General features: G+C 28.6%; 66 protein-coding genes (2 of these 66 running past the window's edge). 15 read left to right on the top strand and 51 right to left on the bottom strand.

From position 1 onward, the window contains the following. Both ATR_RS02170 and ATR_RS02165 read right to left on the bottom strand, forming a co-directional pair. Window positions 1-572 carry the 5' portion of a paraquat-inducible protein A gene (locus ATR_RS02170; RefSeq protein ID WP_115427862.1) on the bottom strand. The gene continues 19 nt to the left of window position 1, outside the view, so 572 of the gene's 591 nt are visible here — the first part of the coding sequence; it begins with the start codon at window positions 570-572; the stop codon falls past the left edge of the window. Next, window positions 573-1,163, bottom strand: a complete 591-nt coding sequence (locus ATR_RS02165; RefSeq protein ID WP_115427861.1) for a paraquat-inducible protein A — start codon at window positions 1,161-1,163, stop codon at window positions 573-575. It lies immediately after the preceding gene. 112 nt (window positions 1,164-1,275) lie between these two features. Here ATR_RS02165 and ATR_RS02160 point away from each other — a divergent pair, with 112 nt between their 5' ends. Next, window positions 1,276-1,710 (top strand): globin domain-containing protein, encoded by a 435-nt coding sequence (locus ATR_RS02160; RefSeq protein ID WP_115427860.1) that lies wholly within the window; start codon window positions 1,276-1,278, stop codon window positions 1,708-1,710. A 36-nt stretch (window positions 1,711-1,746) separates the two neighbouring features. On the opposite strand, the gene ATR_RS02155 is transcribed toward ATR_RS02160, so the two are convergent. Further along, window positions 1,747-2,220, bottom strand: coding sequence for an outer membrane beta-barrel protein (locus ATR_RS02155; protein ID WP_115427859.1), 474 nt, complete (start codon window positions 2,218-2,220; stop codon window positions 1,747-1,749). 102 nt (window positions 2,221-2,322) lie between these two features. Between ATR_RS02155 and ATR_RS02150 the strand changes: the two genes are divergently transcribed. Further along, complete coding sequence (locus ATR_RS02150; protein ID WP_115427858.1) at window positions 2,323-3,216, top strand: DMT family transporter; 894 nt, start codon at window positions 2,323-2,325, stop codon at window positions 3,214-3,216. An 8-nt stretch (window positions 3,217-3,224) separates the two neighbouring features. On the opposite strand, the gene ATR_RS02145 is transcribed toward ATR_RS02150, so the two are convergent. Together ATR_RS02145 and ybaK are read right to left on the bottom strand one after the other, a co-directional pair. Then, window positions 3,225-3,422, bottom strand: a complete 198-nt coding sequence (locus tag ATR_RS02145; protein ID WP_115427857.1) for a hypothetical protein — start codon at window positions 3,420-3,422, stop codon at window positions 3,225-3,227. Window positions 3,423-3,441: 19 nt separating this feature from the next. Further along, window positions 3,442-3,909 carry a Cys-tRNA(Pro) deacylase gene (ybaK, locus tag ATR_RS02140; RefSeq protein ID WP_115427856.1) on the bottom strand — a complete coding sequence of 156 codons (468 nt, stop codon included), beginning with the start codon at window positions 3,907-3,909 and terminating at the stop codon, window positions 3,442-3,444. A 263-nt stretch (window positions 3,910-4,172) separates the two neighbouring features. On the opposite strand from ybaK, the gene ATR_RS02135 reads away from it, so the two are divergent. After that, window positions 4,173-4,829 carry a class I SAM-dependent methyltransferase gene (locus ATR_RS02135; RefSeq protein WP_115427855.1) on the top strand — a complete coding sequence of 219 codons (657 nt, stop codon included), beginning with the start codon at window positions 4,173-4,175 and terminating at the stop codon, window positions 4,827-4,829. A gap of 9 nt (window positions 4,830-4,838) precedes the next feature. On the opposite strand, the gene ATR_RS02130 is transcribed toward ATR_RS02135, so the two are convergent. Next, window positions 4,839-6,944 (bottom strand): cache domain-containing protein, encoded by a 2,106-nt coding sequence (locus ATR_RS02130; protein WP_115427854.1) that lies wholly within the window; start codon window positions 6,942-6,944, stop codon window positions 4,839-4,841. A 148-nt stretch (window positions 6,945-7,092) separates the two neighbouring features. On the opposite strand from ATR_RS02130, the gene ATR_RS02125 reads away from it, so the two are divergent. Together ATR_RS02125 and ATR_RS02120 are read left to right on the top strand one after the other, a co-directional pair. Continuing rightward, the gene (locus ATR_RS02125) at window positions 7,093-8,148 is read left to right on the top strand and encodes an arginase family protein (protein WP_115427853.1); all 1,056 of its coding nucleotides are present in this window, start codon (window positions 7,093-7,095) and stop codon (window positions 8,146-8,148) included. A 92-nt stretch (window positions 8,149-8,240) separates the two neighbouring features. Beyond that, a complete protein-coding gene (locus ATR_RS02120; protein ID WP_115427852.1) occupies window positions 8,241-8,681 on the top strand; it encodes a DoxX family protein in 441 nt (146 codons plus the stop codon). A 59-nt stretch (window positions 8,682-8,740) separates the two neighbouring features. Here ATR_RS02120 and ATR_RS02115 read toward each other — a convergent pair whose 3' ends face one another. From ATR_RS02115 to ATR_RS02095, 5 genes are all read right to left on the bottom strand, one after another. Continuing rightward, window positions 8,741-9,307: a superoxide dismutase gene (locus ATR_RS02115; RefSeq protein WP_115427851.1), complete on the bottom strand. Its 567-nt coding sequence runs from the start codon at window positions 9,305-9,307 to the stop codon at window positions 8,741-8,743. Between the two features lie 71 nt (window positions 9,308-9,378). Beyond that, window positions 9,379-10,704 carry a 2-isopropylmalate synthase gene (locus tag ATR_RS02110; RefSeq protein WP_115427850.1) on the bottom strand — a complete coding sequence of 442 codons (1,326 nt, stop codon included), beginning with the start codon at window positions 10,702-10,704 and terminating at the stop codon, window positions 9,379-9,381. A 181-nt stretch (window positions 10,705-10,885) separates the two neighbouring features. Then, on the bottom strand, window positions 10,886-11,671 hold the full coding sequence (locus ATR_RS02105) for a helix-turn-helix domain-containing protein (RefSeq protein ID WP_115427849.1): 786 nt from the start codon (window positions 11,669-11,671) through the stop codon (window positions 10,886-10,888). A gap of 48 nt (window positions 11,672-11,719) precedes the next feature. Continuing rightward, a complete protein-coding gene (locus tag ATR_RS02100) occupies window positions 11,720-12,925 on the bottom strand; it encodes a mechanosensitive ion channel family protein (protein ID WP_115427848.1) in 1,206 nt (401 codons plus the stop codon). 49 nt (window positions 12,926-12,974) lie between these two features. Next, window positions 12,975-13,895 (bottom strand): manganese-dependent inorganic pyrophosphatase, encoded by a 921-nt coding sequence (locus ATR_RS02095; protein ID WP_115427847.1) that lies wholly within the window; start codon window positions 13,893-13,895, stop codon window positions 12,975-12,977. A 135-nt stretch (window positions 13,896-14,030) separates the two neighbouring features. On the opposite strand from ATR_RS02095, the gene ATR_RS02090 reads away from it, so the two are divergent. Beyond that, on the top strand, window positions 14,031-14,450 hold the full coding sequence (locus ATR_RS02090) for a YchJ family protein (protein ID WP_115427846.1): 420 nt from the start codon (window positions 14,031-14,033) through the stop codon (window positions 14,448-14,450). A gap of 34 nt (window positions 14,451-14,484) precedes the next feature. Here the strand turns inward: ATR_RS02090 and ATR_RS02085 are convergent, their stop codons facing one another. From ATR_RS02085 to ATR_RS01985, 21 genes are all read right to left on the bottom strand, one after another. After that, a complete protein-coding gene (locus ATR_RS02085) occupies window positions 14,485-14,985 on the bottom strand; it encodes an asparaginase domain-containing protein (RefSeq protein ID WP_115427845.1) in 501 nt (166 codons plus the stop codon). Beyond that, window positions 14,972-16,378, bottom strand: coding sequence for an aspartate ammonia-lyase (aspA, locus tag ATR_RS02080; protein ID WP_115427844.1), 1,407 nt, complete (start codon window positions 16,376-16,378; stop codon window positions 14,972-14,974). Before aspA ends, ATR_RS02085 begins: the two co-directional genes overlap by 14 nt. Before the next feature lie 60 nt (window positions 16,379-16,438). Further along, window positions 16,439-17,137, bottom strand: a complete 699-nt coding sequence (locus ATR_RS02075) for a 5'-methylthioadenosine/adenosylhomocysteine nucleosidase (RefSeq protein WP_115427843.1) — start codon at window positions 17,135-17,137, stop codon at window positions 16,439-16,441. Continuing rightward, window positions 17,130-18,059 carry an ACP S-malonyltransferase gene (gene fabD / locus ATR_RS02070; RefSeq protein WP_115427842.1) on the bottom strand — a complete coding sequence of 310 codons (930 nt, stop codon included), beginning with the start codon at window positions 18,057-18,059 and terminating at the stop codon, window positions 17,130-17,132. Before fabD ends, ATR_RS02075 begins: the two co-directional genes overlap by 8 nt. A gap of 88 nt (window positions 18,060-18,147) precedes the next feature. Beyond that, window positions 18,148-18,765, bottom strand: coding sequence for an FKBP-type peptidyl-prolyl cis-trans isomerase (locus tag ATR_RS02065; RefSeq protein ID WP_115427841.1), 618 nt, complete (start codon window positions 18,763-18,765; stop codon window positions 18,148-18,150). Between the two features lie 11 nt (window positions 18,766-18,776). Next, window positions 18,777-19,706, bottom strand: a complete 930-nt coding sequence (locus ATR_RS02060; protein ID WP_115427840.1) for a tetratricopeptide repeat protein — start codon at window positions 19,704-19,706, stop codon at window positions 18,777-18,779. A gap of 5 nt (window positions 19,707-19,711) precedes the next feature. Next, window positions 19,712-20,233 carry an OmpA family protein gene (locus tag ATR_RS02055; protein ID WP_115427839.1) on the bottom strand — a complete coding sequence of 174 codons (522 nt, stop codon included), beginning with the start codon at window positions 20,231-20,233 and terminating at the stop codon, window positions 19,712-19,714. 142 nt (window positions 20,234-20,375) lie between these two features. After that, on the bottom strand, window positions 20,376-21,641 hold the full coding sequence (gene tolB, locus ATR_RS02050; RefSeq protein WP_115427838.1) for a Tol-Pal system protein TolB: 1,266 nt from the start codon (window positions 21,639-21,641) through the stop codon (window positions 20,376-20,378). Between the two features lie 3 nt (window positions 21,642-21,644). Then, entirely contained in the window at window positions 21,645-22,373 is a 729-nt protein-coding gene (locus ATR_RS02045; RefSeq protein ID WP_115427837.1) for an energy transducer TonB, read from the bottom strand. 2 nt (window positions 22,374-22,375) lie between these two features. Further along, window positions 22,376-22,765 (bottom strand): biopolymer transporter ExbD, encoded by a 390-nt coding sequence (locus ATR_RS02040; RefSeq protein WP_115427836.1) that lies wholly within the window; start codon window positions 22,763-22,765, stop codon window positions 22,376-22,378. A 3-nt stretch (window positions 22,766-22,768) separates the two neighbouring features. Continuing rightward, window positions 22,769-23,305 (bottom strand): MotA/TolQ/ExbB proton channel family protein, encoded by a 537-nt coding sequence (locus tag ATR_RS02035; protein WP_228254242.1) that lies wholly within the window; start codon window positions 23,303-23,305, stop codon window positions 22,769-22,771. 30 nt (window positions 23,306-23,335) lie between these two features. Further along, window positions 23,336-23,713, bottom strand: a complete 378-nt coding sequence (atpC, locus tag ATR_RS02030; protein ID WP_105914640.1) for an ATP synthase F1 subunit epsilon — start codon at window positions 23,711-23,713, stop codon at window positions 23,336-23,338. 18 nt (window positions 23,714-23,731) lie between these two features. Continuing rightward, window positions 23,732-25,123: a F0F1 ATP synthase subunit beta gene (gene atpD, locus ATR_RS02025; protein WP_115427834.1), complete on the bottom strand. Its 1,392-nt coding sequence runs from the start codon at window positions 25,121-25,123 to the stop codon at window positions 23,732-23,734. 21 nt (window positions 25,124-25,144) lie between these two features. Beyond that, window positions 25,145-26,029, bottom strand: coding sequence for an ATP synthase F1 subunit gamma (atpG, locus tag ATR_RS02020; RefSeq protein WP_115427833.1), 885 nt, complete (start codon window positions 26,027-26,029; stop codon window positions 25,145-25,147). Window positions 26,030-26,039: 10 nt separating this feature from the next. Next, a complete protein-coding gene (atpA, locus tag ATR_RS02015) occupies window positions 26,040-27,557 on the bottom strand; it encodes a F0F1 ATP synthase subunit alpha (RefSeq protein ID WP_115427832.1) in 1,518 nt (505 codons plus the stop codon). A gap of 23 nt (window positions 27,558-27,580) precedes the next feature. Continuing rightward, entirely contained in the window at window positions 27,581-28,111 is a 531-nt protein-coding gene (locus ATR_RS02010; RefSeq protein WP_115427831.1) for a F0F1 ATP synthase subunit delta, read from the bottom strand. Beyond that, window positions 28,111-28,629 carry a F0F1 ATP synthase subunit B gene (locus ATR_RS02005; RefSeq protein ID WP_115427830.1) on the bottom strand — a complete coding sequence of 173 codons (519 nt, stop codon included), beginning with the start codon at window positions 28,627-28,629 and terminating at the stop codon, window positions 28,111-28,113. The genes ATR_RS02010 and ATR_RS02005 overlap by 1 nt, the downstream gene beginning before the upstream one ends. Before the next feature lie 9 nt (window positions 28,630-28,638). Continuing rightward, the gene (locus ATR_RS02000) at window positions 28,639-29,061 is read right to left on the bottom strand and encodes a F0F1 ATP synthase subunit B family protein (RefSeq protein WP_115427829.1); all 423 of its coding nucleotides are present in this window, start codon (window positions 29,059-29,061) and stop codon (window positions 28,639-28,641) included. Window positions 29,062-29,168: 107 nt separating this feature from the next. Further along, window positions 29,169-30,023: a ParB/RepB/Spo0J family partition protein gene (locus ATR_RS01995; RefSeq protein ID WP_115427828.1), complete on the bottom strand. Its 855-nt coding sequence runs from the start codon at window positions 30,021-30,023 to the stop codon at window positions 29,169-29,171. Between the two features lie 22 nt (window positions 30,024-30,045). Next, window positions 30,046-30,822 (bottom strand): ParA family protein, encoded by a 777-nt coding sequence (locus ATR_RS01990; RefSeq protein WP_115427827.1) that lies wholly within the window; start codon window positions 30,820-30,822, stop codon window positions 30,046-30,048. Continuing rightward, entirely contained in the window at window positions 30,819-31,454 is a 636-nt protein-coding gene (locus tag ATR_RS01985) for a biotin--[acetyl-CoA-carboxylase] ligase (protein WP_115427826.1), read from the bottom strand. Before ATR_RS01985 ends, ATR_RS01990 begins: the two co-directional genes overlap by 4 nt. 68 nt (window positions 31,455-31,522) lie before the next feature. Between ATR_RS01985 and ATR_RS01980 the strand changes: the two genes are divergently transcribed. Further along, window positions 31,523-32,416, top strand: coding sequence for an AEC family transporter (locus tag ATR_RS01980; RefSeq protein WP_115427825.1), 894 nt, complete (start codon window positions 31,523-31,525; stop codon window positions 32,414-32,416). 11 nt (window positions 32,417-32,427) lie between these two features. Here ATR_RS01980 and ATR_RS01975 read toward each other — a convergent pair whose 3' ends face one another. From ATR_RS01975 to dnaG, 9 genes are all read right to left on the bottom strand, one after another. Further along, window positions 32,428-32,829 (bottom strand): PAS domain-containing protein, encoded by a 402-nt coding sequence (locus ATR_RS01975; RefSeq protein ID WP_115427824.1) that lies wholly within the window; start codon window positions 32,827-32,829, stop codon window positions 32,428-32,430. Window positions 32,830-32,915: 86 nt separating this feature from the next. Further along, the gene (gene fmt / locus ATR_RS01970; protein ID WP_115427823.1) at window positions 32,916-33,839 is read right to left on the bottom strand and encodes a methionyl-tRNA formyltransferase; all 924 of its coding nucleotides are present in this window, start codon (window positions 33,837-33,839) and stop codon (window positions 32,916-32,918) included. Between the two features lie 9 nt (window positions 33,840-33,848). Beyond that, window positions 33,849-34,616 carry a glutamate 5-kinase gene (gene proB / locus ATR_RS01965; protein ID WP_115427822.1) on the bottom strand — a complete coding sequence of 256 codons (768 nt, stop codon included), beginning with the start codon at window positions 34,614-34,616 and terminating at the stop codon, window positions 33,849-33,851. Then, complete coding sequence (gene obgE / locus ATR_RS01960; protein ID WP_115427821.1) at window positions 34,617-35,702, bottom strand: GTPase ObgE; 1,086 nt, start codon at window positions 35,700-35,702, stop codon at window positions 34,617-34,619. A 74-nt stretch (window positions 35,703-35,776) separates the two neighbouring features. Further along, the gene (rpmA, locus tag ATR_RS01955; protein ID WP_115427820.1) at window positions 35,777-36,031 is read right to left on the bottom strand and encodes a 50S ribosomal protein L27; all 255 of its coding nucleotides are present in this window, start codon (window positions 36,029-36,031) and stop codon (window positions 35,777-35,779) included. A gap of 28 nt (window positions 36,032-36,059) precedes the next feature. After that, window positions 36,060-36,377: a 50S ribosomal protein L21 gene (rplU, locus tag ATR_RS01950; RefSeq protein ID WP_115427819.1), complete on the bottom strand. Its 318-nt coding sequence runs from the start codon at window positions 36,375-36,377 to the stop codon at window positions 36,060-36,062. A 216-nt stretch (window positions 36,378-36,593) separates the two neighbouring features. Beyond that, window positions 36,594-37,040, bottom strand: coding sequence for a hypothetical protein (locus ATR_RS01945; protein ID WP_115427818.1), 447 nt, complete (start codon window positions 37,038-37,040; stop codon window positions 36,594-36,596). Next, entirely contained in the window at window positions 37,024-37,320 is a 297-nt protein-coding gene (locus tag ATR_RS01940) for a GLUG motif-containing protein (RefSeq protein ID WP_115427817.1), read from the bottom strand. The genes ATR_RS01945 and ATR_RS01940 overlap by 17 nt, the downstream gene beginning before the upstream one ends. A gap of 354 nt (window positions 37,321-37,674) precedes the next feature. Further along, a complete protein-coding gene (gene dnaG, locus ATR_RS01935) occupies window positions 37,675-39,309 on the bottom strand; it encodes a DNA primase (RefSeq protein ID WP_115427816.1) in 1,635 nt (544 codons plus the stop codon). A gap of 79 nt (window positions 39,310-39,388) precedes the next feature. Here dnaG and ATR_RS01930 point away from each other — a divergent pair, with 79 nt between their 5' ends. The 4 genes from ATR_RS01930 to ATR_RS01915 are packed head-to-tail and all read left to right on the top strand — an operon-like array spanning window position 39,389 to window position 42,986. Further along, window positions 39,389-40,438 carry a tetratricopeptide repeat protein gene (locus tag ATR_RS01930; RefSeq protein ID WP_115427815.1) on the top strand — a complete coding sequence of 350 codons (1,050 nt, stop codon included), beginning with the start codon at window positions 39,389-39,391 and terminating at the stop codon, window positions 40,436-40,438. A gap of 52 nt (window positions 40,439-40,490) precedes the next feature. Continuing rightward, window positions 40,491-41,171, top strand: coding sequence for a ribonuclease III (gene rnc / locus ATR_RS01925; protein ID WP_115427814.1), 681 nt, complete (start codon window positions 40,491-40,493; stop codon window positions 41,169-41,171). Then, entirely contained in the window at window positions 41,168-42,244 is a 1,077-nt protein-coding gene (aroC, locus tag ATR_RS01920; protein ID WP_115427813.1) for a chorismate synthase, read from the top strand. The genes rnc and aroC overlap by 4 nt, the downstream gene beginning before the upstream one ends. Continuing rightward, the gene (locus ATR_RS01915; RefSeq protein ID WP_115427812.1) at window positions 42,234-42,986 is read left to right on the top strand and encodes a M15 family metallopeptidase; all 753 of its coding nucleotides are present in this window, start codon (window positions 42,234-42,236) and stop codon (window positions 42,984-42,986) included. The genes aroC and ATR_RS01915 overlap by 11 nt, the downstream gene beginning before the upstream one ends. Here the strand turns inward: ATR_RS01915 and ppk2 are convergent. Next, window positions 42,978-43,883 carry a polyphosphate kinase 2 gene (gene ppk2 / locus ATR_RS01910; RefSeq protein ID WP_115427811.1) on the bottom strand — a complete coding sequence of 302 codons (906 nt, stop codon included), beginning with the start codon at window positions 43,881-43,883 and terminating at the stop codon, window positions 42,978-42,980. The two genes, ATR_RS01915 and ppk2, sit on opposite strands and share 9 nt — an antisense overlap. A 38-nt stretch (window positions 43,884-43,921) precedes the next feature. Beyond that, the gene (locus ATR_RS01905) at window positions 43,922-44,236 is read right to left on the bottom strand and encodes a thiamine-binding protein (RefSeq protein WP_115427810.1); all 315 of its coding nucleotides are present in this window, start codon (window positions 44,234-44,236) and stop codon (window positions 43,922-43,924) included. A 252-nt stretch (window positions 44,237-44,488) separates the two neighbouring features. On the opposite strand from ATR_RS01905, the gene ATR_RS01900 reads away from it, so the two are divergent. Together ATR_RS01900 and ATR_RS01895 are read left to right on the top strand one after the other, a co-directional pair. Then, window positions 44,489-44,743, top strand: a complete 255-nt coding sequence (locus ATR_RS01900) for a helix-turn-helix domain-containing protein (protein WP_115427809.1) — start codon at window positions 44,489-44,491, stop codon at window positions 44,741-44,743. A gap of 106 nt (window positions 44,744-44,849) precedes the next feature. Beyond that, entirely contained in the window at window positions 44,850-45,188 is a 339-nt protein-coding gene (locus tag ATR_RS01895) for a hypothetical protein (RefSeq protein WP_115427808.1), read from the top strand. Here ATR_RS01895 and msrA read toward each other — a convergent pair. The 7 genes from msrA to ATR_RS01860 form a co-directional block, all read right to left on the bottom strand. After that, window positions 45,181-45,669 carry a peptide-methionine (S)-S-oxide reductase MsrA gene (gene msrA, locus ATR_RS01890; protein WP_115427807.1) on the bottom strand — a complete coding sequence of 163 codons (489 nt, stop codon included), beginning with the start codon at window positions 45,667-45,669 and terminating at the stop codon, window positions 45,181-45,183. The two genes, ATR_RS01895 and msrA, sit on opposite strands and share 8 nt — an antisense overlap. A 2-nt stretch (window positions 45,670-45,671) precedes the next feature. After that, window positions 45,672-46,031 carry a methionine-R-sulfoxide reductase gene (locus tag ATR_RS01885; RefSeq protein WP_115427806.1) on the bottom strand — a complete coding sequence of 120 codons (360 nt, stop codon included), beginning with the start codon at window positions 46,029-46,031 and terminating at the stop codon, window positions 45,672-45,674. A gap of 15 nt (window positions 46,032-46,046) precedes the next feature. Then, window positions 46,047-47,333: an adenosylmethionine--8-amino-7-oxononanoate transaminase gene (locus ATR_RS01880; RefSeq protein ID WP_115427805.1), complete on the bottom strand. Its 1,287-nt coding sequence runs from the start codon at window positions 47,331-47,333 to the stop codon at window positions 46,047-46,049. Beyond that, complete coding sequence (locus ATR_RS01875; RefSeq protein WP_179948459.1) at window positions 47,330-49,270, bottom strand: ABC transporter substrate-binding protein; 1,941 nt, start codon at window positions 49,268-49,270, stop codon at window positions 47,330-47,332. The genes ATR_RS01880 and ATR_RS01875 overlap by 4 nt, the downstream gene beginning before the upstream one ends. Before the next feature lie 60 nt (window positions 49,271-49,330). Next, complete coding sequence (gene purH / locus ATR_RS01870) at window positions 49,331-50,869, bottom strand: bifunctional phosphoribosylaminoimidazolecarboxamide formyltransferase/IMP cyclohydrolase (RefSeq protein WP_115427804.1); 1,539 nt, start codon at window positions 50,867-50,869, stop codon at window positions 49,331-49,333. A 70-nt stretch (window positions 50,870-50,939) separates the two neighbouring features. Further along, entirely contained in the window at window positions 50,940-53,153 is a 2,214-nt protein-coding gene (purL, locus tag ATR_RS01865; RefSeq protein ID WP_115427803.1) for a phosphoribosylformylglycinamidine synthase subunit PurL, read from the bottom strand. A gap of 63 nt (window positions 53,154-53,216) precedes the next feature. Next, window positions 53,217-54,176: a L,D-transpeptidase family protein gene (locus tag ATR_RS01860; protein WP_228254241.1), complete on the bottom strand. Its 960-nt coding sequence runs from the start codon at window positions 54,174-54,176 to the stop codon at window positions 53,217-53,219. Between the two features lie 76 nt (window positions 54,177-54,252). Here ATR_RS01860 and ATR_RS01855 point away from each other — a divergent pair, with 76 nt between their 5' ends. Next, on the top strand, window positions 54,253-55,443 hold the full coding sequence (locus tag ATR_RS01855; RefSeq protein WP_115427801.1) for a peptidoglycan DD-metalloendopeptidase family protein: 1,191 nt from the start codon (window positions 54,253-54,255) through the stop codon (window positions 55,441-55,443). Between the two features lie 34 nt (window positions 55,444-55,477). Here the strand turns inward: ATR_RS01855 and ATR_RS01850 are convergent, their stop codons facing one another. Beyond that, window positions 55,478-57,061: a nitrite/sulfite reductase gene (locus tag ATR_RS01850; RefSeq protein WP_115427800.1), complete on the bottom strand. Its 1,584-nt coding sequence runs from the start codon at window positions 57,059-57,061 to the stop codon at window positions 55,478-55,480. Window positions 57,062-57,257: 196 nt separating this feature from the next. Here ATR_RS01850 and ATR_RS01845 point away from each other — a divergent pair, with 196 nt between their 5' ends. Continuing rightward, a protein-coding gene (locus ATR_RS01845) for a peptidase M42 (protein WP_115427799.1) crosses the window boundary here: on the top strand, window positions 57,258-57,671 show its beginning. It continues 675 nt past the right edge of the window; only the first 414 of its 1,089 coding nucleotides appear in the window; the start codon lies at window positions 57,258-57,260; the stop codon falls past the right edge of the window.

Here is a 57,671-nt window from a genome sequence, read left to right as displayed (position 1 = left end):
CAAATTATCCTTGTATCAAATCTATTTGCTGCGAAAATTGTTATTATTACCATCAAAGCAAAAGATGTAGCAGCTATTCCACCTTTTATATTAAATATCTCATCTAGTTGGACTATTGAAGCCATCAAAGCAACAACATAAATATCAATCATAGACCACTTACCAATAGCTTCAATATATTTATATAATAAAACTTTTGTTTTATTTTCCATTTTTATATTTATTTTCAAAGAGATAAATATAAAAAATAGAGCAAAAAGCTTAACTATAGGAATAGCAACACTAGCAATAAAAATAATAAAGGCAACAAAATAACTCTTATACTCCAAAAAGCTAATAATACCTTCAATAATAGTACTCTCTTGATTTACTCCAAATTGAGTAACTATCATCATAGGATAAAGCATGGCTGGAATATATAAAAGCATTGCACAAACTACCAAAGCTAGTGATATTTGCAAAGAGTTTTCAACTCTTCTTTTTACAGTATGATTACACCTTTCACATTTAAAAGGAGTATAACTCTCTTTTTCATATACTTTTTTGCAATTTTTACAAGATATTAAAATCATTTAATCATCCAAAATAGCACTTGCTTCAAACTTTATATTTGACATAATAAAGCAAAAAAGATATGCCAAAAGAACAAAAAATCCTATATCAAACTTTGTAGCACTAACCATTCCAACTAATTTTATATAACAAACTATTAAACTAATTATAAAAACCTCTATAAAACCCCACTCTTTAAAAAAATAATAGGAGTCATATAAAAATGATTTTTTGAAAATCTCTTTTTTAAAGTTTATTTGAAAATAGACCAAAATTATCACAATAGAGTTTAAAACTGGTGCTAAAATAATTGTAAAAAGAACCAAAAAGGATACTATTAAAAAATCTTGTTCAAAAAGAATATATACTGTTTTTAAAATATTTGCATTTAACTCTTGACCATTTAAATACAAGCTAATAAGTGGATATAAAGATAGTATAAAAAAAAGCATCAAACTAGATATTGCAAACACCAAACTCTCTATTTTAAACTCTTTTCTTATCTCTAGTTTACTATTACATCTAGGGCATAACTCTTTTGCTATATCACTACTTTTTTCTACAAAAAGTCCACAACTATAGCACTCTACAATCTTAGTTAAGTCTCTCATTTTCTGCCTAAATTAAAAATAGTCGTTATTTTATCATATCTTAAGTAAAGCTATTGAAATATTTTTTATTGTAGAATGCTTAATTATTAGAAAAAATTTATAAAGGTTTAAAATGCAATTTAATATTTCACATGCACAATTTGGAACAAGACCACCTGTTAAGACTCCTGATAAAAGATTTTTAGAAGTTGTAGGTGAAGCTGGTATTAGAAAACTAATCTCTGATCACTATGATTTAATCAAAAAAAGCTCTATTTATGAGATTTTCCCACAAGATGATAAAGAGTTTGAACAAGCAAAAATAAATTCAAGCGATTTTTTTATACAAATTTGTGGAGGAAAAAAATATTTTAACGAAAATCGTGGAGCTCCTATGATGTTTGTAAGACATCAACCATTTAAAATCACTCCTAAAGCTAGAGTTGTTTGGCTTGAATGCTATATTGAAGTTCTAAAAAATCTTGATATTGAAGAGGATTTAATTAAGTCTTTTTGGGACTATTTAGATATTTTCTCTATATGGATGATAAATACAAATGAAGAGTAAAAATTTAAGAAAATGATTTTTCATTTTCTTAAATAATTAAAAGCCTACTTTAAAGGCCAAATTTGCACTATCATAATCATAACTGTGGTTAGATTTTCTCATATTCATAGTCTTATATGTACCTTCAACTGCAAATTTTGGAGTTATTCTATACTCTAAAGAAGCTCCATATCCAAGCCCTGTATATGTACTATTATCATAATATTGAACTGCACCACTTCCAATAGCATAAGCTCTTAAATCTTGAATAATCTCATATCCAACTTTTAAATCCATATCAACCGTTGTAGCACTTTTATTACTTTTTACTTCTCCATAATAGATACTATTTCCAAAACCCATTAATATATTATTATCAAACCTTTTATTCGCAGTGTAACCTATTCCAAATTGAGAATAATTATGTTTATCTATTTTTCCAGCAGTAGCACCAACATAAACATTTGTATTAAAAGAGTTTGCAAAACTTAAAACTCCTAAACAACAACTAAAAAAGCATACTTTTTTCATAAAAGCTCCTACTATAATTTTAAATATTCTATAAGAATATATCTTAAAAGCCAAAATAAGGCTCTTTAAAGTACAATTTCTAAAAAATTTAAAAGGCTATTTTTGACAATACAATCAAAAGGAATTTTTCTTGCAATAATATCTGCAATTTGCTATGGAATGAACCCTTTAGGGGCTTTAATGCTTTATAGTGAAGGCTTAAATGTAAACTCAGTTATTTTTTATAGATTTATATTTGCTGTTTTCTTTTTATCTATATTTATGATTTTTCGAAAATTATCATTTAAAATATCTATTAAAGAGCTAAAAATTTTAGCATTCTTAGGGTTTTTATTTGGAGTTTCAGCACTTGCACTTTTTAGCTCATTTTTATATATGGATGCTGGACTTGCCTCTACTATTTTATTTGTTTATCCAATCTTTGTAGCAATTATTATGGCACTATTATTTAATGAAAAAGGTTCAATAATCACAACTCTTTCAGTATCTTTTGCCTTTTTAGGTGTTATTTTACTATTTAAAACAGATGGTGGGAATATTAGCTTCTTTGGAGTTTTTTTAGTATTTCTCTCATCTTTATGTTATGCAATTTATATTGTAATAATAAATCAATATTTAAAAATGGAAGCTTTAAAAGTTACATTTTACTCAATGCTTTTTTGTACCATTACAATATTTATTCACTCATTATTTGAAGATAGTTCAAATATTATGCCTTTAATAAATTTTAATATGTGGTTTTATACTCTATTTTTGGCAATTGTTCCTACAATAATCTCTTTGCTTTTTCTAGTAAAAGCAATCCAAATAATTGGCTCAACAAGTGCATCAATTTTAGGTGCTTTAGAGCCATTAACTGCTGTTTTAATTGGTGTTTTTATATTTAATGAAAAAATTACATTTATATTAATAATTGGAATATTTTTAATTCTTTTTGGTGTCTCTTTAATAGTATTAAAAGAGTATTTAGAAAAAATATTTAAAATAAGAGACTAAATAGCCTCTTATTTTGCAGGAATTTGAGTCTTCTCCTCTACCCCTTTAATCTCATCATTATATGGTTGTTTTAAATATGCAAAAATTGCACCAATAACTAAAAGTATTAGAACTATAAGTCTTACAGTATTTCTTTTTTGTTTTGATTCATTTCCATTATAATCATCAATTTTCTCTAAACTTGGTTCACCTTTATTTTTTGCCATTTTTGCTCCTTTTAGAATTTTATAGAGTTACTTTAGCTACTTTTGCCTTTAATATAGTTTCTAAATCTTTTACTTTTACTTCAATATCTAATCCTCTTTTGCCACCACTTATAAAGATTCTCTCAAATTTTCTTACACTTTCATCTAAAATAGTTCTTAAAAGTTTTTTTTGTCCCAAAGGAGATATCCCTCCAAGCAAATATCCAGTCACTTTTTGTGCTTCATCTTTTTGTGCCATTTGTGCTTTTTTTACATCAAAATGTATGGCAACATCTTTTAAGCTAAGAGTATTTGAAACTGGAAGTACACAAACAACCAACTCTTTTGGACTTAATTCTACAAGCAAAGTTTTATAAACTTGATTTGCATCTAAAGCTAACTTTTCAACTGCTTCATCTCCAAAGTTTGTACAAGCTGGGTCATGTTCATATTTGTGAATTTTAAAATCACATTTATACTTTTTTAATAAATTAATAGCTGGTGTCATCTTTTAAAATAGAACTCCTTTTAGCTTTTTACTCCATAAAATATTATACAAAGTTTGCTTTAATACTATTTTTCAGATAGAATGAAAACTTAAGCGATATAAAGTTTTTACAATATATTGTTCTTTTTTATATAAAAATCTACTTTATACTCTTAAAATTTTATACTGCTTAAAATCATTTATAGGAATTTATATGACAATAGAGTTTATTAAGCCAACAAGATGGTTAAATTTAGAGAAAGTTACGGAGCTTTACCAGAGTTATGAAAAATATAAGATTTAAATATCAAACCATTGAGTTTGGGGAAGAAGATATTCATATTAGGACACTAAAAGATACTCAACAATTTAGTGATACAAAAAATATAGCAAAGAATTTAGGAATATCAAGTGCTACTTGGCCTATTTTTGGAGTAATTTGGCCTTCAGCTGAAGTTTTAGCAAAATATATTCAAGATTATGATTTCAAAAACAAAAGAATACTAGAAGTTGGTTGTGGAATTGGACTTTCTAGCCTTATTTTAAACAAATTAGATGCAGATATAACTGCAACAGATTATCACCCTGAAGCTGAAAGCTTTTTAGATATAAATACAGAACTTAATAATGATGATGAGATACCTTTTGTAAGAGTTGACTGGAATAAAATATACTCAGAAAAACTTGGAAAATTTGATTTAATAATTGGTAGTGATTTACTTTATGAAAGAGATCATGTGGAGCTTCTATCATCTTTTATCAATGCTCATACAAAAGATAAATGTACAGTTATTTTAGCAAATCCAAATAGAGGACATCAAGCAAAATTTAATAAAGAGATGGAAAATTATGGATTTACTTTAAATTCATTTAAACCTGAAGATTTAGATTTTTTAGATGAACCTTATAAAGGTAAAATTTTTGAGTTTAAAAGAGGTTAATATACTTCTTTACTCAAAAAATATACTATTTCTTCCTGCTTTCTTTGCTTCATAAAGGTTATCATCAGCCTTTTTGTATAGCTCGTGAAAAGTTAAAGTATTTGTATCTTTAATACAAACTACACCAAAAGAAGCAGTTACATACTTTGATGCCTTATTTCCAATATGCTCTATTTTTAAGTTTTCAATACCCTCTTTTATACTACTTACAAATTGTAAAATCTTATCTTCTTCTATACTAGCAATAATCACAAACTCTTCTCCACCAACTCTAAATGCAAAATCACTAGCTCTATTTGTTTTTACTTTTAAAACCTTTGAAACTTCAAAAAGTACATAATCACCCTTTTGATGCCCATATGTATCGTTGTATTGTTTAAAGTAGTCAATATCTAAGATTATTATGCAAATAGTCTTTTTGTCCCTTTTTGCTCTTTTTATCTCATCTTCAAATTTAATATTAAAATATCTTCTATTATACAAAGTTGTAAGTTCATCTGTGATAGATAATTTTTCTATATGTTTTTTATCTGTAATATTTGTTCTAATTGCAGTAAAACCTTCTATCTCACCATGCTTTATTATTGGTGTAATACTTGCAAAAACCCAATACTCTTTCTCAGATTTATTTAAGTTTCGTATCTCACCTCTCCACTCTTTTTTAGCTAAAAGAGTATCCCACATATTTTTATAAAATTCAATAGGAACATCTGGATGTCTTACAATACTATGAGTTTTTCCTATAGTCTCCTCTTTTGTATATCCAGAAATTTCACAAAAAGCTTCACTAACATCTATGATTACACCATCTTTATTTGTTGTTGATGTAATTACATTTTGATTTACTATTTTTATATACTCTTGAAGCTTCTCTTCCGCTAAAATATTATTTGTAAGAGTATAGTTTAAACTATCTGCTAAACCTATAAACTCACTATATGTTAATCTACTTGTATCCATTATACTATTTTCAAAAGAGGCCTTAGTAAATGAACTAATTATATTTTCTATATTTATATTTATATACTTTGAAATTTTTATAGATATTATATAGGCTACCATAACTATAATTATAAAAATTGTAATTAATAAAAAGAGTTGTCTATTTATATTTTCCCTAAAAAAAAGCTCTTTATTTTGAATATCATTTTTAACCTCATCTAAATAAACTCCACTTCCAATAATCCAACCATAAGTATCATACTCTTTAACATAAGAGATTTTATCAAATACTTCTACACTATTTGGTTTTTTAAATTTATACTCATAAAAACCACCATCTTGATTTTTTGAAATCTCTACTTGTTTTTTTAAATAGTTTGGAAAAGGGTGTTTCTCTGGATGTTGTAATTTTTTACCTTCAAATATTAAACTATATCCATCTGTTGTATTTAAAAAAGTGTATTGGCTATTTTCATATTTTAATGAACTTATCCAATCCAAAAATTCACTCTTATTTTTCTCTCTTAAAGCATCAAGATATTCTCCTGTTCCAATATGCCAATCAAATGGTTCAAAAAGTTTTATGTATGTTAATTTTGTATACTCTTTAGAATCACCACTTGGTTTAACAAAACTATTTATAGTAAACCCCTCTTTACTCTCTTTTGCTATTTTTATTTGAGTTTGTACTATATTTTTATTATTTATATCTTTTAAGTCTAAGATATTTAAATTTTCACTTAATCTTATCTCTTTGTTAAACAATATAGCATTTCCACTATTACTATTTATAAAGAAATACTCATTTTTATCTTGAAACTTAAAATCTAAAAGAGCTTTTGCAATTAAAAGTTTTATCTCATCTTCACTCTTTATACCTACATTTTTATTGTATATACTAAGAGCCAAAGAGTAAGCTTGATTAACTCTATTTTTTAACTTTTCTTCTAGAGTTTTATAAAGAAGCTCCTCTTTATATTTTATAAGACCATGAAGCATTAAAACTTCATTTTTCACCTCTTTCTTTTTTTGTTCTACAAACTCAAATTCTAATTGTTTTAGATTTTTAAAGAAAAAGTTATATTGAGATAAAAACGAGATAGAAAAGGCAAAAACAAGTGATAAAAAAGTTGTTAAAAATATAGATTTTCTAATAGTATGTAATAGTTTCAAATATATTTTCCTAAATTTTCTTAAATTCTATCAGAAAAATAGTTATCTTTAGGTAAATCTGATAATTTTTTAAAATATAAAATAAGAATAGATTAAATACAAAAAAAGCAAAACTTGACTAAACTTCAAAAAAACTTTAGGAGATATTATGAAATTTAGAAGCTTAAAAGAGGATATAGAAATTTTAGAAAAAGGGCTTCCTCCAAAAAAAGATGATGGTTTTTTGGGAGGAAAACTTGATCCCAAAGAGGCTAGTTTAATAATTCTTCCTGTTCCATGGGAAGCAACTGTATCTTATGGGGAAGGAACTGCAAAAGCTGCAAGTAGTTTTAAAGAAGCTAGTCACCAACTAGATTTAGAAAATTATCACTATATAAAGCCTTATAAAGCTGGAATTACAATGTTAGATTATTCAAAAAGAATAAAAAAACTAAGTATTGTTGCAAGAAAAAAAGCTATAAAAGTAATAGAAGCTTTAGAGATCTCAAAAGAGGACAAAAAATCTTTAGCCTTTGTAAATGAAGCTTCAAAATACTTAAATGATTATGTATATAAAAAGAGTATGGAAACTATAGAAAATGGAAAATTTGCTGCTTTAGTTGGAGGTGACCACTCAACTCCTTATGGACAAATAAAAGCTATAAATGACTCAACGAAAGAAGATTTTGGAATACTTCATATAGATGCCCATCATGATTTAAGAGAGGCTTATGAAGGTTTTACTTACTCTCATGCATCTATTTTTTATAATGTTTTAAAAGATTGTTCTAAGGTCTCAAAGCTAGTACAAATAGGGATTAGAGACTATAGTAGCGAAGAAGCAAAAAGAATGACTAATTTAGAAAAAAAAGGAGCTTGTCTATACGATACAGATATGCAATGCCAACTAGCAAGTGGGAAATCTCTTGAAGATATCTTTTTACCATACATTGAACAACTACCACAAAATGTATATCTATCTGTTGATATAGATGGACTTGAACCTTTAAACTGCCCAAATACAGGAACTCCAGTTCCAAGTGGATTAAGATATGGAGAGCTTGAACATCTTATCTTTATGATTGTAAAAAGTGGAAAAAAAATCATTGGATTTGATTTATGCGAAGTTGGAGATAATGAGTGGGATTTAAATGTTGGAGCTAGAGTTTTATATAATCTTTGCGGAGCATTACTTTCAAGCCAAGGAAAAATAGAATTTAAATAAAATTAGTTTAATTTTTAAAAATATATTACTAATTAGTAGTTAATTTAACTTTAAACAAGATACAATTTCAAAATTTTTTTAAAGGAGCTTTTATGAGATGTTGTGAAAATAAATTATCTTATATTTTAAATGAAGAGATAGGAAAATTAATTTTAAGAGTAAGTATAGCAGGACTTATGCTATTTCATGGTATTGCTAAATTTTTAAATGGAATTGATGGTATCAAATTTTTAGTTACTCAAGCTGGTTTACCAGAATTTTTTGCTTATGGTGTATATTTAGGAGAGATTCTTTTCCCTATTTTAATTATTCTAGGTCTATTTACTAGAATTTCATCTCTATTTTTTGCATTAACAATGGTTTTTGCTATTTTCTTAGCTCATAGTTCAGATTTATTTGTTTTAGGAAAAACTGGTGGTCCTGTGATTGAGTTACCTTTATTATATCTTTTAGCTTCAGTTTCTATTATGTTTATTGGGGCTGGGAAATATAGTTTAGATGCAAAATGTAATAAAAGTTGTAAAAACAACTAAGATTATTTGAGTTTATTTTATATAAAAGTATGGAAAATCTCCATACTTTTACTTTTAAATTATGCTAGTTTTTTAGCTACTACATCCCAGTTTACAAGTTTCCAGAAATTTTCTAAGAATTTTGGTCTTGCATTTCTTGTATCAATATAGTATGCATGTTCCCACACATCACATGTTAAAACAGGTTTTAATCCATCAGTTATTGGACATCCTGCATTTGAAGTTGTAACAATTTTTAAATTAGCTCCATCAAGAACTAACCAAGCCCATCCTGAACCAAATTGTCCAATAGCTTTAGCTGTAAACTCTTCTTTAAATTTATCAACACTTCCAAAAGCTTTTGTTAAAGCAGCTTCAACATTTGCTGGAATTGCACCTTGAGTTGGAGTTAAACCATTGAAAAAGAAATCGTGGTTAAACACTTGAGCAGCATTATTAAATAATCCACCTTCAGATTTTTTTACAATATCTTCAAGACTCATTTCTTCAAATTTTGTCCCTGCAATTAGGTTATTTAAATTTGTAACATAAGTATTGTGATGTTTCCCATGATGATACTCTAAAGTCTCATCTGACATAAGTGGAGCTAAACTTGCATATGGTAATTTCATTAATTCGTGTTTCATATAATATCCTTTATTTAAATTTTAAAACTATATAGGATACAATTTTTTTAATTTGCTTTGACTTAAAAATATCAGTTATAAAAAGCTTCATTTTGTTCACTTATATGTTTTTTATAAAGCTCTATTATTTCATCTCTTTTCAACTCTCTTTTTAATCTATCTGATTCTTCTTTTATGACTAAACCAAATTTTATAGCTTCATCTTTATTTATATTTACACCTAAAAATTCACTTATTATAAAACTTACTCCTCCTTTTCCTGATTGAGAGTTTACACGTATAACTTTTTCATATCCTCTTTTTATATCTTTTGGATCTATTGGTAAATATGGTACATTCCAAATTTTACTATTTGTTTGTCTATAAAAATCTATTCCTTTTTTGATAGCATCTTGATGTCCTCCACTAAAAGCAGTAAATATCATATCGCCAACAAAAGGATGTCTTGGATGTACCAAAATTCCCGTTTTATCTTCATACATATCTTTTACTTCATCGATTATTGATAAATCAAGTTTTGGGTCAATTCCTTGTGAATAAATATTAAAAGCAAAATTTATTATATCTAAGTTCCCTGCCCTTTCACCATTTCCAAATAGTGTTCCCTCAACTTTCTGAGCACCTGCAAGTACAGCTAACTCAGCACTTGCTACTGAAGTTCCTCTATCATTATGAGGATGAACACTAATAATCAAAGCTTCACGATAATTTAAATTCTTACACATCCACTCTATTCTATCTGCGTATACATTCGCTGTGCAAGCTTCAAGGGTATTTGGTAAGTTTATTATCATCTTCTTATCAATAGTTGGTTTTACTACATCTATAACTTCATTGCAAATTTTTACAGCGAACTCTAAATCTGTTTGAGAAAAGCTTTCTGGTGAATATTGATAAGTTACCTTTCCTTCAAAATCTTTTGTAAGTTCACCTAAATATTGCATAGCTTCAACTGCCATTTGTATTATTTCATCATCACTTTTTTGAAAAACAACTCTTCTTTGAAACTCATTTGTTGGATTGTATAAATGGAAGATTCCATTTTTTACATCTTTCATAGCTTCAACGCTTTTTTTAATCCACTCTTTTTTTGAAGGAATTAAAATCTGAATGGCTACATCATCAGGAACTAAGTCCTCTTCTATTAATTTTCTAGTAAAGTTAAAATCTGTATCACTAGCACTTGGATAACTAACTTCTATTTGTTTAAAACCCATTTTTACTAAAGCTTTAAAATACTCCAATTTTTGTTCAACAGTTAAAGGGTTTATCAAGGCTTGATTTCCATCTCTTAAATCTACACTACAATAAATTGGTGCTTTTGTTATAGTTTTATCTGCCCATTCTCTTTTGAAATTTTTAACAATTGGATATTGCTTATATTTTTTGAAACTCATGGTTTACTCCGTTATGATTTTTTATTTTTTGATTTGTTTTTTTATGTTTTAAGTATTAGAAAGTTTTGAGGCAGAGAAGAGAAAAATAGATAATTTGTTTTATAATATTTACATCCATGTTAAACTCCTTTATAAATTTTGCAAATTATAACTTTTACAAAAAATAAAATCTTGTACAAAATTAACATTTTGGAAAAATATTTTTTTGATACGCTTTTGGTGTAATTTGAAAGATTCTTTTAAAGCTTCTATTTAAGTGGCTTTGGTCAAAAAAACCACTATTTTGTGCTATTTGAGAAATAGAGATATTTGACACTAATAACTCTTTTGCAAGATGTACTTTTTTATTTAAAATATATGAATGAATTGGAAGCCCAAACTCCTTTTTAAATACTCGTATTAGATGAACAACTGTTAAATCAAACTTCAAAGCTAACTCATCTAAGATAAGCTCTTCAAGATAATTTTCATCTAAATACCTTTTTATCTTCATAGCTAAAATTGACTCTTCTTTATAGTTTTGTTGTGTTTGTTCAAAAGAGAAAAATGTAAAACAAAATAGATAAAGTTCCTCCTCTTTTTCTATCAAAGAAACTTTAGTATCAAGTAAACAATCAGATAATTTTATAAAACTTTTATATATATTTTTATTTTTGATTAACTCAAAAGCTGATAAAAAATTAAAATCTAATTTTTGTAAATACTCTTTTTTTAAGTACAAAACATAACCATCTTTTGATTTTTCATTTGTTGTTGCACTATGAGGAACTTGACTATTTATAATAGTAATTTCATTTGGTTTTAGTTCAATACAAGTATCATTGAAAATAAGATTTAATGAACCTTTTTTTATTGCAGTGATTGTAAGTTCTTCGTGTATATGCATCTTTACACAATCTTTTATATCTTCTACATATCGTAACTCTATAAAGTCTAATTTTAGATTCTTAAATATGCAACTTTTCATTTTTTAAACTTTAATATATAAGTGAAAGTATCTTCAATTATATATTTTTTATCCATATTGATATGATTTTATATCAAACTCGCCCAAAACTGAATAGATATGATCGAAAATATCTGACTGAATATTTTCATAATCAATCCAAACTGTTGTTGCTGTAAAACAATAAATCTCAAGAGGAATACCATATTCTGTAGGAGATAGTTGTCGCACCATAATTGTCATATCTTTATTTATATTTGGATGATTTCTTAAATATGTAAGCAAATAAGCTCTTAATGTACCTATATTTGTAAGCCTTCTTCCATTTATTGCAACACTTAAATCAAAATTGTTTTTCTCATTATAATCATTTATTTCACACTGCTTTTCATGTAAATAAGGAGCCAATAAATTTGCTTTTTCTAATCTCTTTATATCTTCATCATCTAAAAACTTTATACTTTTTATATCAATTTTTATAGCTCTTTTTATCCTTCTTCCACCACTTTCTCTCATTCCTCTATAATTTTTAAAAGAGTCAGAAACAAGTGCATAAGTTGGAATTGTTGTAATAGTTTTATCAAAGTTTCTAACCTTTACAACATTTAAGCCAATATCTATAACATCTCCATCTGCACCATATTTTGGCATCTCAATCCAATCTCCAATTTGAACCATCTTATTAGTTGATAACTGTAATCCTGCTGTAAATCCAAGTATTGTATCTTTAAATACCAACATTAAAACAGCAGACATAGCTCCAAGTCCACTTAAAATGGCAACAGGAGATTTATCTGCTAAAATTGCTACTATATAAATAAAACAGATTATTCCAAAAATCAATTTGATACTTTGAATAATTGTTCTCATAGCAAAAAATTGTACATCTGTTGCAGTATGAAGTGTTTTAAAAGTTTTATCAATAATAGAATATATAGCTAAAAGTCCAAATATAGATATCCAAACCAATGATATTGTTAAAAGTGTCTCATATATTACACCTTTTTCTATCCATATTGTTGATTGCCAATATACAACTAAACCTTGAAAAACCAAAGCTAATCTTTGAAATAGACTCTCTTCAAGTAAAGCTCTAGTTATAATATTTTTCTTTTTTGAATCAATTTTTTTTATAGCTCTCAAAATAATTTTATGTAAAAATAGATGAATTAATATTGAAACAAAAACTATTATAAGTAGTATAGAAATACTCATAGCCAAAAATGTTGGCTCTATTCCCATATCTTTTAAAAACTCTATTAAATGTTTTTTCATTTTATCTCCTAAAGAAAGTAAGATATAAAAGCTTTTAAGCTTTTATATCTTAAGCAAATGCAGGTTCTAAGAAAGGAATAATCTGTTTTTTTCTACTTAAACATCCATCTAACCAAACTTTTCCATTATCTAGCTTACAAGAGAATGCTTTTTCAAAAATAGTTGTATCATCAGAAACAACTAAAACTTCACTTCCTTCTTTCATAATATCAGTTAAAAGCAGTGCAACTGTATGCAAGTTTTGTTCATCTTTAACTTTTTGTATATCTGCCATTAAATCAGCTTTTACACTATCAAAAACTGAACCATCAACAACTTCAAGTTGCCCTACTCCAACTTTTTTTCCATGCATATCAAAATTTTTATAATCTCTTAAAACAAGCTCTCTTATAGGAGTTCCTAAAACTTGTGATTTTACTTTAAACATCTCCATACCTAAAGCTCCAAAATCTTCAATACCACAAATTTGTGATAGTTCTCTTACTACTTGAATATCAAGTGGAGTACATGTTGGAGATTTGAAAATAACTGTATCTGATAAAATCGCACACATCATAATAGCTGCAATATTTGCTGGAATTTCGACTTTATGATAATCATACATCTCTTTTACAATTGTATTTGTACAACCAACAGGTCTTATCCAACACTCTAAAGGTGCTGAAGTTGTAATGTCTCCAAGCTTATGATGATCAACAATTCCTACAACTGTTGTTTTATCCATATCATTTGGAGCTTGTGCTAAATCTGAATAATCTGTAATAAATAATTCATCACCTTCAAAAGATGTTTTAAGAATTGGTGCTTCAAAACCAAACTTATCTAAAATAAATTTTGTCTCTGGATTTAACTCACCTTGTCTAGCAGGAGTCGCAGAACGACCAATTTTATTTAGTAAATATGCTAAAGAGATAGCTGAACAAACAGAGTCTGAATCTGGAATAATATGTCCACATGTATATAAAGCCATAGCTTTTATCCTTTTTTATCTTATTTTTTATTTTTGAATATGGATTTTATCTAAAAAGAGGTAAATTTCTTTTAAAATTAAAACTTTAATAATTTTATGTAGTTTAGTTTAAATATTTTAATATAAAGGAATGTTTTGAAATTTAGTGTAAACTCTCTTTGCCCTTGTGGAAGTTTAATAAAGTATAAAAAATGTTGTAAAGTTTTTCATGACGAGATAAAAAGTCCAGCAACTGCTTTAGAGCTTATGAAATCAAGATTTAGTGCTTTTGCCTTTTTTAGAAGTGATTATATTATAAAAACAACAGATAAAAACAACTCTGATTTCACTTTAGATACCTTATCTTGGGAAAATGACATTAAATTCTTTTGTAAAAATACAAATTTCAATAAACTTGAAATTTTGGATTTTATAGATGGAGAAGTTGAAAGTTTTGTGAAATTTAAAGCACATTTATTTCAAAATAAAAAAGATATCTCATTTATTGAAAAAAGTAGATTTTTAAAAAAGAATAGTATTTGGTTATATGTTGATGGAGAATTTTTTGATATTTAAATACTAAAAGAGAAGGAGTTCTTATTTTTTAAATTTATATTTCTAAAAACTGCCCTAACTCTCTATTTTTTTTAAGTTTTTTATAGTTTTTTACACTTCCATGCATTGAGATATATAGACCACTTTTAGGACTTGCATTAAAAAAACCAATAGCCTGTGAAAAGTTTAAAGTAGCTTCAACTTTGTTTATAGACATAGGAAGCATAGAACCTGTTAGTATTATAGTTTTATCTTCTATCTTTTCATCTATAAAAGATGCTGTTAAATCCATAGTATCTGTACCATGAACTATAATAATATTTTCATTTTTACAATTTTGTATATGTTGTACTATCAAATTTCTATCAAAATTATTCATCTCTAAACTATCTTTAGAGATTATATTTATAAGTTCAAACTCAATATTATATGAATAGTTTATTATCTCTTGAAGTGCCAAAGCATCTTTTGGCACTTCAAGTTCTCCACTTAAAGGATTGTACCTTTTATTAAAAGTACCTCCTGTATTTATAACTGTTATTTTAGATTTTGTCATAGTTATGAACCATATTCTTTGGTTGCAACAACTCTTCTAGCTCTTTTTCAGTAAAAAGTTTTTGCTCTAATAAAATATCATAAACTCTTTTTCCAGTTTTTAGTGCCTCTTTTGCAACAGCTGAACTCTTCTCATATCCCAAAATTGGGTTTAAAGAAGTTACTAAAGTTGCAGAGTTTAAAACATTATTCATACAAATTTCAGGGTTTGCAGTTATTCCTTTGATACATTTTTCAGCTAAACTTTCAAAAGCTCTTCTCATCATATTTATAGAGATAAATAGTTTATAAGCAATAATTGGTTCAAAAACATTTAGTTGAAGTTGCCCATGTTCACTTGCCATTGAGATTGTAACATCAGCACCAATTACATCAAATGCAACTTGATTTACAACTTCTGGCATAACTGGATTTACTTTCCCTGGCATTATTGAACTTCCTGGTTGCATTGGTGGAAGATTAATCTCATTTAATCCAGCTCTTGGTCCACTACTTAAAAGCCTTAAATCATTACAAATTTTTGAAACTTTTATAGCAATTGATTTAAATCTTCCAGATATTTGAACAAAAGTACTAGTATCTTGAGTTGCTTCTATCATATCATTTGCCATATAATAATCTGTTCCAGTTACTAGTCTTAAGTTTTTTATTACAAGCTCTTGATACTCTGGTTTTGTATTTATTCCAGTTCCTATAGCAGTTGCTCCTAGGTTTACCTCTTTTAAAGTATTTTGTGCTTTTGCTAATCTTAAAATATCATCATCTATCATTGTTGCATAAGTTTTGAACTCTTGCCCCAAAGTCATAGGAACTGCATCTTGAAGTTGAGTTCGCCCCATTTTTAAAATATCTTTAAACTCTACTGCTTTCCCATAAAAAGCATCTCTTAAAATTTTTAAACTATCTTGTAGTTTAAAAATTAGTTCATAAAGTGTGATTTTAATAGCTGTTGGATAAGCATCATTTGTAGATTGGCTCATATTTACATGATTATTTGGATGAATAATATTATATGTACCTTTTTTTTCGCCCAAAATCTCTAAAGCAATATTTGCTATTACCTCATTTGCATTCATATTTGTTGAAGTTCCAGCTCCACCTTGAATTGGGTCAACTATAAATTGGTCATGAAACTCTCCAGAAATTATTCTATCACAAGCTTCAACAATAGCATTCTTTTGAGTTTCAGTTAAATCTCCCAATTCAAAATTTGTTAATGCACAAGCTTTTTTTACTTTTGCAAGTGAGTTTATAAAGTTTGGAAAAAGATTTATTCCAATAGTTGTAATATTAAAGTTTTCTTTTGCTCTTAAAGTTTGAATACCATAATATTTATCATTTTCTATCTGCATTTCGCCTAAAAAATCATATTCAATTCTAAATAAATTATCCATTTTAATCCTTTAAAAAATTTTAAATTATTATAGAATAATCATTCACAAAGTAGTATTAAACTACCTTTTTATAACTTCCTCCACGATTTTTACCAAGTAATTGCTAGATATTTTTGCACTACTATTTAAGAACTCATCAAAATCAAAGTTTGCTTCACCATTCGCACTATCACTTATTGCTCTTAAAATAAAAAAAGGAACATCTAAAGCATCACAAATCACTGCAACACTGGCTCCTTCCATCTCTAAAGCATCTGCTTTAAAAGTTTTTTCTATAAACTCTTTTCTCTCATTTGAGTGAACAAACTGATCCCCAGTTGCGATAACTCCCTCTATTACTTTTAAATTTTCATTCTTTGCCACTTTTTTTGCAACTTCTAAAAGTTCTTTTGAACTATCTATAAAAACTTTTCCTCCTGGAACATATCCATTTGGATGTCCAAAAGCTGTAATATCTAAATCATGTTGGCAAAGTTTTGTTGCAACTATTAAATCTCCAATGTTTAATTTTGAATTTATAGCTCCTGCAACACCTGAGAAAAGTAGAGTGTCACAAGAGAATTTTTGAATAAGAGTAGAAGCAGTTAATGAAGCAAATACTTTTCCTATTTTTGAGTGTGCTATTACAATATCTAATCCTTTGTAGTTCACCTCATAATACTTATTATCTGCATATTCAATAGTTTTGTAATCTTTAAAAAACTCTAAAAGGGGGTCTATCTCTTCTTGCATAGCTCCCATAATTGCTAATTTATTCATTTAAAGCCTCAATTGTTTCTTCTAAAGTTTTCATATCATTTACATTTAAAGTTGGCTTATCTGTGATTTTTCTATTTAAACCTTTTAAAACTGCACCTTGTCCAAATTCTATATATAAATCAACTTTACTATCGTGAGCATTTATTGATTGTTTATATTTTACAGGTTTTATAAGTTGTGAAGATAAAAGGTCAACTGCTTCATCTTTTGTACTATATATTTCAGTACTCACATTTGAAATTACATTTGAAAATTTTTCTTCTAAAAACTCTATTAAGTACGGTTTTAAATTTTCAACTGCGCTATCAAGAAGTTCACAGTGAGATGCAACACTCATATCAAGAACTAATGCTCTTTTTGCTCCAGCACTCTTAAAAGTATCAACTAGTTTTTCTAAATCTGCTTTAAGACCTGCTAATACTAGTTGACCATCCATATTGTAGTTTGCTGCCCAAACTTTTAAACCTTTTTTTCTCTCATCTTCACAAATAGTTTCAACTTTAGTATCATCAATTCCAACAAGTGCCATCATACCAGCACCTGCTCCACTACAAGCCTCATTCATAAAAGTTCCTCTTTTATTAACTAGCTCTATAGCATCTAAATAGTTTATTGCTCCAGCAGCAACTAAAGCTGAAAACTCTCCTAAAGAGTGCCCTAAAACGAACTCTGGCTTAATATCACACTTACTTTTAAAAACTTCAAGAGCAATGCAGCTTACAAGTAAAATAGCTGGTTGTGTAAACTCAGTTTTTCCTAGATTATCATTCTCTTCAAATAGAAGTTTTTCAAAATCTATATTTAATCTTTCACTGGCTTTTTTTATCATATCTTTTGCAATATCACTATTAAGAAAAAAATCTTTCCCCATTCCTACTGCTTGACTTCCTTGTCCTGGGAATATAAAAGCTACTTTTTTCATACTTAACCTTTTATTTAAAATTAAATTGCCCAAATGTATCTCTACACTTGGGCAAAATTATATATCTTTATTATTTAATGTAAATAACTTAGTGACAACCACATCCACCGTGTCCACCACCAGTTCCACATCCACCACCATGGCTATGTCCGTGGTCATGATCATGCTCATCGTTTCCACTTGCACATCCACAACCACCATGTCCACCACCTGATGATGAACCACAACATCCACCACCCATAGCAGCAAACCCACCTACAACTCCAGACTGAACCTCTTCCTCAGTTGCATCTCTTAAACTTAAAATTGCAACTGTAAACATTAGAGTTTTTCCAGCCATTGGGTGATTATAATCTATCGTTACATTTGCATCATCAAAAGATTTTACAACAACTTGAATAGTTTCACCATGCTCACCTTGACCATATAAACTCATACCCTCAACAAGTTCAATTCCTGCAAATTGCTCTTTTGGAAGAGTTTGAATAGCCTCTTGATTATACTCTCCATAACCATCTTTAGCTTCAACTAAAACATCAGCCTCTTCATTTGCAGACATAGTTACAAGTTTGTCTTCTAGTCCTTTTATTATTTGACCTTTTCCAGAAACAAACTCTAGTGGAGCTTGTCCAACATTTGTATCAAGCTGCTCTCCTGTTTTTGCATCTTTTAATGTATACTCTATTCCAATTACTTTATTTGACATTTTAATTCCTTTTATAATTTATTTAAATTTGTTTTAGCCACTTTAGCTTCCTGGCTATTTGGATAAAGTTCTATCAACGTACTATAGAAGTTTCTAGCATTATCTTTATCTTTTGTATTTTCAAATGATATTCCACTATTTAGTAGTAGTGTTGGCATATAAGAAGCTTTATCATTTAGCATTGCTGATTTTTTATAATAAACAATAGCTTGATCATACTTTTTTCTTTTAAACCACATATCACCTAAATAGTAGTTGTTTTCAGCAGGTTTATAGTTTATTTCAACTAGTTTCTCAAACTTTGGAATGGCACTATTGTATATTTTTGAATCATAATCTTTTTTTGCTTCAACCATAAATTTTGCTCTATCTTCCGCTGTTTTTAGCTCATTAGAGCTTGAAGAAGTATCAACTGCTTTCTCTTTTGTCTCAACTATTGTTTTAGAAGAACCTTGTGGTGTTTTAATACCCATAGCCTTTTTAACAGCTTCAAACTCTTCTCTAGTAACAAATTGTTGCATATTTTTTTCTAACTCAGTAGAAGATACATATTCTGAATTTATTTTATTAACCATTGTTGTTAATTTTGAAAGAGCAGCTTTTAAACTATTTAAATCTGATTGACTAGCATTTGAAACTGCCTCATTAGAAGCTAAATCTGAAGATTGATTTAATTTTAAAGATAAATCATTCAATTTTCTTGAATCACCTTCATATGTAGACTCTAAGCCTTCTAATCTTCCATTAATAGATTTTACTAAACTATTAATCTCTTCAAGTTTAGAAGATAAATTACTTATATTTGATTGATTTTTTAGTATGTGTTTTTCAGATGCAGATAATCCATAAGAACTATCTTGGTTAGAAGCTCCATAAACCGAAACCTCTTCGGCTACGGTTAATGAAGTTATTACGAATAATAAAGGTATAATTTTTTTCATAAAAATTATTTTTCTAATTCGTGCTCAACTCTTCTGTTTTGTGCCCAGCACTCTTTAGTTTTTTCAGTACAAACTGGATTGCTTTCACCTAAAGATACCATTGTAACGTTAGTTGTAACACCATTTGCTACTAAAACATCTTTAACAGAGTTTGCTCTTTTTAAACCTAATGCATAGTTATACTCATCACTTCCCCATTCGTCAGTGTTTCCAAATACTTTAATTGTAGTATCAGAAGAAACTTGTGAAAGTTTAGAAGAGTTACTTACAGCCTTGTCTTTATTTGCAGGTGTTAAATTGTATTTGTCAAAATCAAAATAAACATGCTCAATTAAAACTCTTTGACCATTAATCATATAATAGTTTCCATTTCCAGCTCTCTCTAAAAGAGTACCATCTTGAATAGCTGCTTCAACAGGAGCAGTAGATGGAGCAACAACATCATTTACATCAGCATTTTTTTCACTACAACCTGTAGTAAATAGTAAAGCTGAAACTAAAACAGAATAAAGACCTAACTTTTTCATTATTTTTCCTTAAAATAAAATTTTCACAGAATATTACTAAAGTGAAACTTAATTGTTGTTTATATTTTTTATAATTTTTAAGATATTTTCAGTAGAAACTATCTTTTTTTATTTTAGAGCTAAAAGCTCTAAAATTACAATTTTACCAATCTATAGATTGAATTCTTTTCCCTGTAAGTGGGAATAGAAAAGACTTATTATGTTCTAATCTTATAATTCCTATAGAGCTCGTACCATCTGTTTTCAAAAATAGTACACTTTGTCCATCAGTTGAGAACTTTGGAAACTGATTTATTCCACTTGAAGTTAATCTTTTTAAGCTATCTGATTTTGTAGAAATCAGATATAAATTAAAGCTTTTCCCTAACTCATTACTTGCATCTTTACTACTAAAAATCACATTATTTCCACTTGAAGTAACAGATGAATTATTGTTGCTATGGAAAACTAATCTCTCAACACCACTTGAACCAATAGTTTGAGCAAAAATATTTGGGTTTCCTAATCTATCAGATACAAATACAATTTTGCTATCATTTTCAACAAATTGTCCACCAACATCAATTCCACTATAAGTTGTTATCTGTTTTTTTGCTCTTGTTCTTGTATCATATAAGAATATATCTGGCTGCCCTGTTGGTGATGCAGTTATTAAAAGTTTAGTTCCATCAGCATTTACATCTGAACAAGCTAACATTCCATCTGAATCCATGATAACATCTTTGCTTCTATTATAAATATTTAATTTAACTAAAGTTGGTTTTTTATAGTTGTATGATGTATAATAGATAGTTTTTTGCTCTTTATCTGCCCATTTAGGAAAGATATTAAGACCACCACTTACAACTCTTTTTTTATAAGTTAAAGTATAATCTCCTATCATAATATCTGCTTTTCCTGAAGCCTCATAAACTGAAAACACTACAAATCTATCCATCCAAGAGATACTAGGAGCTTTAAAATGATCATTTATAGAAATTGCCGCTTTATGAGCTAAAAATACAAATCTCTCTTCAAGTGAAGTTGTATAATTTTTTTCTAAAACCAATGCTCTTGAATTTATATCATATAACTTTGTCATTAAAGTATAATTACCATTTGTATCTTTTTTTGCTGAAAGGTTTACAAACAGATTTACACCTTGATTAGATAAACCTAAAATATCTGGTAAACTATCATAAGCTGATACAGATGAAATATTTGCAACTTCAAAATGCCCACTTACATTAAAATCATCTGTAAGTGCTTTTTTTATCTTACTTAAAGTATCTCTTTCTAAACTATCACTAGCAATAGAAATACCAATTTTTGGTAAAACCATACCTTTTTTCACAATATCTAAGTGTCCATCAACTTCTGCAAAAACAGAACTAATAAATATAGATATTAACAAAAATATTTTTTTCATTTTTTATCCTTCAAATTTAAAATCAACTGAATATCTAACACCTTTTCCATTTGGTGGAATAGGATACGGAACTCCTCTTTGAGTATCTAAATATGATTTTAGAGCCTCATTGTAACCCTCATCACTAGATGTTTTTTGTATTTTATAATCAAATTTTCCATTTTCATCAACTATGATTATTACTTTTGCTAAAACTTTTGTATCTTGAGATATTGGAGCTCCTGCTTGTAAAATTTCATAAATTTTACTTGCATAATCATCACTTTTATCTCCCTTTGCAGAGCTTTTAAGCTTTGAATCTGTTGCAGTTTTCTCATCTTCTAATAATTTATCAATTTTTATATTTGATGATTTTTTCTCTTTCTCAAATTTTGACTTAAATCTTTTTGGGTCAATAGATTTTTCAACATTATTAACCTCTTCTTTTATAACTTTATTTGATGTCTCTTTAACATTTGCAAATAAAGATTTTAGATCTGGTTTTTTTTCATTTGAAGCTGATGTTGATTTTTCAACAACCTCTTCTTTTATAATCTTTTCTGTTTTTCTTTCAACCATCTTTTTTTCTGCTATCTCTTCAATCATATCAAGTTCTATTGTTGTAGAGTTAGGAGTTATATTTACACTCTCTTTTGTTGGTGAGAATATATAAAACATAACTAAAAAACATATTGAAAAATAGATAAAAAATGCAACAATACCTGAAATAATAAATGAAGAATTATTTTGCATTTTTACCCATCTGTTACTAAAGCAACTTTGAAGAAACCAGCTTCTTTAACTGATTTTAGAACATATATAATATCATCATATTTTAAGCTCTTATCGGCTCTTATATGTATTGGAGTATTTTGATCTTTACCTTTTGAGAAAAGTAAAAAGCTATCTGCAAAATTTGATATTTCAACCTTACTTTTATTTAAAGTAACATTTCTATCTTTTGTAATAATAATGTCAATTTTAGCTACATCTTGAGATTGTTGAGATTTACTTCCTGTTGGAAGATTTATAGGTTCTTCAAACTCAATAACTGGAGCTGTTACCATTAAAATTGCAAGAAGAACAAGCATAATATCAACTAAAGGAGTAATATTTAAATCTGGTTTTTGATTAAAATCAAACAATTTTTACCCTTTAGCTACTATTATTTCTGCTTGAGCTTTTAAATAAATATTTAGCTCATATATTTTTCTTGAAATAATTTGATGGAAAGTATAAGCAAATATTGCAACAAATATACCAGCTGCTGTTGCTACAAGAGCTTCACTGATTGCTGGAGCTATGATAGAAAATGCAACTTTTGATTGATTTGCAAATTTTGCAAATGACTCTAATATTCCAATAACTGTTCCAAAAAGTCCAATAAATGGAGATGTTGAAGATATAATAGCAAGCCAAGAAACACCAACACTTGCTTCTTTAATAATATTTATTTCACAAGCATGTAAAATCTCTTTTGAAGCAACACCATTTGAACACTGATTTAAAAGAGAAAGTGGGGAAAATTTAGATTGACTTGTTGTTAAAATCTCTAAAGATCTTTTTTCATTTGCTATTAAACGGTTTAATGCACTATTTCTATAAAAGAATATCCAAAAAACAACTATCGTATAAACTGACAATAACGCTAAAACTATATAAGTTATAGCGCTACTATTTGCCAAATAATTTAGTAATGTAGAAATCATATATTTTTATGCGAATGAGTTAATTTTTGCTTCAACTGCAGCCATTGATACTTTTGAATCTTTAACTGAATTTACTAACTCTTTTGCTGCTTCAATATTTTTTGAAATCTCTGAATCTTTTCCTCCTGTTAATGCAATAGCTCCATCAACTAATACATCAACTGATTTTTCATCTACTTTAACATGTCCCCAGTTAATAGCGACTGCTTCTGTAGAATCGATTTTTTCAATAACAATTACACCAACACTAAGAGTTGATACTAATGATGAGTGTCCAGGTAAAACACCAAACTCTCCCTCTTTTCCAGGGAGAGTTACAGTCTTTACATCACCATTAAATATGCTACCCGTTGGAGTAACTATTGATAATTTAATTGTATCCATACTGTAACCCTTTATGGTTTATTTCATTTTCTCAGCTTTTGCAAGAACTTCATCTATTCCACCAACCATATAGAATGCCATTTCAGGAACATGGTCATATTTACCATCTAAAATTCCTTGGAAACCTGCAATTGTATCTTTTAGCTCAACATATTTCCCAGGACTTCCTGTAAATACTTCAGCAACGAAGAATGGTTGAGATAAGAATCTTTCGATTTTTCTTGCACGTGCAACTACAAGTTTATCAGCTTCTGATAACTCATCCATACCAAGAATTGCAATAATATCTTGTAAATCTTTATATTTTTGAAGAACAGATTGAACACCTCTTGCAGTACTATAATGCTCTAATCCAATAATATCAGCACTTAAAATTCTTGAAGTAGAATCTAGTGGATCAACTGCTGGGTAGATACCTTTTTCTGCAATTTTTCTATTTAAAACTGTTGTTGCATCAAGGTGAGCAAAAACAGAAGCTGGTGCTGGATCCGTTAAGTCATCCGCTGGAACATAAACAGCTTGAACTGAAGTAATAGAACCTTTAGAAGTAGATGTAATTCTCTCTTGTAATTTACCCATTTCACTTGCAAGTGTTGGTTGGTATCCAACAGCTGAAGGAATTCTTCCTAAAAGTGCCGACATCTCAGAACCTGATTGAGCAAATCTAAAGATATTATCAACGAACATAAGAACATCAAGTCCTTTTTCATCTCTAAAGTACTCAGCCATTGTAAGTCCTGTTAAAGCAATTCTATTTCTAGCACCTGGTGGTTCACTCATTTGTCCATAGCACAGTGCAACTTTATCAAGAACGTTTGAGTCTTTCATCTCATGGTAAAGGTCATTTCCTTCTCTTGTTCTTTCTCCAACTCCTGCAAATACAGAATATCCAGAGTGTTTAAATGCAACATTATGGATTAATTCCATAATAATAACTGTTTTACCAACTCCAGCTCCACCAAATAATCCTACTTTACCACCTTTTGAATATGGTGCTAAAAGGTCAACTACTTTAATACCTGTTTCAAACATCTCTGTTTTTGTTGATTGCTCTTCAAATTCAGGAGCTGATCTATGAATAGACCATCTTTCAACATCTGCTGGAATTGCTGCACCTTCATCAACTGGATCACCAATAACATTAAAAATTCTTCCAAGTACTGCTTCACCAACTGGAACTTTAATAGGTCCACCAGTAGCTATACACTCTTGACCTCTTGTTAATCCATCTGTCATATCCATAGCAATAGTTCTTACTCTACTATCACCAATATGAGCAGCTACTTCTAATACTAACCTGTCTTTTCCAGCCTCAACTGGAACGTCGATAGCTTCATTAATCTCTGGTAAATACCCGTCGAACTCTACGTCAACAACAGGGCCCATTACCTGAATAATTTTACCTTTCATTTAGGTCTTCTCCTTATTAAATTATTTTAATGCTTCAACACCACTGATAATCTCTATCAGCTCTGTTGTAATTGCAGCTTGTCTTGCTTTATTATACTCAACTGTTAAACTATTAACCTTCTCTTTTGCATTTTTACTTGCAGCTTCCATAGCCTGCATTCTTGCACTATGTTCTGCAGCTAAAGAGTCAATTAATGCATAATACATATTAAAATCAATATATTTATCAGTAAGTTCTTTTAAAACTTCATCATCATCATCTGGTTCAATATTTAGCATAGAAGTAGTCTCTTTTATTTCAACTTTTTCTAAACCAACTGGCAATATCTCTTTTACTCTAATTTCTTGAGTTAGCATATTTAAAAAACCATTATATACAATTATTACTTTATCAGTAAGTTCATTTTTGAAATCTTCTACAGCGACTTTTATAAAGTCAGATGCTTTCTCATAAGTTGGAGCTGATGATAATTCAATAGTTTTTTGTTCTAATGTTTTACCTTGAAAAGAGAAGAATTCAACTCCTTTTTTCCCAGCAGCTCTTAATCTTACTTTTGCACCTTTTGCTTCATATTCATTTATTAACTTACCAACAGTTTTAATTGTTGCCACATTAAAACCACCGCAAAGTCCTTTATCGGCAGTTACAAAAACGATATCAACTGTTTTTGGAGTTGAATTTTGTACAAATGCTCTACCAATATTTCCATCATCTTGAACTTTGCTAACTCGTGTTGCAATATCAGATAAAACCTCATTTATCTTGTGTGCATAACTTCTTGATTGCTCAGACAATTGTCTAGTTCTTGTAAGTTTTGCAGAAGAAACAAGCTTCATAGCTTTTGTAGTTTTTTCTGTATTTTTAACACTACTTATTTTTAATTTTATCTCTTTTAAGTTAGCCATAGACTAGTCCTTAGTTTGCATTAAATACAGTTTTGAACTCTTCTAATGCAGCTTTTAATTGTGTTTCTGTATTATCATCAATTTTTTGACTTGACTTAATTGCATCTAAAATATTTGAATATTTTTGCTCAATAAATGAATGTAACTCATTTTCAAATCTAACAACATCTTTAACAGCAACATCATTTAAGTACCCTTTAGTACCAGCATAAATAATTACAACTTGTTTTTCAATAACTAGTGGTTTGTTAACACCTTGTTTTAATACTTCAACCATTCTTTGCCCAAGCTCTAACTCTCTTCTTGTTGCTTCATCTAAATCTGATGCAAACTGTGCAAAGGCTTCAAGCTCTCTATATTGAGCAAGAGAAAGTTTTAATGTACCAGCAACTTGTTTTGTAGCTTTAATTTGAGCAGCTCCACCAACCCTTGAAACTGATAAACCAACATTAATAGCAGGTCTAATTCCTGAGTTAAATAGGTTTGTTTCTAGGAATATTTGTCCATCTGTAATTGAAATTACGTTTGTTGGAATATATGCAGCAACGTCTCCAGCTTGAGTTTCAATAATAGGTAGTGCAGTCATTGATCCAGCACCTTTTTCATCACTCATTTTAGCAGCTCTTTCAAGTAATCTTGAGTGTAGATAAAATACGTCTCCTGGGTATGCTTCTCTTCCTGGAGGTCTTCTTAAAATTAATGACATCTCTCTATATGCAACTGCATGTTTTGATAAATCATCATAAATAATAAGAGCATGTTTTCCATTATCTCTAAAGAACTCACCAATTGTAACACCTGTATATGGTGCTAAAAATTGTAATGTTGCTGAATCAGCTGCTGATGCATTTACAACAATTGTATAATCCATAGCTCCTGCTTCTTCAAGTGTTCTTACAACTGAAGCAACTGAAGATGATTTTTGACCAATTGCAACATAAATACAAATTACATTCTCACCTTTTTGGTTTAAAATTGTATCAATAGCAACTGTAGTTTTACCAGTTTGTCTATCACCAATAATAAGCTCTCTTTGCCCTCTTCCAATTGGAACTAATGCATCAATAGCTTTAATACCAGTTTGTAGTGGTTCATGAACAGATTTTCTAGACATAATTCCAGGAGCTTTCTCTTCAACATATCTTTTTTCTGTAGAAGCAATTGCACCTTTACCATCAATTGGTTCACCAAGAGCATTTACAACTCTTCCAACTAATGCTTCACCTACAGGAACTTCAAGAAGCTCACCTAGTCTTTTACAAGAAGTACCTTCTCTAAGACCTGTACCTTTTCCAAGAACAACGATACCAACTGAAGACTCTTCTAAGTTTGCAGCCATACCTTTTTCGCCATTCTCAAACTCAACCATCTCACCAGCCATAACATTTTTAAGACCGTAAACCTGTGCAATACCATCTGCATAAGATATAATCTTACCAGTTTCGTTTACATCTACATTTAATTCAAAGTTATCAATTCTCTCTTTAATAATCGAACTGATTTCATCTGCTTGAATTTTTGCACCCATTCAAATTTCTCCTTTATTAAGTTCTAAACTGCTTTTAAAATATGATTAATTAACTGAGTTTTTAATCTATCTTTAGAAAAAGATATTTCAACACCTAGTCCATCTATATCAACTTTAATACCATCATAATCGCACACATTTTGTGACAATGAAAGTTTTACATTAAATTTTTTACTAAATTGTTCTTCTATCGAAGATATATAGTTTTTTGATAACTCTTTATTTGTATAAACTGTTCCAACATAACTACTATTCATCTTTGCAATTTGAGTTTTTAACTCAAAAGCTACTTGAGGGATAATATCTAATCTTCTTTTTTCACCAAGTAAATTTATAAAGTTTTCTAAACTTTTATCTGCATTATCTATAATAGATAAAACAAACTTTGTTTTTTCAACTTCATTTATATCAGAAGATGCCAAAATAGAGTTAAATTTATCACTTGAAAAAGCTTTTGAAACTTCACTTAATTTCTCAGAAATCAAAGTTACACTACTCAAATCTCTTCCATCAACCAAAGCTTTTACATATCTTTTTGCTATTAAATCTTTCATTAAGCCACCCTTTTAAGAACAATATTTACTAACTCATCTTGAGATAGTTTAATATTTTCTGAATTTAATAGCTCATCAAGTATCTCAGCAACAACTTGCTTTTTAGCTTTAGAAATTTCAACTTTTATCATTTCATCTAAATTTTTACTTAAATTTGCGATATCAGTATCAATAGATGTTGAAACTTTTTGTTTAATATTTTCTATATCAGATTTTGCACTTTCAATAATTTCAGCAGAAATCTTTTTTGCATCATCTAATTTTTTTTGAGCTTCAGAAACTCTATCTTTAGAAGCTTTTAGACTCTCTTGAACCTTATCTAGTTCAGATTGAATTCCCAAAGTTCTATTAGCAAAAAATGCTTTGATTTTATCAGCAAGTAAATACCATAAAATTGCAGCAAATATAATAAAATTAACGGTTCTTTGAACTATATCATAGTTCGTTTCCGCACCTTCACTTGCAAATAATGCAACTGGAACCATAGCCATAGCTAATAGTAATAGTACTCTTTTCATTATCACTTCCTATATTGAACTAAGCTTAGATTTTAAGCTTTCGTTAAATTGTGGCATTGATGACAGTAAAGAGGATTTTAATGCTTTTGTCTCTTCTTGTAAACTCTTAGCAAATTCAGCAGATTTTGCTTCTAAATTTAATTTAGCACTTGCAAGTTTAACATCAGCACTATCTTTTGCTTCCTTATAAGCTTGCTCTCTAATAGCAGCTGCCTCTCTTTTAGCTTTTGAAATCAACTCATTTGCTTCCGCTAAAAAACCATCTACATCAGCACTATTTGATTTTGAATCTTCTAAATCTTTTTTGATTTGAGCAGATCTTTCATCCATATGTTGAAGTATAGGCTTAAAAAGACAACTGTTTAGTCTAGCAACCACTAAAAGAAAGATGATACCAGAACTAAGCAATAGTACAGGACTTATGTCTAACATTCATTCCTCCATATTTTTACAGTTTAGTTTAACTAAAACGTTTAAAGTGTATCAAATTTATCTATAAATTTATATTAAAAATTAAAAGGAATGAAAAGAATTTTATTTTATTGTATCTTAAAGTAACTACTTATCTTCTCTATATCTTCTTGAGAGTTAAATTCAATTTTAATTGAATTTTTATCTATTTTAGCTTTTATTTTATCATTTTTTAAAAATTCTACAAATGATTTTAGATTATTAATATTATAACTATTTACAAATTTCTCTTTTTTTCTTTTTGGTGCATCTTTATCTTTTAAATCTTTAATTAACTGTTCTGCTTCACGTACAGAAAGTTTTTGACCAATAATCGTATCACAAACCATTTTTTGTTCATCATTACTTAAACCTATCATAACTTTTGCATGACCAGCACTAAGTTTATCTGTGGCTAAAAACTGTTGCACATAAGAGCTTAATTGTAATAATCTTAAAGTATTTGTAATAGAAGTTCTACTTTTGAAAACTTTTTTTGATAACTCTTCATGAGTAATATTATGCTCATTTAAAAGCTGTGCATAGCAAAAAGCTAACTCTATCACATTTAAATCATCTCTTTGAATATTTTCTATTAATGCAAGTTCTCTTAATCTAAACTCATCTTCACTAACAATAATGGCTTTAATCTCTTCTAGTTCCGCCAATTTGTGGGCTCTTAATCTTCTCTCACCTGCAATTAAAGTATAAGTTCCATCTTCATCTTCAACAACAACGATTGGCTGTAAAAGTCCATGCTCTTTTATAGATAGACTTAACTCTTGAAGTTTCTCTTCATCAAATATTTTTCTTGGCTGATTTGGATTTGGCTTAATCAAAGATACTTCAATCTTCTTAACTCCACTATTTGAGTTTCCAGCAGATTTACCATATGCTGTCTCAACTTCACCTAAAAGTTCTCCTAATCCTCTTCCTAATGCCATTTTATTTTCCTCTTAAAAAAATTTAACCAATAATCGCTTTTGCTAAGTTTGTATATGCTTTTGTCCCAATTGATGATGTATCATAAAGCATTATTGGCTTACCAAAACTAGGACTCTCTGCTAATTTTATATTTCTTGGAATTACAACATATGAGTCATCATCAATTTTAAATAGTTTATTTTCAAAGTGTTGTGCTAAATCAGCAAAAACCTGCTTTGAAAGGTTATTTTGAGATGAATACATTGTTGGTAAAAACCCTCTTATTTGTAAACTTTTATTTATAGTCTGTTTTACAAGTTTTATTGTATTTAAAAGCTGAGCTAAACCTTCTAATGCAAAAAATTCACACTGAATTGGTATCAAAACAGATGTTGAAGCACCCAAAGTATTTATTGTAATTGGTCCTAAAGCAGGAGGTGAGTCAATAATTATATAATCATAATCAGCTTTAACCGTATCAATTTTTCTTTTTAGTACAAGCTCTCTCTCTTTAGTATTTTTATAAAACTCTTTTTCTATTCCTACAAGACCTATATTTGAAGGGGCAACTTTTAAATTTTCTATTTCAGAATCTAAAATAATCTCTGAAAGGTCTTTTGTTCCTAGCATTACATGATAAATATTATATTCATATGTATCTCTATGGAATCCTAAAGAAGTTGTAGCATTTGCTTGTGGGTCTGCATCTATTAGTAACACTTTTTTACCATCTAGTGCTAAAGCCGCACTAAGATTTACTGCGGTTGTAGTTTTTCCTACTCCACCTTTTTGATTTGCTATTGAAATAATCTCTGTCATCTTAAACTAAATACCTTTTTGTTTTCAATTTGTATAGAACCATCGCTATTTAAAATAGCTTTCTCAAGTGAAACTTTGACATTATCAATAGTTGCTTGAAACTTTTTAGAATGAATAAATTCTATCTTAAATAGACTAAAAATTTGCTTCCATGAAGTCTTTTTTTCAATTTCTTTAAAATATAACTCTAATACCTCATTTATATCTAGTTTTATATCAAGTTTACCAAAACTACTATCTACTTCAAAAAGATTTAAGCCTATTCCACAAAAAAGTATATCTTTAGAAATAGAAGTTATTGCTCCACCAATTTTTTTATCTTCTATATAGAAATCATTTGGCCATTTTAAAAATAGTTTTGACCCTTTTTTCTCTAAAATTTCTTTTAATATAAAAGTAAAATATATACTAGCACTTTGAAGAGGCAAATCTTGTGGTAAATTCTCTTTTTTTAGAGCAAAAGAGAAAAAAAGGTTTCCATCTGTTCCAACCCATGAATTACCCCTACTTCCAACTCCTGATGTTTGTATCTTTGCTGTCACGCACAAAGGGAGTTCTTTATCATTTTTACTTACATACTCTTTTAAATATTTTTGTGTTGAATCAACTTCATATAATCTTATAATTTTCATTTTGAAATTATATATAACTTTTTTAAAAGATTATATTAATTATAATCAAAACTTCTAAAGGAGAGTTTATGTTAGACCCTATTTTACCAATAGCTATTTATCTGCTTTTTGGTTATCTATTTAAAATCATTTTTCAAGATAACTCAAAAGCTCTTGTGGATTTTATAATTTATTTTTCACTTCCAGCTATTGTTTTTTCAAAAATTTACCCACTTAATTTAGATACAAAAATTTTGTGGCTTATTCTTATGTTTATGGGAATAATATTTTTTAATCTTTTTTTATCATATATTATTGGAAAAGCAATGAAGCTATCTAGAGTTAGTCTTGCTACTTTTATGATTATGGCAACTTTTGGAAATACCTCTTTTATAGGTTTTTCTTATATTGATGCTTTCTATGGTCAAGATTTTATTGTTTATGGAGTTATTTATGATATTTTTGGCTCATTTTTACTTTTAGTATCTGTTGGTATGATTATTATAACATGGGGAAGTGGAAGGAAAAACTCTATTTTAAATATATCAAAATCCATATTTTTATTTCCACCAATGATTGTTTTTTTTATTACAATATTTGCAAAAAACTTTGAAGTTCCAAAATATATTTTATATACAACTTCAAATTTAGGAAGTACTCTTGTACCAATTGCTATGATTGCAATAGGAATGAAACTGGAGCTAAAACATATATTTACGAAATTACATATAGTAAGTGTTGCTGTTGTTTTAAAGATGATTATAGTTCCAATTATTATACTTTTTATATTTAAATTTTTCTACAATATTGATGAAACTTGGGTAAAAGTTACAATAATAGAAGTTGCAATGCCTCCTATGACAATGGCTGCAGTTTTAGCTATAAAAGGTGGCTTAGATGAAAAAATTGCTATAAACTCTTTAGTTTTAGGAGTAATTGTAAGTCTATTTACAATTACTATGTTTGTTTCTTACTTAGCTTAAGATTTTAAATCTTAAGCTACTTTTTCACTCTTTTTTAGCTCTGCATATAAAATTTCATGAGAAGCTATCTCTTCGGCACTTGCTTTTCTTCTACAAGATAGGTAACCTTTTGTTCCTTCACTTGTAATTGTTGGATAGACAGTTGCATATACCCAATAATAATTCCCATCTTTTGTTGCATTCTTTACATATCCAGTCCAAATATTACCACTTTTTACAGTTTCCCATAAGCTTTTAAATGCACTTTTTGGCATATCTGGATGCCTTACAGTATTATGAGGTTTTCCTATTAATTCATCAATTCCATATCCAGCTATCTTGCAAAAGTCATCATTTGCAAAGATAATTATCCCTTTTTCATCAGTTTCACTAACTAAAAAAGCATAATCATCTAAAACTATCTCTTTTGACATAACATTTTTCCTTTATTTCTTATCTATTAAAAATTTTATGTGGATTATATACAAAAGATTTTAAACTAAAGTAAATATAACTTAATTTAATTTAAAATTTCTCCTATATTTAATCTTTGTCCTCTTATATATTCAACACTATTTATAGAACTTTTTGATGGAGCTTGTAGAGTTTTAATTTTTAATCTCCCCTGTTCACAACCAACAATAATATAATCTTTTGAAATATCCAAAATCTCTCCAGCAATATTTAAAGAGTTGTCATCTATAAGCTCTATATCTTTTAATTTAAGCTCTGACTTCAAAAAAACAGTTGGCCAAAAAGAGTACGCTTTATATTTTAAAAATAGCTCTTTCGCACTAGAAAAGTCAACTTCTCCATCCTCTTTTTTAATCTTTTTACAAAAGCTTGCCTCTGAATTATTTTGTTTTATTGGCTTTAATTTATCAAAATTATCTAAAGTTATAATTGTAAGCTTTGTTGCTAAAATTGATAACTTTGTAAAAGCTTCATCAACAAGCATATTTTTTTCATTTTTTAGATATGAAACTCCTAATATATCACCACAATCAAGTCCTTCTTCCATAAGCATAGAAGTAACTCCTAAATACTTATCATCATTTAAAATTCCTTCTTGAATAGGACTTGCTCCTCTATAATTTGGTAAAATTGAAGCATGCAAATTGATACAAGGGGCTACAGATAAAATCTCTTTTGGTAAAATCTGACCATAGGCAGCAACAACAATAAAATCTGGTTCTAACTCTTTTATAGTTATATATGCTACAAGGTTATCTTTTATCTTTTTAGGTTGCAGTATTGGAATATCAATAGAGTTTTCTATACAATATTGTTTTATATGTGGTGGTGTTAAAATCTGTTTTCTTCCAACAGGTTTATCCTCTTGAGTAAAAATAGCTACAACTTCATAGTTTTTATTTGATATAAGCTCTTTTAAAATCTCTGTTGCATAAGAGGGAGTTCCCATAAATAAAATCTTTTTTTTCATATAAAACTCCTATTTTTTAAAAATCGTTCCACTTTTGTGGTTTTTATTTACTAAAAACTCATAAGCATTTGTTAAATCAAAACCGCTAGTTAAATACATAGGAATATCTTTTTGCATTAAGAAATCAGCTGCTTTTAGTTTTGTTACTATTCCACCTGTTGCAAATTTAGAATTTGCACTAGGTTTTTTAAATAGCTCATCTTCACTTATTGTTGATACTATTTTTTGAAGTTCTGCATCAGGAAATTCTCGTGGATTTTTATTATAATATCCATCAATATCTGTTAAAATAACTAACATATCAGCTTTAAAATAGTGAGTTATATATGCTGCTAATTGGTCGTTGTCTCCTATTAGCTCCTCTGTCGAAATAATATCATTTTCATTTATAATTGGTAAGATATTGTTTACAAGCAACCTTTCCATAACATTTTTTGCATTTTTAGATCTTTTTCTTGAATCAAAATCATCTGCTATAAATAACATTTGAGCAATATCTATATTATATTGTGAAAAAAGCTCTTGGTAAGTCTTTATTAATACAGGTTGACCAACTGCTGCTAAAGCTTGTTTATTTACTAAATCTTTTTTATCTAATTGCAACAAAGTATAACCAGCCCCAACAGCTCCTGAACTAACAAAGATAATCTCTAATTTTTTATCATTTTTTAATGTTGAGATTAATTTTACTAGATTCTCTATCCTATTTAATGCTAATTTCGTATTATCATCTTGTGTTAAAACAGCCGTTCCAACTTTTATAACTATTCGTTTCATCTACTTTCCTAGCATAGTGTAAAGTGCATATTTTAGTGAATTAATATTTGTTTTATCAAGGGAAGAGATTGGTAAAACAAAATATGGCTTACTACTATCTTTTTTTGAAAAGATTAAATCTTGTACAAAATATGGTAAATTATTATCAAATTTAAACTCATTTTTACTTGAGCTTTCTAAATTTAAAGCTTTTAAAAACTCCTCTATATCTTTTTGTAAATCTTCACCATAATAAGCATCTATTTTACTCAAAACTATTGCAAAATCTCTTTGTGCAAGCTCTTCTGAAAACTTTAAAAGCTCCTCTTTTAAAACATTATATTGCTCAATCATAGTTCTATGATTTGCAACATCTATTGTAAATAGAAGTGTCTTTGTTCTTTCTATATGTTTTAAAAATTCAAGTCCTAAACCTCTTCCTTCACTTGCACCATCAATGATTCCAGGAATATCAGCCATTACAAAAGAACTATACTCTCCAACATTTACAACTCCCAATTTTGGAGTAAGTGTTGTAAACTCATAATTTGCTATTTCTGGAGTTGCATTTGATGTTACAGATATTAAAGTAGATTTCCCAACATTTGGATAGCCTACAAGTCCAACATCTGCTATTAGCTTAAGTTCCAATCTTATATTTTTTGAAATACCTGGAAGCCCTGGTTGGAAATATGTAGGTCTTTGATTTCTTGAGTTTTTAAAGTGAACATTTCCTAGTCCACCTTTTCCACCTTCAAGAAAAAGGAACTTCTCACCATCTTCAAGTAAATCGTATAAAATCTCATCTGTATCATCATCTATTATTTGTGTTCCAGGAGGTACTATTAAAATAAGATGTTCTCCAGATTTACCAGTTTTTTGTCTTCCCATTCCTGGTTGTCCCTTGTCTGCTTTAAAAACTCTTTTCCCTTTATAAAAAGATAAAGTATCTGTGTTATTATCTACAACAAAGTAAACATCTCCACCACGTCCACCATCTCCACCATCTGGACCACCTTGAACAACAAACTTTTCTCTTCTAAAAGAGGCACAACCTTGTCCACCTTTTCCACTACTTACACTAAATCTTGCACTATCTATAAACATAGTTTTCCTTTATAAATAAAAAAAGGGTGTATGGTAAAACATACACCCTTTTCAAAAAAAACTAAATCTCTTGCCTACGAAGCGTAAACAGAAACTTTTTTTCTTTTTTTATCTTTAATCTCAAATTTAACAACACCGTCAATTAAAGAGTATATTGTATGATCTTTTCCCATACCAACATTATTTCCTAAGTGAACTTTTGTTCCTCTTTGTCTAATAATAATATTTCCAGCAGCTACAACTTCACCACCATATTTCTTAACACCAAGTCTTCTACCAGCTGAATCTCTATTGTTCTGAGTACTACCCTGACCTTTTTTGTGAGCCATTTTATTTCTCCTTAAATTTTTTTAATGCTTAAGCAGCAATTTTTGTAATTCTAATTTTAGTGAAGCTTTTTCTAAAACCTCTTTTTAACTTAGAATCTTTTCTTCTTCTTTTTTTGTAAATAACAACTTTTTTATCTCTATTTACACCTGTTCCATCTAAAACAACAACTGCTTCAACTTTTGCACTTGAAACTGCAGCTCCTGTTTTTAACTCACCATTATTAACTGCAATAACATCCGTTATTTCTAAACTCTCTTTAGCAGCTTTACCAGTGTAATCAATATCTATAATATCACCTTCTGATACTTTATACTGTTTTCCACCACATTTGATAATTGCGTACATCTTTTCATCCTCTTCTTGTTTATAAGCATAACTAGGGTTGGTTTTTATACTAATTTGCATTTTTCGAACGGGAATAATATCTAAGATTTTATTAAACTTTCTTTAAAGGGATATTGGAGTTTTATATATAAAACAAATTTAATTAAGTATATCTTCCCTCTTTTATAACTTTGGCAGATAATTTTATATATTAAACCTTAGCCAATTAACAGCCTATCAAAATGAGTTAAAAACTTGACTTAATCTACTGTTTGGTAAGTTAATACCACCATCTTTTAGCTCTATATTTGTATCTCTTTTTTTATAAATTGTGTTTATATCATCTATATTGAATCTATCTTTTTTATAGATAAAACTATTATAAGCGATACTTTTTATAATTTCACCATGTTTATCAGTTTTAGTATATTTAGTAGGTTTTTCAACTTCACTTGGACTATCTACAGGTTTAATTACCCAATTACCATTTGAGTCAAATGTTGGAATATCTAGAGCATTTTCATCAAGAGTTATAGTCCATCCACGGCTTTTATAAAGTTCTATATCTGCCATCTCATCAGTTGTTTTAGAATATACCTCTGATTGAGTTGATTGATTATCTCCTATACCATTTGTTTGAGTTGATTTTGCTTTATTATAAAAAGAGCTAAATATCTCTCTCATTATATCCAGCAAATCCTCCAACAACATCTTCACCAAATACATCTCCTGTTGCATATGAATTTTCTATAGTAGAGTGGTGACTATTAAGTCCAACAAGACCTCCAATACCATTTTCTCCACTTACCTCTCCTGTAGCATATGAGTTAGATATAGAAGAGTTTTCATTCCCTCCAACAAGCCCTCCACTTGGTGCTCCATACAAACAACTTGAAATAACTAAAGATACCAATCCACCTTTTAGTATTCTAAACCTATTTTTATACTCTTTATTGAAATTCATCTTTCTTCTCCTCCTTAGTGTTTAATTTACATAACTATCTTAAGTTTGCTCCTATTTATTTCTAAAATTATTAGTTTTACTTTCATCAAAAGATAATAGTTATTTATATTTCCCTTTTACTTTTATCTATTGATTTAATAAAAAAAATTTACATATAAAGATAATATAAAAAATAATCTTTAATAAAAATTAAAAAATATGTTATTTTAAATAAATTATTTAAAAATTATGAATATTTAATTGGAAGAGAAGGAGGCATAAAAAAGATTTTAGCCTCCATATAGTTTGGTAAGTCTTTAACTTATTTTAGTTTGCTAGGTAAGGGGGGGATTAAATTTATTAGTTAGTCTTTAGTCATAAATTATAACTTACAAGTTTTCCTTGTTTTAACTGGTATAAATTATCTTTTACTTTTCTTATTTGATTTACTTTCTCTTTAAAATTCATACTATTATCATAAGATAAACTTAAAAGTTTATTTGAATAGAACTTATGTAGCAGTACTAGTAACTCTCTATTTAATCTTGTTTCATCATAGCTTTCCAACTTATCATTTAATATAATTTTATTTAAAGAGCTACTATTTATATCATTTAATAACTCTTCAAACTCTTCTTGATGATACTCAAACATTGTTTTATCTATTTTATCCAGAACTATATCTAATCTTCTAGGATCATCAAGTATTGACTTTATAATACAAAGTTCTGCAATATCAACTTTTGAAAGTTCAACACTATTTTTTCTATAACTACTATTTGATACTTTTATTAAACTCTCTTTTATATTTAACTTTTGAGCCAAAAACTTTTTGTACTCCTCTTGATAAAGTTGACTTAAACTATTTAAATACTCATTTGCCTCACTTAAAGCTTTTTGCTTTTCAACTGGATTATTTATATTATAGTTTGAAATTATGTAACTTATTGAAAAAATAGCAAAAGGAGTTGGATTTGAAAATAGTTCTTCTAACTCATTTATTTTTCTATCTTTTACCATATCAGCTGGGTCAAGACCTTGTTCAAAAATAACAACTCCACCATCAAAGCCATTTTGACTAAGCATAACAGAAGCCTTAAAAGCTGCATTTTGTCCAGCTTTATCTCCATCATAAGATAGAATTACTTTGGGTTCTCCTCTTCTTAAAAGTGGTAAATGCTCTTTTGTAAGAGCTGTTCCTAATGTTGCAACTGCACTATTAAATCCAGCTTGATGAAGCATTATAACATCCAAATAGCCCTCGCAAACTATTATCTCTTTTGATTTATAGATTTTCTCTTTGGCTAGATGATAACCATATAAAAGTTTTGATTTATTAAAAAGTGGTGTTTGAGGAGAGTTTACATATTTTGCACCGTGATTTGTAAGAGTTCTTCCTCCAAAACCTACAAGTTTTCCATTTATAGAGTAAATAGGAAATATTAATCTATCAATAAATCTTGCATATAGTCCATTTTCACCCTGGCTAATAACTCCTTGTTCTATTGCATCATTTAAATTATAGTGATTTGCTTTTAAAAAATCTATTGTGCTACTAGAACTACTTGCATAACCTATTTCAAACCGCTCTATTGAAAGTTTAAAAACTCCTCTATCTTTTATATAGTTTTGTATATTCTCATCTAGTAAAAACTGCTTTTGATAAAAAGCATTTATATCTTCAAGAATTTTATTATCAGCTTTTTTTACACTATTTGTATCGTACTCTAAAGTGTAGTTGTACATTGAAGCTAGTTTTTCAATAGTCTCAGGATATGAGAGTTTTTCATATTCCATCAAAAATTTAATGCTATCTCCACCAACTCCACAGCCAAAACAGTGATATATCTGCTTTGCTGGACTAACTACAAAGGATGGAGTATCCTCTCCATGAAATGGACAACAAGCCTTAAAATTTGCACCAGATTTTTTCAGTTCTAAAAACTGAGAAATAACATCAACAATATCAAGGTAATTTTTTAAACTCTCTATGGACTCTTTTCTTATCATTTTGAGATTATACAGTTTTATTTTTTTATATGTACTTTTATGTTAAAGTATTGTTTTAATATTTTATAAGGTTATATAATTGGATAATATATTTTTAGAGTATAGAGACCCTGTTATTGGGGTGCTTTTATTAGTTTTTATGATTTTTCTAATATCGTTTTTTACATACTCTTATGGTATTTATAAAGAAAAAAGTGCGAGAAAAGATTATAGAAAACTATCTCGTAGATTTGAATTAGGAAATCTAAAAGAGAATGACTATATAAATCTTTATAAAACTTACAATCTACCATTTGACTCAATTTTACTTTTAGCATCTACTTTTTTACACAAAGGTGACAATAATAAAGCAATTAGTGTATATTTAGCACTTTTAGAGCATGTAAAAGATAGGGTAAAAAAAGAGGAGCTTCTTGAACTTCTTGGAAATACATATTTTAAAGGTGGTTTTCTACAAAGGTCAAATGAGATATTCTTAAAAATTTTACAATTTTCTCCACGAAATAAGAATGCTTTAAAAAGCCTTTTATTGGTAAATGATAAACTAAAAAACTATAAAAAGGCAAAAGAGATTACTCAAGCTTTAGAAGAGTTAAATATTGATGTTTCTATTGAAAAGATATATTTTGATACTTTAATTATACTAAATGACCCAATTTTATCTTATGAAAAAAGGACTGAGCTTTTATTTGAAATTTTCAAAGAAAACAGTATTATTCAAAGAGTTTTTGTGACTTTCTTAATCCAGTTTAATAGAGAATTTTTCTTCTCAAATATCAATATCTTTAAATGTGAGGAATTAATTGATATTTTATGGTATCAAAGAAAAGATGATATTGATTTTGATAAAATCAATAACAATAAATTTTTAAATGAGCTTTATAGTGCAAAAGGCTACATAAATAGTGTTTCAAGTAGTGAAGATTTTGATTTGAATATTTTAATTTTAATAAATAATCATCAAAAAGAGATAAAAACAAACCTAAATTTTGAATTTATTTGTAACTCTTGTAAACATTCAAATCCATTTTATGAGGCAAGATGTCCAAACTGTCACTCTGTTTTAACTTTAAAAGTAAAGCACCATCTAACAAAGGCTTATGCAATTTCAAACCAATCATTGCAATAAAATAAAATATATTTGTGTTATACTTTTACAATTTTAAAAAAAAGGACAAAAATTGAGCGATTATTCAAAACTTGAAAAGTGTTTGGATTATCAGTTTAAAAATAAAAACCTGATAATCGAAGCACTTACACACAAAAGTTTCAAAAAACCATATAATAACGAAAGACTAGAGTTTTTAGGTGATGCTGTTTTAAATTTGATTGTTGGAGAGTATTTATATACAAAATTTCCAAAATCAAACGAAGGAGAACTTAGTAAAATAAGAGCTAGTTTGGTAAATGAAACTGGCTTTACTAAATTAGCAAATGAGATAAATTTGGGAGATTATATATTCATCTCAAATGCTGAAGAGAGAAATAAAGGAAGAACAAAATCATCTATACTTTCAGATGCATTTGAAGCAATTATGGGGGCTATTTATCTTGAAAGTGGTTTAGAGATTTTAAAACCAATTATTTTAAATCTACTTGAAAACTCTTATGATAAAATAAATCTTGATGTACTATTTAGTGATTATAAAACTGCTCTTCAAGAGATAACTCAAGCAAAATTTGCCTCAATTCCTGAGTATATTGTTGAAGGTTCATATGGACCTGACCATAAAAAAGAGTTTGAAGTATCTATTTGGATTGATGGGAAAAGTTTTGGGAAAGCTACTGGGAAAAGTAAGAAACTAGCACAACAAGCTGTTGCTAAAATTGCTATTACTAAATTAAGAGAGGAAGAACTTTGAATACTTTTGGACATAGATTTAGATTTACAACATTTGGAGAATCACACGGTAAAGCTCTTGGGTGTATTGTTGATGGAGTTCCAGCTGGAGTAAAAATTGATATAGATTTTATTCAAAGTGAAATGGATAGAAGAAAACCTGGACTTAATGAGTTTGCTACAAAAAGAAAAGAAGGCGATGTTGTTGAGATTTTAAGTGGTGTTTTTGAAGGATATTCAACTGGAACAAGTATTGCTATGATTATTTTTAATGAAAATCAAAAATCAAGTGATTATTCAAATATAAAAGATCTATTTCGTCCTGGACATGCTGATTTTACTTACTTTAATAAATATGGAATAAGAGATTATAGAGGTGGAGGAAGAAGTAGTGCAAGAGAGACAGCAGCTAGAGTTGCAGCTGGTGCAGTTGCAAAACTTCTTTTAAATGAGTTAAATATTGATATAAAAAGTGGAATTTGTGAAATAGATGGAATAAAAGCATCATCTTTTGACTTTAAAAATACAAAGAGTTCAGAAATTTTTGCTCTTGATAAAAGTGTAGAAAATGCACAAAAAGAGGCTATTTTAAAAGCAAAAAACTCTCACAATAGTGTAGGTGGAGTTGCACTTATTAATGTAAAAAATTGTCCTATAGGATTAGGAGAACCTATTTATCATAAACTAGATGCCCAAATTGCAAATGCTATGATGAGTATAAATGCTGTAAAAGCTGTTGAAATTGGTGATGGGATAGAAGCTTCAAGAGTTTTGGGATATGACAATAATGACCAAATAAGAAAATCTGGATTTAAAACAAATCATAGTGGTGGAATTTTAGGTGGTATTTCAAATGGTGATGATATAAATGTAAAAGTATATTTTAAAGCTACTCCATCTATTTTCATAGAGCAAGAGACTATTGATATATATGAAAATGAAGTTGAGTGTAAATTAAAAGGAAGACACGATCCTTGTGTAGCAATAAGAGGTTCAGTAGTTGCTGAAAGTATGATGGCTTTAGTTTTAGCTGATATGCTACTTTTAAATCTATCTTCAAAAGTAGAAAATATAAAAAAAGTATATGCTAAATAGAGCTTTTTTATCTCTTTTTTTAACTCTTAATCTATTTGCAAATGAAAATTTAGCAAATAAGTTAATAGTTGCCTATCCTCTATTCTTAGAAAAATACGAGGATAATTTTATCTATTTCAAAGATGGTTCAAAGTTACAATTTTCTACAAATAATAAAAACTCAAGCTATGAAGAGATACTAAAAGATAGCTCTTTAGAGAACCAAATGAGTATAAAATATAAAAGAATAGAAGAAAATCAAAACTATACTCCACAAAAGAATGAAGATGCTGGAAGATTTAGAAATGAAGAATTTTTCAAAAAAATATATGGAAAAGATAGAAAAGAGGTAGAAAAGAACCTAGTAAAAATAAAATGGCTACCAAATTTAAACAATCAAACTCTTTTTGTAACAAAAATAAATGGTATAAATGAAAAACTTCAACAAATAAGTAGTGAACTAGAGAGACTTCCAAAGGAGTTTCATAAATATATTTTAAAACCTGATGGAGTTTATAACTTTAGAACAATAAGCGGTACAAATAGACTTAGTGCACATAGTTTTGCAATAGCTATTGATTTAAATAAAGAGTATTCAAACTACTGGCTTTGGGGAAAAAAGAAGAGTGATATTGAATATAAAAACCAGATTCCTCTTGAAATTGTAAAAATATTTGAGAAATATGGCTTTATTTGGGGTGGGAGATGGTATCACTACGATACCATGCACTTTGAGTATAGACCTGAGTTACTTTTAGATTAAACCTTGTGTTATTCCTGATTTTCTCTTATAATCCATAATATCTAACTCTTTTTCAGCAGTAATCACAATATCACTATCTACTGAAAAATCTAATCTCTCATCTTTTCCTTCATAATCAATTGAGTTTAAAATAACTTTTATAGAGTTAAGTCTAGCTAAAAATTTACTATCACTTCTAATAATCGTCCAAGGAGATTTCTCTGTATTAGTATATTTTAACATATCATATTTTTTTTGTGTAAACTCTTCCCATCGGCTTTGCATTTGTAAATCAATCTCACTTAGTTTCCACTGTTTTAGAGGGTTTTCTTCTCTCTCTTCAAATCTTCTAGCTTGTTCCTCTTTTGAAACAGATAGATATAGTTTTAGGAAATGAAAACCATGGTCTATTAAATCCTCTTCAAACCTCTGAACACTTCTCATAAAAACTTCATACTCTTTTTGGCTACAAAATCCAAAAACGGGCTCAACCATAGCTCTATTGTACCAACTTCTATCAAATATCACGAGCTCTCCGCCTTTTGGAAACTGCTCTACATATCTTTGAAAATACCACTGAGTCTTTTGAACATCTGAAGGTTTTCCAAGAGCTACTACTCTATAATGCTTCTCATTCATATATCTTGTAATTCTTCTTATGGCTCCACCTTTTCCAGAGGCATCTCTACCCTCCATAAGAATAATCATCTTTTCATTATGCTTTTCAAGGTGTGCTTGAAGTTTTATAAGCTCAACTTGATAAGGTTTTAATATATCATCTTTTGTTCGATATATAAACTTTGAATGTAGCTCACTAATAAAGCTACCATTTGCCTCTTTTAATTTTAGAGCAAACTCATCTAAACTCATATTTGCATTTGCTTTTGCACTCTTCTCATAAAATTTCTCAAAATTCATCTTTGCCCCTTTTTTTATATCGTTTAATTATACTAAAACTATTTTGAAACCTCTCCTATATGGTTTTCAACTGAAGCTATCTTGCTTTTTATTCTATATTCTCCACTTGTTCTTATATCAAAATTCATAACAGCATAAACTCTATTGCATCCTAGTTCTTCAAGTTTTATATAACAAAGGTTTACCAAATCTAAAAGCTCTTTTAAAGTTTTCGCCTCAACTATTGTATTCATAGATGTAAGCTGATATTTTAAACCACTATCTTTTATTATTTTTAAAACTTCTCCTACTTCTTTACTTTTACTTCCTACTTTATCTGTTGGAAACATTGCTAAACTCATTAAAACTGACATTTTTATCCTTTTATACTTTATTAAAATCAGTATTATAATATAGTATAATGCAAATACATACTTAAAGGTTGTAAGATAAATTCACTAACAGCAATATAAATACTCACATGATTAGTAGCTTTCTTATAAATAATGAGATTTATATGCTCATATTTTTTCCTTTTTAGATGTTGTTATTACTCTATAGGATAAAGACTTGTGATTTCTATCTTAATAAAGTAAAAACATATTAATTCTATAGGATATACTTTAATGGAAGTAGATTTTAGTAACAGTTCAAAAGAGGAAATACGCTTTTTTTACCAAACTATCTCACATAATGTAAAAAAATATAGATTAGAAAAAGGTTTATCACAAGAAAAAATAGCTCTTGATATTGGTATAAAATCAATAGCCTTTTACTCAAATTGTGAGAACAATAGATATGATAAACATTTTAATCTTGAACATCTATATAAAATATCAAAGTCTTTGGATATAGATTTATCATTATTACTAAAGAGATAACTTTTAAAATTACAATGTATTTAGAACATTTCATTTATAAAAAATGTATAACTATCCTTTAAATATTGTTTTGATAGTATTTAAAAATTTTAAATAAAGGATTTATATGCAAATAGATGTAAATGAAGAAGTTATAGTCTCACAACTAGGATACTCACTAAATGACTCAACTATAAAACAAGCCCAAAAGGTAATTGAAGTTACAAAGGGTTTTGATAAATTTGCAAAGCATATTCTAACTCTAAATGACCAAATAAAAAAGATGAATGCCTATATAGGATTTTCAAATAAAAACGATTTTTTAAAGATAAAATGTGATGAAAATGACTCTAAAGAGATTTTAGAATCTTTTCATGATGCTGTTTGGAAATGGGCTGAAAAGTACAATGTAGATATTGAAAGATTAGATAAAAAACCAATCTACTATATTTTAGGAACTAATTAAAAATCTTTTTATATCTATGACAATATGGCATTTTATTATGCCTATTGTAGTAGTTTTGATGGTAATCTTCAGCTTTATAAAAAGTTACTTCTGGATATAGAGTTGTAGCAACTTTATATCCCATTTTTTCTAATTCTACTATTAGATTTTGAGATATGTTTTTTTGATTTTCATCTGTATAAAAAATTGCACTTAAGTATTGAGTTCCTATATCTGGACCTTGACCATTTATTTGAGTAAAATCATGGATTTCAAAAAATAGTTTTGCCAATTTTTCATAAGATATTATATTTTCATCAAAAATAACTTCAACAACTTCTAAATGCCCACTATTTCCACTACAAACAATCTCATAGCTAGGATTTGAGATATGCCCACCCATATATCCACTAATTACACTTTTTACTCCATTTTCTTTTTGGAAATAGTATTCAACTCCCCAAAAACACCCAGCTGCGAAATATGCTTTTGAATTTGACACTTTTACTCCTTTTCAAAATGTAAAGATAAAGAGTTTACACAATGTCTTATATTTTTAGAAGTAAATCCCTCATCTTCAAAAATATGTCCCAAATGCCCACCACAAGAAGCACAAACTATCTCTACTCTTCTTCCATCTATATCAGGAAGTTTCCTTATAGCACCTTTTATCTCATCATCAAAACTTGGCCATCCACAATTTGATTTAAACTTATCTTCACTTTTATATAATTTTGCATTACACTTTTTACATAAATAAGTTCCAACTTCATAAAAATCATTATACAATCCACTAAAAGGTCTCTCTGTTCCCTTATGTTCTATAATATACTCTTCCTCTTTTGATAGTTTATTAAGTTTCATATAAACTCCTTTATATTACTTCAAGCACTTTTCATATTTTTTATCTATCTCATTAACTGCTTTTACCATAGTTTTTATAACTTTTTCTAGCTCTTTTTTACTAATTGTATATGATACTATTGAGTAAAATAGTTTTCCAAAAGGTCTAAGCCAAACACCATTTTGTACACAAAAATTTTGTAAATCTTGAGCAAAAACATCACTATTTAACTCAATTATCCCAATACTTCCAATGGCTCTTACATCTTTTACGACTTTTTTTTCTCTTAAAACTTCTAACTCCTTTCTAAAAGTTTTTTCTATTTCTAAAACTTTTGTTTTCCAATCAAAACTCAAAAGCTCTTTTATAGAAGTATTTGCAATACTACATGCCAATGGATTTGCCATAAAAGTTGGTCCATGCATTAAAACTTCAATAGAGCTATTTGAAATTACATCACTTATCTCTTTCGTTGTAAGCATAGCTCCTAGTGAGATAGTACCACTTGTAATACCTTTTCCAATAGTTATAATATCTGGTTTTATATTTGTGTGCATATATGCAAACATCTCTCCTGTATGCCCAAAACCAGTTGCTATCTCATCAAAGATTAGTAAAATATCATATTTTGTACAAATTTTTTTTGCCTCTTGTAGATATTGTGGATTATATATTCTCATCCCACCAGCTCCTTGAACAACTGGTTCAACAATAAAAGCAGCAATATCTTTATGATTTTCTTTAAGCTTCTCTTCTAAATCTTCTAAAGCTTCACAAAAATCTGCATCAAAACCCATATTTGGAGTTTTTACAAAGATATTTTTACTTAAATAGTCTCCATATAAACTGTGCATCGAATTTTCTGGATCACAAACACTCATAGCTCCTAAAGTATCACCATGATAAGCATTTTTTAAAGCTAAAAAAGTATATCTATTCTCACCCTTTGCTTTATGATATAAAATTGCTGTTTTTAAAGCAACTTCAACTGAAACTGAACCGCTATCGCAAAGAAATACTGAATTAAAACCTGTAAGTTTTACTAAATTATTAGCTAGTTTACAAGCTGGTTTGTGAGTTAATCCACCAAACATAATATGTGGCATATTTTTTGCCTGTTTTTTTAAAGATTTATAGATTCTTTTATTATTGTAACCTAGTATTGCACTCCACCATGAACTCATACCATCGACTAAAACTCTTCCATCTTCTAAAAAAATCTTACAATTTTTTGTTTTTTTTACGCTCCAAATAGGAGTTTTTGATGGCAAAGAGTTATATGGATGCCAAAGATGATTTTTATCTATTTCTAAATAGTTCAATGTTTTATCTCTTCCAAAGGATTTTTACCTAGAACTATTGTTGTAATAGCTCCTCTTTGCTCAACATTTTTATATTTAAAGCTACAATTTTTCATAAAAATATCTCCATTTAAATGTGTTTTAATAATTTGATTTGACATATAAAGCCCTATTCCAGTGCCACTATATTGATGTTTTGTAGTAAAATATGGTTCAAATACTTTGTCTAAAATATCATCTTTTACTCCACCTGCACTATCTTTTATCTCAATTAAAACTCTATTTGAAAAATTTTTTATTGATATAAAGATAACTCTATCTTTAATCTTATTTTCTATAAAGGCATCTTTTGAGTTATTAATAATATTTATAAAAACTTGCATAAGCTCCGTCTCATAAGCAATAATATCAACATCTTCATACTCAAACTCTATTTCTATATTATTCTCTTTAAGTGCAGTTTCTACAAAGGATAGACTTTTTTCAATATTTTTTACTAAGCTAAACTTTGTTTTATCTTTTTGTGGTTTGAAAAAATGTCTAAAATCATCTATGGTATCTGATAGATATTTTGCAGTATCAACTATTTGTTCTATATTTTTTATAAAATCTTCGTTACTTAAAATATTTAATTCTCTTTTTAGCTTCAATCCACTAGCACTTGTACTAATAACTGAAAGTGGTTGTCTCCACTGATGAGCTATGTTTTCTATCATTTGCCCCATTGCCACAAGTTTTTGTTGTTGAGCTAGAATCCTATCTTTTTCTTGATGTTTCTCTAACTCTTTTTTAATTCTTGTTGAGAGCTTTTTGTTCATTACTTTTAATCTATTTGTTTTTATTTTTACAAGATTTTTTAATCTTTTATTTAGTTTTGTTATAAAATATTGTCTATATATAAAAATAGCTGTAATAACAATAATAATCAAAAAGAATTTCCATAAAAGTGATAAATCAAAATACTCTTCAAACTTTAAGCGAAACCATTTTTCTAAGTCACTTTTTTTATCAATTCCTAGAAAATCATCAATTTTAAACTCACTATTAATATATCCCATAATATTGTATAAATCATAAATTCTTTGAACCTTATCTTGTCTCATCTCTCCTAATTTGTTTCCATTTAAATATGATAGTTTTTTAAGCTCTTTTGCTTCAAAAATGAGCTCATCTTTTGTAAGATTTTGAGTATTATGTTTTTCAAAAATAGTATCAACACTTTTTTCTATATTATTGTAAGCATACTCCCAACCTCTCAAAGATGCTTTTTTAAACTTCTCAACCATATTGTAGTTGTTATTGTATTTATCAATATTTGTAATTAAAAAATCACTATACATATCAAAACCATAATCTTTTGGATAAAAAAGATTATATTCTATCCCCTCTTTTTGTAGAGTATATGGAGCTTTTGAAGTATATGCAGAGATAATATCAACTTTTTTATCTATCAAATCATAGATATTATGTGAATGTTCTATATTAATTATTTTATTTAAATCTATCTTACTAGCAGCCAACATAGCTCTTATAGAGACTTCAGCACCATCATCTTTTGTTCTCATAAGTCTTCTATTTTCAAATTTTTTAAAGCTATCTATTCCTTGCTCTTTTGTAGTTATTAATACAAGTGGTGTTGCTTGAAAAATTGCTGCTAGAGCTATAATTTTGGGATATTTTACTTTCTCTAAGATTAGGTTTTCTCTACCTATTGCAAAATCTACTAAAGAATCATTTACCATTTTTGGTACATTTAATCCAAAACTAAATGGCAAAATCTCAACATCTAAGCCTTCTTCTTCATAAAATCCTTGCTCTTTTGCCATATAATATCCAGCAAATTGGAACTGATCAAACCAAGATAGTTGAATTGTAACTTTTGTTAAATCTTTTGAAAATAGGTTTATACTTAAAAAGATTAATAAAATAATAGGTTTAAGATTAAAAAAAAGTCGCAATTTTTTCCTTTTTAATCTATACCAAAAACTTTGGTATAGATTAGTTATTTAATATAAATATTAGTGCAAGAAATGTCTAATTCCAGAGAAATATAGAGCCATCCCATATTCATTTGCAGCTTCAATAATCTCATCATCTCTTATACTTCCACCTGGTTCAATTACACATTTTACACCAGCTTTTTGTGCTTCATCTATACTATCTCTAAATGGAAAGAATGCTTCAGATGCTAATACAGCTCCAGTTACATCAATACCCATATCACTAGCTTTTCTAAGTGCTGCTTTACTTGCATCTACTCTACTTGTCATTCCCATTCCAACAGCTACCATTGCAGAGTTTTTAACATAAATTACACAATTTGATTTTGTTAAAGATGCAATTTTATAAGCAATTTCCATATCTTTTACTTCTTCTTTAGTAGCAGCTCTTTGTGACATAAGCTTAGAATTTATAACTTCATCATCTGCAACTTTATCAGCTTCTTGATATACAAATCCACCATCAACTCTTTTAAAATCAAAATTATCATTTGCTAGTTCTAAATAATCACTCCCTTGCGAAAATAGTTTAATTCTCTTTTTATTCTCAAAAACTTCAACAGCTTCAGATGTAAAATCAGCAGCAAAAACAACTTCAAGGAAAATTTCATTCATTTTTTCTGCTAGCTCTTTATCAACTATTCCATTAACTGCTACAACTCCACCAAAGGCACTTACAGGGTCACACTTTAAAGCTTCAATATATGACTCTAAAAGAGTATCTTTAATAGCAAATCCACATGGATTTCCATGTTTTACTATACAAATAGCTTTATCTTTTCCAAAACTAGCAGCTATTTTTGCTGCTCCACTTATATCCCCCATATTGTTGAAGCTAGGTTCACCTTTAATTACTTTAAATTTATTTGAAAATTGATTTTCAAACTCATATAAAGCACCTTTTTGGTGTGGATTTTCTCCATATCTTGTATCAAATACTTTTGAACCAACTATAAACTGTTTTTCACCAAAACCATTATTAAATCTTTTGTTCATATAGTTTGCAATCATTGAATCATAAGAGGCTGTATGCTCATAAGCTTTAATCATTAAATCTCTTCTAAATTCAACTGTATTTGTACCATTTTTAAGATTTTGTAAAACTAAATCATAATCAGCTACATCTGTTATAATAATTACACTATCAAAGTTTTTTGCAGCACTTCTAACCATTGCTGGTCCACCAATATCAATATTTTCTATAATCTCTTCAAAATTATCAGTTTTAAGAATTGTTGCTTTAAATGGATATAAATTTACACAAACCAAATCAATAGATTCTACTCCTAAATTTTTTGCTTCATCTAAATGTGATTGTTTATCTCTTCTATGTAATATTCCACCATGAATATATGGATTTAAAGTTTTTACTCTTCCTTCAAAGCACTCTGGAAACTTTGTAATCTCATTTGCTTCAATTACTGCAATTTTTTCATCTTTTAAAATCTTATATGTTCCACCAGTTGAAATAATCTCATATCCTAAATTTACAAGTTCCTTTGCAAAATTTACAACTCCACTTTTATCACTAACACTAATCAATGCTCTTTTTTTCATCTTTTTCCTTACTATAAATTTTTAAAAATAAAAAAAAGCCAAAGCTAGTTTGCTTTGGCTTTTGCAAGATTTATTGATCTTGCTCTATTACCTCTTTAAATCTATTAAAATAGATTTTATTTAAATCTTTTAACTCTTTATAAATATCATTTAAAATAAATTTATCTCCACCAGTTTTTCCAATACTTATACACTCAATATTATATTTAGAAGCTAATGCTAAAAACTCTTCACAATCTTTTGGCTCAACTTCAACAATAGCTCTACTTAAACTTTCACTAAAAACATCTCTATCTTCGTTTAATGAGATATTTGCTTCCACTCCAATATTTGCTACTGTCGCCATTTTTGCTAATGATATAGCAACTCCACCAAGATTTATATCTTTTGCAGATTTTAAAACTCTTTTTTTGTTTGCTTCAATAACCAAATTCCATAGAGCCAACTCTTTTTCAAAGTTTACCTCAGGATGTGTTCCAGCAACTTTTCCATATAGCTTTTTAAGATATAAACTTCCTCCAAACTCAGATTTTGTTTCTCCTAAAAGAAATAATATATTTCCACTATTTTGGATTTTTGAAGAAAGTACATTTTTAGCATCTTCATTTATTCCAACCATTGCAATTGATGGTGTAGGAAATACACTAACTCCATTTGTTTCATTATAAAGTGATACATTTCCACCAATAACAGGAGTATTTAAAGCTTTACAAGCACTTTTTATACCTTCACAACTCTCTTTAAATTGCCACATAACCTCAGGATTTTGTGGGTTTCCAAAATTTAAACAATCAGTTATTGCTTTTGGAACAGCTCCACTCATAGCAACATTTCTACCACTCTCCATAACTGCAGCTGCTGCTCCTAATTGTGGGTTTATATAACAAAATCTAGTATTACAATCTGCACTCATACTTAAAGCTTTTCCAGTCTCTTTTACTCTTATAGTTGAACAATCCAAACTTCCAGGACCTTTTATAGTATTTGTTTGAACCATTGAGTCAAATTGAGTATATATCCAAGATTTATCTACAACTTCCATATCAGAAAACAACTCATCAAAAGCTATTTGATTTGAGATTTGTTTATCTAATGTTACATCTTTTATTGTTTTTAAATACTCTGGTTCCTTTATTGGTCTATCTAATACTGGTGCTTCTTCGCTTACAGGTTGAACAGGAACTTCTGCCACTTTTTCACCATGCCAGAATAGTTCCATATTTCCACTACTTGTAACCTCTCCAATAACAGCAACATCTAGCTCCCATTTTTGGAAAATATCAATTATTTGTTGTTCACAACCTTTTTTTGCACAAATTAACATTCTCTCTTGAGACTCACTTAACATAAAATCATAAGGAGTCATCCCCTCTTCTCTTGCTGGAACTCTATCAAGATGCATAACCATTCCACTTCCACTTCTTCCTGCCATCTCAAATGAACTTGAAGTAAGTCCAGCAGCACCCATATCTTGAATACCAACAATTAAATCTGCTTTAAATAGTTCTAAACAAGCTTCAAGAAGTAATTTTTCTGTAAAGGGATCTCCTACTTGAACCGTTGGTCTTTTACTCTCACTATCTTCTGTAAAAGATGCACTTGACATAACTGCACCTCCAAGTCCATCTCGACCTGTTTTACTTCCAACATAAATAACTGGATTTCCAATTCCTTCAGCACGACCATAAAAAATCTCATCAGCCTTTGCTAATCCTAAAGTAAATGCATTTATAAGATTATTACCAGCATAACACTCTTCAAAACTAGTCTCTCCACCAATAGTAGGAACTCCCATACAGTTTCCATATCCTCCAATTCCAGCAACAACGCCTTTTAAAAGGTATCTATGTTTTTTCGCAGTTTCACTATTACCTTCAATCGAAGCAAATCTAATAGAGTTCATACTAGCAATTGGTCTTGCACCCATTGTAAATACATCCCTCATAATTCCACCAACACCAGTTGCTGCACCTTGGTAAGGTTCTATAAAGCTTGGATGATTATGAGACTCCATTTTAAATACAGCTGCATAACCATCTCCAATATCAATAACACCAGCATTTTCACCAGGACCTTGAATAACCCAAGGAGCTTTTGTAGGAAAACCACTTAAATATTTTTTACTTGATTTATAAGAGCAGTGTTCGCTCCACATAGCAGAGAAGATACCAATTTCTACATAGTTTGGTTCTCTTTGTAAGATTTTCTTAATATGTTCGTACTCTTCTTTTGTTAAAGAGTGAGCTAAAGCTATCTCTTCATTTGTAAGATCTTTTTTTTGCATTTTATCGCCTTAAAATTTTCATAATTTTAGGGCGATTGTATCTAAAAAGAGTTAAAAAAGGTTTTAATCTTCTGCAAGAATTAAAACTTTATTATTTGCTACTTCAATAAAAAGCTCTTTTTTCCCAACAAATTTTACAGATGGACTTATATACTCTTCATCCATAACAGCTCTATACATTTTCTTTCCTAAAGAGTTTGGGTATGGACTTATATCCATATTATAAAGATTTATTATTTTATTCTCATTTTTAGCAAATACTTGCTTTTTTTGATTTGAAAAAGTATTAAAATCGCTTCTATCTGATCTTTTAAAATCTTTAGAGTAGTAAGATAGATACTCATTTAAATTTGATACTTTCCAAGCCTCTTTCCATTTGTAAATTGAGCTTAAAATAAGAGCTATATCATCTTTTTTTGCTTTTTTAAACTCATCATGGCTAGTTATCAATACTGTTTTTTTATAATCAATGTTTTTCTCTAAACTTTTTAAACTATCATTATTTATGGCTAAACAGCCTTGTGTAAACTTCTCTCTATCTCCATTTAAAGGCATCCCATGTATCCAAATACCATGTCCTTTTTTGTTTAAACTTTGATCAAAATTATTTGGATATGAAGTTACAAGTGCTAGAGGTCCATAAAATTGGTCAAGTCCTGTTCTTTTTTGTGTTAAATCATAAGAGCCTTCAGGAGTCTTTTTATCTCCTTCTAAAAACTTATCCCCAGTATTTTCTCCAATAATCATATTATCTTTTGAGATTTTTTTAAAGTCATCTCCATTTTTTGCAAATAAACTCATCTCTTTGTTATTCTTTTGTGCAACAATAACATACTCTTTTGTTTCATAAAAACCATAATCTACATTTTTATTTTCGAGGTATTTTTTCCATGAATTGACATCTCTTAAACTCTTTTCGAGCTCTTTTTCTACTGCATTTATCCCTTGAGTTCTATATAACTCTAAAAAATCTTTAGAAAAAAGATTTACAGATAAAAAGACTAAAACAATAAACTTTAACAATTTATACTCCATTTTCTTTTTTAAGTTTTGGGATTGTATAATAGTTGTCCTAATTTTTTAATAAAAAGGGATTATTTTGAAAAAAATTATTTTACTTATTTGCATTTTATCTAATATATTATTTTCAGCTCAAATTGAAGAACTTTCTTGGCAAAAAGGAGAAAGCTTTTTAACATTTTTAGAAAAAAATAAAATCCCACTAAAATTATATTATGACTTAGATAAAGAAGATCAAGAGCTTTGCAGCGAAATTCAATCTGGAAATAGATTTTTCTCTTACACAGAAGATGATGGAAGTTTAACTCAAGCTTTAATTCCTGTATCGCTCGATATTCAAATACATATATATAAAGATAGCTCAGATAGTTACAAATTTCAAACCCTACCTATTAACTACAATGAAACCTCTGAACTAATTGCAATTCCTATTACTGAATCTATATCAAATGATATCTTAAAAGCGACAGGAGATGTTACAATAGCAGCTCTTTTGAACTCTCTTTTTAGCAACTCAAGTGCCGATTTCAAAAAGATGAAAAAAGGTGATTTTATAGCTATAGAGTATAATCAAAAAACTTATATGGGAAAACTTCACGGTATGCCTGAAATAAATGCTGCTATGATTCAAATAAATGGGAAACCATTTTATAGATTTAGAAATAATAAAGATGATAAATATTATGATGAAAATGGTGTTGGTTTTACAAAAACTTATCTTTTTCAGATACCTTTAACATATACTAGAATTTCAAGCCCATTCACAAATAAAAGATACCATCCTGTTTTAAAAAGGTATAGAGCTCATTTAGGTACAGATTTTGCCGCTCCTACAGGGAGAAATATCTATGCAGCAGCTGATGGAAAAATTGAGTTTGTAGGAACTCAAAGTGGTTATGGAAAAACTATTATAATAAATCACCAAAATGGATACAAAACCCTATATGCACATCAAAATGGATTTGCCAAAGGTTTAAGGCAGGGGCAAATGATAAAGAAAGGGACTCACATTGGATATGTTGGTTCAACTGGGCTTAGTTCAGGACCACATTTACACTTAGGAATGTATAAAAATAATGTAGCAATAGATGCTATGTCTGTTTTACAAAAACCAAAATTTGAAGGTCTTGATCCAAAAGAAAAACCTATATTTTTAGCAAACACAAAAGCTACTATCTCTAAATTTAATAAAGAGATAGAAAATGACAATAGAACAGCTCCAACAAGATTAGATAGAATTTCAGATAAAAGTATAATTAATCTATTTTAAAAAGAAGAGTTAAAAAAACTCTCCTTAATATAATTTATTCACTATCTTCAACAACTCCAACTGGCTCTAAATTTGCCAAATAATCTTTAAATCTTGTCTGCCCTAAACTATCTGTTCTATAATCATTTATAAGTTTTTCAATATAATCAATAACACCTGTAGATGGAACTTTTACTCCAATCTTTCTAGCAATTCGACTTTTGCTTGTACCTTCTAAATTCCCACCCATAAGAACATCATAGCCTTCAACTCTTTCACCTTCATGCCTAATCATAGCTCCAACAAATCCAATATCAGCAATTTGTGGATGAGAGCAAGTATTTCCACAACCTGAAATAGCAATAGTTACATCCTCTTTAAAATCTGGGAATCTATTTTCAAGCTCAACAACAACTCTTTTTGCAAACTCTTTTGTTTCAGTTATTCCAAATTTACAAAACTCTTTTCCAGTACATGATTGTAATCTTGCCCTAAAAGGGTTTGGAGAAGAGGGATAACCTAAATCTTCAAACTCATCTGTTAAGTTTTGAACTACCTCATCCTTTACATCATATACTATAAAGTTTTGAGTTCCCGTAAGTGCTACTCCACCTGCACCATACTTTTTACAAATTTCATAAAACTTTACAAAATCCTCTCCAGCAACTCTTCCTGAATTTGTTGCAAATCCTACATAAGAAAAGCCTGCTTGTTTTTGCTTATTTATCCCAAAATGGTTTCTATTTTCAAAAGAGGCAACAACAGGAGCAATAAATCCATCTTGAAGCTTATATCCAATGGCTTGTTCTATTGTCTCTACAAATTTTTCAATTCCCCAATCATTTAACAAATGTCTAACTCTTGCTTTATTTCTGTTATCTCTATTTCCATGATCTCTAAAAATCTCAGCACAAGCAACTGCAACATCTAAAACTTGGTTTGGTTTTAAATACTTATTTGCTCTTGTTGCTATCTGTTTTGATTTTGATAATCCACCACCAATAGTTAAATCAAATAGTACTTCACCATTTTTATCTTTAAAAGCAGTAAAAGCTACATCTTGAATTTCATGTGCAGCACAGTGGCATTTGCAACCACTAATTCCTATTTTATACTTTCTTGGAAAATTACAAAATCTATCATCATTTTTATCAAAATAACTATCAACCTCTTTTAAAAGTTTCTCTACATCATAAATTTCACCCTCATCAATTCCACTAACAGGGCATGTCATAATAGGTCTAGGTCCATCACCTGATGCCATTCTTGAAGTTAGATTGACACTATTTAATAGATCAAAAATAGCTGGAATATCTTTTATTTCAATATAATGAAACTGTACATTTTGTCTTGTTGTAAAATCAACTAAACCTTGAGCATATTTTTGTCCAATTTCTCCCATAACTCTTAACTGTTCTAAATTCATTCTTGCGTCAACTAACTTTACTCTTTGCATAAAATATTTTTTATCTTCAAGATTATCTTTATTTATGTGAGGATACATTCCATACCATTTTAAAAGTCCAATATACTCATCTTTCAAAGGAATTCCTTCTAATGCTTCTTTATATATATCATCTATTACTCTAAGCGGATTTCTTGAAGCTTTCAAAAGTTCAAGTTCTGATAATTGTGCCATACTATTCCTTATTATAGTTGTAATTTTTCAGAAGTATAACTATTGTAAGTTTAAATATGGATTAAAATAATCCTGATTAAAACACTATAGTATTTTGCAGCCAAATTTAAGCAATTTTTTAGATAAATATTAAAAAAATAGTTTATAATTTCACACAAGAATAAACCTTTATTCTATAAATTTTTAGGAGAATAGTTTGAGTGCTTCATTTTCAAATGAGCCAAAAGATTTTACTCTATTTTTAGATTTACTAAAACAGCTTATTCGTGTTCCTTCTGTTACAGGAGCTGAACACTCTTTTTTACTCTACTTAAAAAGAGAGCTTGATGAAATTGGCATAAAAACAGAGCATTATGACGGTCTTTTAGTTGCTAGTGGTAAAGAGCCACAAAATGGTATTTTAAGCGCACATATAGATAGACATGGAGTTATTTGTACAGGTCCAAATGAGTTTCAGTTTGCTGCATTTTTAGCAAAAAATCGCTCTGATTTAAGAGGAAATTCTCTTTCAGAACAGACTTTTCAACAAATCTCACAAAGATATATAAATCAAAATGTTCATGCTTATGAACCTTTTAGTGGAAGCTATTTAGGAATTGGGAAAATAACA

Source organism: Aliarcobacter trophiarum LMG 25534 (assembly GCF_003355515.1).
In the GTDB taxonomy this organism is placed as follows: Bacteria; Campylobacterota; Campylobacteria; order Campylobacterales; family Arcobacteraceae; genus Aliarcobacter; species Aliarcobacter trophiarum.
Note: the sequence above shows the minus strand (reverse complement) of the source record. Positions and strands in the feature narration are given on the sequence as shown.

Coding starts and splice junctions, on each gene's coding strand:
- rplU (WP_115427819.1), bottom strand. CDS start 36,377: ATGTACGCAATTATCAAATGTGGTGGAAAACAGTATAAAGTATCAGAA.
- ATR_RS02085 (WP_115427845.1), bottom strand. CDS start 14,985: ATGACAAAATCTAAAATAACAGTTATAAATACAGGAGGTACTTTTAAT.
- ybaK (WP_115427856.1), bottom strand. CDS start 3,909: ATGACACCAGCTATTAATTTATTAAAAAAGTATAAATGTGATTTTAAA.
- ATR_RS02115 (WP_115427851.1), bottom strand. CDS start 9,307: ATGAAACACGAATTAATGAAATTACCATATGCAAGTTTAGCTCCACTT.
- ATR_RS02075 (WP_115427843.1), bottom strand. CDS start 17,137: ATGAATAAATTAGCAATTATGGGAGCTATGCAAGAAGAGATAGACCCC.
- ATR_RS01915 (WP_115427812.1), top strand. CDS start 42,234: ATGCTAAATAGAGCTTTTTTATCTCTTTTTTTAACTCTTAATCTATTT.
- ATR_RS01945 (WP_115427818.1), bottom strand. CDS start 37,040: ATGAGAGAGATATTTAGCTCTTTTTATAATAAAGCAAAATCAACTCAA.
- ATR_RS02155 (WP_115427859.1), bottom strand. CDS start 2,220: ATGAAAAAAGTATGCTTTTTTAGTTGTTGTTTAGGAGTTTTAAGTTTT.
- ATR_RS02145 (WP_115427857.1), bottom strand. CDS start 3,422: ATGGCAAAAAATAAAGGTGAACCAAGTTTAGAGAAAATTGATGATTAT.
- ATR_RS02095 (WP_115427847.1), bottom strand. CDS start 13,895: ATGGCTTTATATACATGTGGACATATTATTCCAGATTCAGACTCTGTT.
- ATR_RS02105 (WP_115427849.1), bottom strand. CDS start 11,671: ATGAAAAGTTGCATATTTAAGAATCTAAAATTAGACTTTATAGAGTTA.
- ATR_RS01885 (WP_115427806.1), bottom strand. CDS start 46,031: ATGAAACTTAATAAACTATCAAAAGAGGAAGAGTATATTATAGAACAT.
- tolB (WP_115427838.1), bottom strand. CDS start 21,641: ATGAAAAAAATATTTTTGTTAATATCTATATTTATTAGTTCTGTTTTT.
- atpA (WP_115427832.1), bottom strand. CDS start 27,557: ATGGGTGCAAAAATTCAAGCAGATGAAATCAGTTCGATTATTAAAGAG.
- atpC (WP_105914640.1), bottom strand. CDS start 23,713: ATGGATACAATTAAATTATCAATAGTTACTCCAACGGGTAGCATATTT.
- obgE (WP_115427821.1), bottom strand. CDS start 35,702: ATGTTTATAGATAGTGCAAGATTTAGTGTAAGTAGTGGAAAAGGTGGA.
- ATR_RS02125 (WP_115427853.1), top strand. CDS start 7,093: ATGAAATTTAGAAGCTTAAAAGAGGATATAGAAATTTTAGAAAAAGGG.
- atpD (WP_115427834.1), bottom strand. CDS start 25,123: ATGAAAGGTAAAATTATTCAGGTAATGGGCCCTGTTGTTGACGTAGAG.
- ATR_RS01905 (WP_115427810.1), bottom strand. CDS start 44,236: ATGTCAGTTTTAATGAGTTTAGCAATGTTTCCAACAGATAAAGTAGGA.
- ATR_RS01980 (WP_115427825.1), top strand. CDS start 31,523: ATGTTAGACCCTATTTTACCAATAGCTATTTATCTGCTTTTTGGTTAT.
- ATR_RS02120 (WP_115427852.1), top strand. CDS start 8,241: ATGAGATGTTGTGAAAATAAATTATCTTATATTTTAAATGAAGAGATA.
- rpmA (WP_115427820.1), bottom strand. CDS start 36,031: ATGGCTCACAAAAAAGGTCAGGGTAGTACTCAGAACAATAGAGATTCA.
- ATR_RS01900 (WP_115427809.1), top strand. CDS start 44,489: ATGGAAGTAGATTTTAGTAACAGTTCAAAAGAGGAAATACGCTTTTTT.
- ATR_RS02060 (WP_115427840.1), bottom strand. CDS start 19,706: ATGAAAAAAATTATACCTTTATTATTCGTAATAACTTCATTAACCGTA.
- fmt (WP_115427823.1), bottom strand. CDS start 33,839: ATGAAAAAAAAGATTTTATTTATGGGAACTCCCTCTTATGCAACAGAG.
- ATR_RS02110 (WP_115427850.1), bottom strand. CDS start 10,704: ATGAGTTTCAAAAAATATAAGCAATATCCAATTGTTAAAAATTTCAAA.
- atpG (WP_115427833.1), bottom strand. CDS start 26,029: ATGGCTAACTTAAAAGAGATAAAATTAAAAATAAGTAGTGTTAAAAAT.
- ATR_RS01995 (WP_115427828.1), bottom strand. CDS start 30,023: ATGGCATTAGGAAGAGGATTAGGAGAACTTTTAGGTGAAGTTGAGACA.
- ATR_RS02160 (WP_115427860.1), top strand. CDS start 1,276: ATGCAATTTAATATTTCACATGCACAATTTGGAACAAGACCACCTGTT.
- ATR_RS02065 (WP_115427841.1), bottom strand. CDS start 18,765: ATGTCAAATAAAGTAATTGGAATAGAGTATACATTAAAAGATGCAAAA.
- ATR_RS01975 (WP_115427824.1), bottom strand. CDS start 32,829: ATGTCAAAAGAGATAGTTTTAGATGATTATGCTTTTTTAGTTAGTGAA.
- purH (WP_115427804.1), bottom strand. CDS start 50,869: ATGAAAAAAAGAGCATTGATTAGTGTTAGTGATAAAAGTGGAGTTGTA.
- ATR_RS02100 (WP_115427848.1), bottom strand. CDS start 12,925: ATGAAAAAACATTTAATAGAGTTTTTAAAAGATATGGGAATAGAGCCA.
- ATR_RS01985 (WP_115427826.1), bottom strand. CDS start 31,454: ATGAAAATTATAAGATTATATGAAGTTGATTCAACACAAAAATATTTA.
- ATR_RS02045 (WP_115427837.1), bottom strand. CDS start 22,373: ATGCAAAATAATTCTTCATTTATTATTTCAGGTATTGTTGCATTTTTT.
- ATR_RS01990 (WP_115427827.1), bottom strand. CDS start 30,822: ATGACAGAGATTATTTCAATAGCAAATCAAAAAGGTGGAGTAGGAAAA.
- ATR_RS02135 (WP_115427855.1), top strand. CDS start 4,173: ATGAAAAATATAAGATTTAAATATCAAACCATTGAGTTTGGGGAAGAA.
- ATR_RS02010 (WP_115427831.1), bottom strand. CDS start 28,111: ATGAAAGATTTAATAGCAAAAAGATATGTAAAAGCTTTGGTTGATGGA.
- ATR_RS01940 (WP_115427817.1), bottom strand. CDS start 37,320: ATGAATTTCAATAAAGAGTATAAAAATAGGTTTAGAATACTAAAAGGT.
- fabD (WP_115427842.1), bottom strand. CDS start 18,059: ATGAAAAAAGTAGCTTTTATATTCCCAGGACAAGGAAGTCAAGCAGTA.
- purL (WP_115427803.1), bottom strand. CDS start 53,153: ATGCAAAAAAAAGATCTTACAAATGAAGAGATAGCTTTAGCTCACTCT.
- dnaG (WP_115427816.1), bottom strand. CDS start 39,309: ATGATAAGAAAAGAGTCCATAGAGAGTTTAAAAAATTACCTTGATATT.
- aspA (WP_115427844.1), bottom strand. CDS start 16,378: ATGGATAATTTATTTAGAATTGAATATGATTTTTTAGGCGAAATGCAG.
- ATR_RS02005 (WP_115427830.1), bottom strand. CDS start 28,629: ATGAAAAGAGTACTATTACTATTAGCTATGGCTATGGTTCCAGTTGCA.
- ATR_RS01850 (WP_115427800.1), bottom strand. CDS start 57,061: ATGGCACAATTATCAGAACTTGAACTTTTGAAAGCTTCAAGAAATCCG.
- ATR_RS02165 (WP_115427861.1), bottom strand. CDS start 1,163: ATGAGAGACTTAACTAAGATTGTAGAGTGCTATAGTTGTGGACTTTTT.
- ATR_RS02000 (WP_115427829.1), bottom strand. CDS start 29,061: ATGTTAGACATAAGTCCTGTACTATTGCTTAGTTCTGGTATCATCTTT.
- ppk2 (WP_115427811.1), bottom strand. CDS start 43,883: ATGAATTTTGAGAAATTTTATGAGAAGAGTGCAAAAGCAAATGCAAAT.
- ATR_RS01895 (WP_115427808.1), top strand. CDS start 44,850: ATGCAAATAGATGTAAATGAAGAAGTTATAGTCTCACAACTAGGATAC.
- ATR_RS02055 (WP_115427839.1), bottom strand. CDS start 20,233: ATGAAAAAGTTAGGTCTTTATTCTGTTTTAGTTTCAGCTTTACTATTT.
- proB (WP_115427822.1), bottom strand. CDS start 34,616: ATGAAACGAATAGTTATAAAAGTTGGAACGGCTGTTTTAACACAAGAT.